This is a genomic window from Lachnoclostridium sp. (assembly GCF_031997925.1).
GTDB lineage: Bacteria > Bacillota > Clostridia > Lachnospirales > Lachnospiraceae > Lachnoclostridium.
Genome location: NZ_DAMADT010000003.1, coordinates 1 through 52,953, shown reverse-complemented (window position 1 = coordinate 52,953; position 52,953 = coordinate 1). Strand labels below are relative to the sequence as shown.

The window sequence follows — 52,953 nt, the reverse complement described above, 5'->3', positions numbered from 1 at the left end:
TTTTATTACAATCCTATTTTTATTACAATCCTATTTTTATTACAATCCTATTTTTATTACAATCCTATTTTTCTATTATTATTTATCTATTACTATTTTTCTATTATTTTTTTTCTATTATTATTTATCTATTATTATTTATCTATTATTATTTTTCTCCAGGTATTACCTGGCGTATTCCCTTCTCTACCTGTTTTCTTGGAAGCATTACTTGATGCCCACAACCTTTGCATTTCAAACGAAAATCGATCCCAACTCGAAGAATCTCCCATTCATTACTTCCGCATGGATGTGGTTTTTTCATTTTAATACCATCACCAACTTTTAAATCCATCACTAATCACCCCTGCTCCTCCTTATTCCGCACATAACTGTATTGTAAAAATTTAAAACTATTATAGCATACGAAAGTTCCATCAGCAAGGCTACATCTTCTTTCTCTAAGTAATGAAAGGGAATGAAAAAAATGTATTGCTATTTCTTTTTCAATGTAGTATTATCATACATAGTATATAGTATTGATTACTACATATAATATTATCAGTTGCTATTATATAGGTTACTTATTACCATGGATAACATTGGTATTCTTAAGTTAAAAAACAATTTACCAGAATAAAAAGAAAGAAGGTTGATTCTACTATGGACATGAAAAGACAAGCTACAGCCAAATTCAAATTTAAAGATCCAGGAAGTGCTATTTCGCACCTTATCTTTACTATTATTGCATTAATTGCCACGCCTCCGCTTTTACTAAAAGCATATCATATGCCGGGCTATATTCCGTTATTGTCCATGATATTATTCCTACTTGGAGTTGTCTCATTATATAGTGCAAGCACGATATACCACTCCTTCGATATCTCCCCAGAGATTAATATAAAATTAAGGAAAATAGATCATATGATGATTTATGTTTTAATTGCCGGTTCCTATTCCCCTATCTGCTTAATCGCTCTGGGAAATAAAACAGGTCTTGTTCTTTTTATCATCATTTGGGCTCTTGCACTCCTTGGAATATTCCAAGCACTTTTCTTTATTCACTGTCCAAAGTGGGTAAGTTCAACTATTTATATTGCAATGGGATGGAGCTGCATCTTCTCCTTCACACAATTAATAAACTCTCTTTCAAGACCTGCTTTCTTGTGGCTTCTAGCTGGTGGAATTATCTACACTATAGGCGGAGTAATCTATGCATTAAAGCTTCCAATTTTCAATGGACGTCATAAAAATTTTGGTTCACATGAAATATTCCATCTATTTTGCATTGGAGGTACACTTTGTCATTATATCTTGATGTATTACTTAGTATAGATTACTTATACTAACAACCATTACATGTGCCATAGGCAGTAAAAGCAACAGCTTCTTAAAGTATTCTTATCATGATTAAAAAGTGTGAAATGCTCTTTATTTCACACTTAATTTTTTTATTATATTTACCGAATAAGAAACAACACATTTTTGTCATAAACAATATGAATTGGCAAGCCTATTTCCGTGTAATAATTAAGGGTGCTGCCCAAACAACCTGTCGTAACCGATTGTGTGGGCAGCACCCTTTGATCTATGTCAAGCAACCGAACATAGTGGTTTTTTAATAAGTGGTAATCCGGGAGGGGGGACCTCCAAGCATATCCAATAGATCGGAATCTACTGACATCCACAGCATCTTGACTACAATAACCCTTTTGCTGTTATTCTGTCGCATGAAAAAGAACGTAGGAAGAGTTCGGTTGCTAATTTTTTTAGATATGTACCACTTGTTTACCACCTTCCATAACTTATTATATGCAAAAGTCGAGAAATTATTGCTTTAATTTAAAAAACACTTGGTTGGATAGATTTTTTTACACTATCCAATCAAGTGTTCGATTTCACTAGAACTTACTTTTCTCACAGACTGATTTCTTTACTCAACGATTTACAAACAGGACTCGCTACTTTCTTATTCTTCTTTAAATAAGGTCATAGGGTCTAAACTGCTATCTCCCTCTAATACTTGGAAGTATAAGTTTTCACCTTCTACAGAATAGAATTTACTTACCTTTGCAAGCTTTGCAAATTCTTTTCCAGCATCCACTACATCTCCAACCTTTAGGTGCTCATTTTTTTCCAATTGACCATAGACAAGCTTATATCCGCTTCCGATATCCATAGTAATTGTAACTCCTGTGTATGGCTCATCTACGATTCTAGTAACAATACCTTTTGCTGCTGCCTTAATCGGAGCTCCTATTTGTCCCTGAATAAGGACTGCAGGATTTGTCTTGTATTGTTTTAAGGTTGCATGGAATACCATTTTATCAACACTATATGGAAGAATAACATTTCCTACTAACGGTATTTCTAAACCTTGTGCTTTGTCAAACTTTAAGTTTTCTGCTGTGTTTTGCATTACCGGTTTTGTATCAACTGGGGTATCCTTCTTTGTGGTATCCGAAGGAGTTGTTGAAATCTGTGCTGTATTATCCTTCTGGGTCGTTTCTTCTACCGTATTATCTGCTGTGTCCTGAACTGTCCTACCATCATCTGGCTGTGTTGCAACATCAGAAGGGTTTTTCTCATCATCTTCTTGATCTACTGCATATGTGCCATCAATTATACTTGCATTGTTCTTATCGATGTCAGCTATTTGATTTTCAGGATCATCAAGACCTATCAAATTATTATCCTTTTGTCCTCCTGTTTTTGCTGTCATGGTTACTAGGGCAACTGCGACAACAACAAATACTCCCACCAATAATGTTGCATACACTACTTTCTTTTTGGCCATTTCGCTTAACTTTTGTTTTTTCACTGTTTGCACCCCTACCTTTCTAGGTTAGAATATGATAAGCATTTCGTATGCCTCAAGTATATTTTGTCCTAAGAGGTGCTTTTTATACATAAGCTACAGCCACAAGTCCGTAGTTTCCTTAAGATCCTGTCGATTTATAATGTTTTAATCCAATATGAAAAAAAAGATAGCAAGGCAAGTAAAAAAATGCAGAAGCAAGAGGTAGGATAATAAGCACTGGATCTGTGTTTCTACCTAATAAATAGAGAAAAGGATAGTACTGAAATAATGCAAATGGAACAAGATATGTTACTATTTTTAATACTGTTTTTCCATACGTGTCAAATGGGTACTTACCATATTCTCTTGCACCATCCGTGACAATATTCATCACTTCAATTCCTTCTATTGTAAAGAAACTTACCGCTGCATACAGAAGAAATAGTGCACTATAAAGTGCAGTTCCTCCAATTACCATAAAGCATACTGTGATTATCTTATCAGCACTCCATGTAATCCCGCTTGTTTTAACGCCGTAAACAAACATTACGACAGCCTGAATCATACGACCAATTCTCGTAAATTCTATTTTGCTGCATAACACCTGTAAAAGAATTCCTTTCGGTCGAACTAAAATACGATCAAATTCCCCATTATTTATAATCGAAGGAAACGTATCGAAGCCTCTTGCAAACATCTCAGCTAAAGAATAAGCCATAATATTTACAGCAAAACAAAGCATGACCTCTTGATAAGTATATCCTTTTACAGATGAAAATCTCGCAAATAAAAAATATATACCCAAAAATATATTAAATGATACTAAAAACTGCCCAATCGTAGTTAATAAAAACGATACTTTATATTGCATCGCACTACGAAAATGTATACCAAAATATTTTTTATATAAATTCATCCTTTCTACCTCCTATCCTCATACTGATAACCATATCTTTCATAGCCCACAAATATTGGGCTACTGGCATAATGTCTACACAGTGAATTGCAAAGCAAGTTACAAAGTGAAAAACCTTGTTTTTTCATACTCCAATATGCTTTCTCATTCTTGGCATAACCGAAGGTTTACGCCAAGAATTACACATGGTAAGCCACACATCCGGAAGAATGAACATGAAATTCCAATGGATTTCATGTTCATTCTTCCCGTGTGAAGTTTTAGAAGTTCTTAGGCGGCGTCTTTTGGCGCCTTAGAACTTCTCTTCACACTACCCTCCTTGTACAACCACTCTATTCTGCGCTTTTTTTAATAACCATTTACCAAAAGTTATCAAAGCAAATGCCCAGAAAAGTTGTAATGAGATTGCACCATATCCATCTGTTCCAGAAAGATCACCGCTATAAACTCGAAATGGTACATTTTGCATCGAGGCAAATGGTAACACCTCACACACTTGTCTTATTCCATCTGGTAAAAAAGGTAATGGAACGACTGATCCTGAGAAGAATTCCACCAAAGAAAACGCAACCATACGTATTCCAAGCGGGGAAATCGTATAAAAACATAGGATGTATAAAATCATACTAAATGCTACTGTAACAACCAGCGCAAGACCCATAGAAATTAAAAATAATATAAATATAATGAAACTTCTTGGGGGCTTCATGCCATATGGTTTTGGTAAGCACGCTGCAAGAAGCAATATCGGAATACATCGAAGTACTGCTTTTGATAGACGATTTGCAATATTCCTAGCAAACCACATCGAGTATAAATCAAGCGGTCTGCATAATTCATATGCAATGCCTCCACTCGTAATCGAATCGAATATTTCCCGCTCTAAAAACCACATCATATAAAGCGCTAAAAACGCCTGCTGTAGCCAGATGTAAGAAGTAAGTGCCGAAAACTCCATTGGAAAAGCGGACGGATCCGCCTCATAAAACGCTTTAAATAGTAAAATTTCCATAGCTCCCCATACAAACTGGGTTGACATTCCCGCAATGGCTGCCTGACGATATTGCAAACCCGTAGAAAACCGCATGCGAAAAAAAGAAACATATTTTTTCATATCTTCCTCCACTCTTTTATTCGTTATGTGTTTATTCTTTGATTATGCGATGTCATATTTCCGATACATCGAAGCAATTACTTTGTCGATCGAATCCTCTGCTTTTACAGCCTTTAATTCGTCAAGCGTTCCATCCATCAAGAGTTTTCCTTTACCAATCAGGATAATTCGTTTCGACAAAGCTTCGATATCTTGCATATCATGTGTCGTCAGGATGACCGTCGTTTTATGCGTTTCATTTCGTTTCCGAATAAAATCACGCACTGCAAGCTTTGATATTGCATCCAGTCCTATCGTTGGCTCATCCAAGAATAATATCTTTGGCTCATGGAGAAGAGAGGCCGCTATCTCACAGCGCATACGCTGTCCTAGCGATAATTGTCTTGTTGGGGTTTTCATAATTTGAGATAAATTAAGAAGCGTAATCAGTTCCTCTAAATTATTCCGGTAAGTAGTCAAAGGAATATCGTAAATATCCTTTAAAAGTTCAAAAGAATCAATGACAGGGACATCCCACCATAACTGTGAGCGTTGCCCAAATACGACTCCGATGTCTTTCACATGAGCCTTTCGTTCTTTCCAAGGTATTCTTCCATTTACGAAACAGGTACCGGAATCCGGATATAAGATTCCACTTAAAATTTTGATGGTGCTGCTTTTCCCTGCACCATTGGGACCGATATAGCCAACCATTTCACCGTCAGCTATCGTAAAAGAGATGTCATCGAGCGCCTTCAATTCTTCGTATTCACGGTGAAACAACGCTTTTGTTGCTTCTTTGAATCCAGAATTTCTTCTGCTCACTCGAAAGGTTTTAGAAATGTGTTCCACTTCAATCATATTTGTTCCTCCTGGTAGTAATATTATAAAATATCTTGCCAAGCGGCTGACTTTTCTTGGATTTTGCCAAGAAAATTCCGTGGTATGAAATTTTTTCTGCATCTGTGCACTCACACATGTATTCATGCAGGAAATTACATTTTATCACAATTATGTAATATAGTCAAGAAAACAAGTAAATATTACCATAATGTCCGTTTACAAATGCAATTTAATGTGCTAAAGTACCAATGTGTGGTTACGTGTATAACCGTAGCGTGAATAATGTACATGAAAACCATAAAATTATACATTTCATTTTATTTTCATGTAACTATAATGAAAGTACACAACAAAAGCTTTAATTACTTAGGAGGACTTATCCATGACACCAATGAAATGGTTTTTCTCATTTCTAAAAAAGTATCGACTGCGGCTTATCATCGCATTTCTTATGGTAACCGTATCAACCGCCATGTTTATTGTAAACCCTTATGTATCCGGTCTTATTGTTGACCGAGTGATTAAGGAAGGCGAGTACGAACTTCTGTGGAAGTTGGTAATTATCTTAATTGGAACTACGGTTATCCGCTCCATCATGAAGTACTGTTATCTCTTTCTATTTGAAACCACCTCACAACGCATGCTATTTTCTATGAGAGATTATGTATACCGTCGTTTCTTACAGCAGGATTTTAATTTCTACAACAAGAACCGTACTGGTGAATTAATGTCCAGACAAACTGGAGATATGGATGCCATTCGTCATTTCGTGGCCTATGTTACCTACTCCATCTACGAGAACTCCTTGTTATTTTTATTTGCTATGACTATGATTTTTACGGTAGATTACCGTTTAGCGTTATGCTTAATAGCCATCGTACCATTAACAGCCTATACCACAAGGAAACAGTTAAAAGCAATTAAACCAGCGTTTCACAACATAAGAAAACATTTTTCCAGCTTAAATACTGCGGTTCAGGAAAATATCAGTGGTAATCGTGTAGTAAAGGCATTTGCCAAAGAAGATTATGAAATCGAAAAATTCATGAAAGAAAACGATGGCTATCGCGAGGCAGAATTAAATGCAACAGCACAATGGCGTAAGTACATTCCATTTTTTGAATTCTTTGCAAATTTTTCTTTATTCGTACTTTATCTCATTGGTGGTATTATGGCAATCAAAGAAACCATCACTGTAGGTCAATTAATTACGGTGAGTGGTTATCTATGGATGATTAATAACCCTCTACGAATGGCTGGTTGGCTTGCAAACGATTTTCAGCGCTTTGTTACTTCCGTGGAACGTATTTATTATACAATTAATAAAGATCCGGACGTTTCAGATCCAGAAAAACCTCATAAAATTGATAGGTTACAAGGTGAAATTAAGTTCTCACACGTTTATTATAAAAGTGAAGATGACGTAATTTTAAAGAACATTAATTTTCATGTAAAATCAGGTCAAACGGTTGGTATTATCGGAGCTACCGGTTCCGGAAAATCAACACTTATGAATCTTTTGTGCCGTTTTTATGACGTTTCTTCTGGCGAAATCACAGTGGATGGCGTTAATGTTAAGGATTATGAACTTTATAGCTTGCGTGGCAACATCGGTATGGCTATGCAGGATGTATTCTTATTCTCCGATACAATTGAAGGTAATATCGCATACGGAAAACCAAATTGCTCTTTTGAAGAGGTGGAGCGTGCTGCCAAACTTGCGAATGCAGATGATTTTATAAAGCAGATGCCAGAAGGTTATGACACGATTGTTGGTGAACGTGGTGTCGGATTATCCGGTGGCCAAAAGCAACGTATCTCACTTGCTAGAGCAATCTTAAAAGACCCTGCAATTATTATTCTTGATGATACGACTTCTGCAGTAGATATGGAAACAGAATCCGTGATTCAAGAAGCTCTGCATTCGATTCAGAATCGCCACACGGTATTTTATATTGCTCATCGAATCTCCTCCATTAAGGATGCCGATCTGATTTTAGTAATTGATGAAGGTACCATAAAAGAAGCAGGAACTCACGATGAATTAGTAGCAAAAAAGGGTTATTATTATACTGTATTTCATCATCAATATGGTGATTTCGATTCGATAAACTCACCGAAAGGGGGCACTAATCATGGCAAGAAATAAATATGACATTGATGAATCCTTAGATTCTGAGTTTAATATAAAACACTTAAAAAGACTTGGGTCTTATATATCGCCATACCGTAAGGATATGGTAATTACCATTTTATTAATGATGACCTCCAGTGCTCTTGGAATGTTAGTACCACTTTTCTTCATGCAGATAATTGATAATTTTATTCCTAATAAAAATGTCGCTGGAATCGTTGGTGTTTGCTTCTTATTATTAATGATTAATATTATAAATATGATTAATCTTAGACTTAAGGTAAATATTACAGCGAAGCTTGGTCAAAACATCATTCATCAAATTCGTTCTGATATCTTTACTCATCTGCAGGAGCTACCATTTTCCTATTACGATGATCGTCCGCATGGAAAGATTCAGGTACGTGTTGTTAACTATGTAAATAGTTTAAGTGATCTTTTAAGTAACGGTATTGTCAATACGATTACCGATCTGTTCAGCCTATTCTTTATCGTTGGGTTTATGTTATCGATTGACGTAAGGCTTACCGGAATATGCATGATAGGTCTTCCAGTATTAATGGCTTTAATCTTTTTTATTAAAACCAAACAACGTGTTGCTTGGCAGATCCAAAGTAACAAATCTTCAAACTTAAATGCCTATATTGCTGAAAGTATTAATGGTATCCGCGTAACTCAAAGTTTCGTAAGAGAACGTGAAAATATTCAGATATTCAATAATCTTAGCAAAGGTTATAGCGCTTCTTGGATGAATGCTGTTCGTTATAACTTTATGCTTTGGCCAGCTATAGATAATATCTCAACCCTTACCACCGCAGCAATCTATGTTCTGGGCGTTAGCTGGATTACAAACGGTGTTGCAGGAATCACGACTGGTGTACTGATTGCATTTACCTCTTATATAGGTAGGTTCTGGGCTCCGATTAACACCTTAGCAAGTTTTTATAACTCTTTATTAACCGCTATGTCATATCTTGAACGTATCTTCGAGACGATTGATGAGGAGGTTACGGTAAAAGATAATGAAGGTGCAACTGAAATGCCACCAATTGTCGGTGATGTAGAATTTAGGGATGTAACTTTTAGCTACGAAGATGGCGTTCCTATTTTAAATGGTGTTAGTTTTCATGTAAAACCAGGGGAAACCTATGCAATTGTTGGTCCTACCGGAGCTGGAAAGTCCACCATTATTAACTTAATCAGTCGCTTTTATAATCTTGATTCTGGAGAACTACGAATCGATGGAATAGATATTAACAGCGTAACCATCAAATCCTTAAGAAAGCAAATGGGTGTTATGCTTCAAGATAGCTTTATCTTCTCCGGTACTATTATGGATAATATCCGTTATGGTAATATGGAGGCTACGAACGAAGAGGTTGTTGCAGCTGCTAAAACTGTTTGCGCCCATGACTTTATCATGGGATTAGAGAATGGTTATGAAACCGAGGTAAATGAGCGAGGTTCCCGCCTATCCGCCGGTCAACGACAATTAATTTCCTTTGCTCGTGCCTTACTTGCAGATCCAAAGATACTGATCTTAGATGAAGCAACCTCCAGTATTGATACAGAAACTGAGATACTATTACAAGAAGGATTGGCAAAACTATTGTCAGGTAGAACCTCCTTTATCATTGCTCACCGTCTCTCCACCATTAAAAACTCAGACAAGATTATGTATGTCGATGGTGGTCAGATTGTAGAACTTGGTAACCATGAGGAATTGATGGATCTGAAAGGTAAATACTATGACCTTTACATGTCACAGTATGATTTCTTAAGATAACTAAAACAAGATGAATTAAGCAAGTTAATCACTTGCCATGAAGTAAAATCGGATACTCGGAATCCGCTTTACTTTATTGTGACCGAAATACAGAGAGAAGTAGCTATTTTATGGAGTTATAATTCCCTTAAAATAACCTACTTCTCTTTGTATTTGTATATGTTATGATATTTAAAAGCGGATATTCGCAATCCGCTTACGCTACTTGTCATAACCTCATTGCCACTGCGCTCTGCTTTTCGTGTCAATATTTTTAAGATATATGTTATAATGTAATAATACTTTTTGGATATGTTACAACTAATTCATAACTTAAACATAGTTTTGCCACAAACGAACGTTATAACGATAATTACCTATCATTAAGAAAGGATTTCATAAGATGAACAATAAGAAAACCTCATACGATCCGATAGAAAACATTTGGGACGAGCAGTCAGAAGACAAAATGCAAAAACAGCAACCTGTTTCTTTTAATAAGCGCTCGAAACTTAAAAAGAAGAAAAAAACAAATAAGGTATTAAAAAGATGTCTCGCTGCCTTTATTATCGTAGGCTCACTCTTTTTATTGATTTTTGGTACCCGATTTGGTAGAGGGCTTCTCTATCATATGGCAAGTAGCTATGTTTACGGCGCTCTTGATCATGATGATGAGGCAACAGAGGCTATGAATCAAAATAATAATGTAATTGTTGGACGTCAGGAAGATGGCGTACTCAATATACTCTTGTATGGTATTGAAGAAATCGGAGGAGCTAAGAACACAGACAGTATGATGATCGCTTCGATTAACTCAAACCAAAAAACAGTCAAATTAGTATCTCTCATGAGAGATACCTACGTCTCAATTCCTGGGTGGAAGTCCACTAAGTTAAATGCTGCCTACGCGAAAGGCGGAGTAGAGCTATTAGTAAAAACGATTGAAGAAAATTATAAAATTCATATCGATGCATATGCCTCCGTAAACTTTGAATCGTTTGAGCAAATTGTGGATAGCATTGGCGGTGTAACGATTGAACTCGGTAAAGAGGAAGCAAAGTATTTAAGGCGCACGAATTATATCTCAAATCCTGAATATCGTACTGTAAAAGCTGGAGTAAATACATTAAATGGTAACCAATTACTTGGCTATTGCCGTGTTCGTAAAGTTAAAACACTAGGAGGAGCAAACAACGACTATGGTCGTACTGTTCGTCATAGAAGAGCAATGAACGCTATCTTTGATAAAGTAAAATCTCAGAATATTTTCAAAACAGCAAGACAGGCAAATAAATGGATGGGTGATGTTACAACCAATATTACAAAAGACCAAATTGAAACTATTATCAGTACTGTAATTGAGAATCGTATCAATACCATTGATACCCTAAGAATTCCTGTAGATGGTATGTTTAATGATCCAAAATCATATCAAGGTGTTACTTATCCATTGGTACTCGATTGGGACAAGAATATCGAAGAGTTATATCGTTTTCTTTATGAATAACTTATCACATAGGTAAACTAAGTGGCTTGGCATAATAAAAATTTTAAAAGAGATGATTCCTATATAAAGTGGTCCCCTTATCAAGGATATTTACCATTTTATTAAGGTCTCATCTCTTTTTTAGCGATTAATGAAGACTATTCACTCCAACGTTTCAGTGTCTTATAATAAGTGAGCATATCTTTTCTCACTTCATCGACTGTTTTCCCCTCTCCTTCTTTATAGACAAAGGGAATACAAAACTCTACCATTTCTTCCATTGATTGATTTGATACAAAATTTCCATCTTTATAGCAGTAAATACAATACTCCTCATTCTTACTGCCATTCGCATTTGTTGCGAACTCCTCTTCCTTTGTAAGTGGCATAGCACATGATTGACATACCTTTCCTTCCATATAAGCCTCCTTTTTTAATCTACTATTCTTTACTCATGAAACTTTTATAAAACCTATGAAGCACGATACCTTAGTTTTATAGTTATATTATAGATACAGAAATATGACAACATATGTCATATTAAAAAACATCTTTTTGATCATAATAAAACTCTCGATAAAAATTCACCTAACGAATAAAAATTTTCAGGAAATCAACTTCTTCTGATTCTATCAGACAGCATTTTAATGAGCAGGAACTTCATTAAAGTAATACTTTCCATAGCATGCAGTTACACTTTAAATTACCTTGATTAAAGATTCCTAATTTTCTCTCATATGCTATTTTCTCCAACTATGTTATAATAATCTATAAATAGTACTTAAATAGCACTTTAACAGTTCTTAAAAGTACTAAAAGTATTTAAAGAATACTCAAACATTACTTTTAACAAGTAAAAGCTCGCTTCGCGAACTTTTCTTATCATGAATAATTAAAAAGGTTACAAAGAAAGGACACAGATGATTACTAAATATTGTTTTGGAACTCCATTTGAAACTGAAGCTGTACCAGTGAAATTAAATTCAACTACTGTTACCTCTTCTAATTTTACAAAAGAAGACTCTAACGATAAGTTTTCTTTACCTATTTCTATAAAAGCAGATCATAATTTTTCCCTGGAATATGATATGGCGAAAGATGACATTGTTTACGGCCTTGGTGAAGCAAACCGTGGAATTAATAAGCGGGGTTATCAATACATAAGCAATTGCACTGATGATCCAAATCATACAGAAAATAAATTCTCACTTTATGGAGCACATAACTTCATAATCATTGATGGAAATACATGTTTTGGTCTTTTTATTGATTATCCTGGGAAACTTACCTTTGATATTGGATATTCCTCTTACTCGAAGTTACGCATCGTAGCAGAAGAAGCAAATCTTTATCTTTATGTTATCTCAGGTAAAAGCTCTTATGACATCGTAAAACAATTTCGTGAAATGATTGGCGAATCCTATCTTCCTCCCCTTTGGGCATTTGGTTATCAACAATCTCGTTGGGGATATAAGACAGCGAGTGATCTAAGGACTGTTGCCGATGAATATCAAAAGCATGGAATTGGACTTGATGCCATCTACATGGATATTGATTATATGGAACAATATAAAGATTTTACGATTGATGAAGAAAAATTTCCGAATTTTACAGAGTTTGTTGCTGAAATGAAGGAAAGAAACCTACATCTAGTTCCTATTATTGATGCTGGTGTAAAAATAGAAGATGGGTATTCCATCTATGAAGAGGGTGTCGCAAATAATTACTTTTGCAAACGAGAAGATGGCACTGACTTCATTGCAGGTGTTTGGCCTGGTGATACTCATTTTCCTGATTTTTTTAAGAAAGATACCAGAGAATGGTTTGGCAATAAATATCGGACTTTACTTGATAAAGGAATTGATGGTTTTTGGAATGATATGAATGAACCAGCTATCTTTTATTCTAAAGAAGGGTTAGATGATGTATTTGAACAAATTAAAAAAATGCAAAACAATGAATTAGACCTTTCGAATTTCTTCCACTTAAGATATCTCATAGATTCCTTACAAAACAATGAAGAAGATTACAAGAGATTCTATCACGATGTGGAAGGAAAGAAAGTTCGCCACGATAAAGTCCATAATTTATATGGTTATTACATGACACGTGCGGCAGGTGAAGCATTCCAAAATTTAAATAATGCTAAGAGAATCCTTTTATTCTCTCGTTCCTCTTATATCGGTATGCACCGCTATGGTGGCATCTGGACTGGAGATAACCAATCTTGGTGGTCACATCTTCTATTAAATATCAAGATGATGCCATCACTAAATATGTGTGGTTTCCTATATAGTGGTGCGGATTTAGGTGGGTTTGGTAGTGATGTGACCCGAGACTTGATGCTAAGATGGCTAGCTTTTGGCATCTTTACTCCTCTTATGAGAAATCACTCTGCAATTGGCACAAGAAATCAAGAATGTTATGAATTTGAATCAACAGAAGAATTTAAGCATCTAATTGGAATTCGCTATCGTCTCATTCCATACCTATATAGTGAATTTGTAAAGTCTGTGAAAAAGAACGAAATGCTCTTTCGACCACTTGCTTTTGATTATCCAAATGATCCATTGGTTCGACATATCGAAGATCAATTAATGTTAGGTGATGGACTAATGATAGCCCCAGTTTATACCCAAAATGCTACGGGACGCTATGTCTATCTTCCAGAGGATATGCTATATCTAAAGTTCACAAAAGACTCTGATTTTAGTATGGAAGTACTCACAAAAGGTCATCATTATATCGAAGTTGACTTATCAGAAGTTCCTTTGTTTGTGAAAGAAAATCATATTCTGCCACTAGCAAAAACAGCAGAGAACACAGCAACCTTAGACCGTAAAAGCTTTACTCTATTATGCTACTTAACAAAGGAAGCTTCTTATGAATTTTATGACGATGACGGAATTACACTTCCTGCAGATGGTACAACAACCCTCGTAACGATTGATTGTCCTAATGCAGCACAGATTGTAGATTCTGAGTTTCAATTTTCCTAAGATATTACTTGCTAGCTTTTTTAACATACCAACTTACGACAAGCATTTCTGTCTTAATAGGATAATGGAATAATAAACTGATAATGGTTTAGTGAACTGTAATGGTTTAATAAACTAAAAAGGGCTTAGTGAACTGTAATGGTTTAATAAACTGAAAAAGGTCCTTGAAAACTGCTAATATACAGTTTCAAGGGCCTTTTTAATAAGTGATTACTCTATGTAAATCACTCTTGTACAAATACTTCCTTTGTCTGACCACAGATAGGGCATTCGTAATCATCTGGTAATTCTTCAAATGGAGTTTCTCCATCATATACCCATTGGCATACGGAGCAAACATATTGTACTTCTTGACTCATATTATCACCTCCTTTCAATGTACTGCCAGCCTATGGCTTACTTTCCATTTTAAATTAGGGTAATCTTTATCGGTTATTGATAATTGTTTCTAAGATTCTCTCTTCTAGCATCTCAAAACAAATAGTCAATGAGTATCTATACAAGAAAACGTACACTTCTCAAACTTTTCCTTGTAATGAATGAATAGTCTCTTATATACTCAAATTAAAATATGCGATTATAGACTCCTATATGAATGTTACATAATTTCAAGGTAAAATTTAGATTTCTTAATAACTTATAAAATCTCTATAGCATTTTGACACTGTTCCTTAGGTTATGGTATAATACTCGATGGTTCTTCCAATTGTATATCAAATCAGTAAAAAAAACAACTAATTTGAATATATTTTGGTAACAGTACCAATAATTTTTGGTATAGCAATCTTTGCTAAAACCAAAGATTAATCGTTATTATAAGGTGCTAAAGCACCAGAATAGAGGTTACTATGAGAACAGTATTGGTTGTATTGGCGATTACGATTTTCTTAATTATATCACTGCCATTCTATTTGATTTCCCTCATTATTGGCCTATTTAATAAACATGCCAAAATAAGATTTTCCCAAACAGCAGCTAAGATTTTTTTCAGTATCATATGTATTTTCTCAGCTACTAAATTCAAGGTTTTAGGTCGTGAAAATCTTCCTTCTAAGGAAGCAGTTTTGTATACTGCTAATCATCGAGGCTTAGCTGATATAGCCGTAGCTTACATTACGTTACCTACTCTAACAGGCTTCGTAGCAAAGAAAGAAATGGAAAAGGTTCCAGTTATGAGCTGGTGGATGAAAAACCTCAATTGTCTATTTCTTGATCGTGAAAACCCGAGAGAGGGGTTAAAAACCATTTTAACAGGTGTAGAAAACATAAGAGAAGGTTACTCTATGTTTATTATGCCAGAGGGCACAAGAAATCGCGAAGAAGAAATGTTACCATTCAAAGAAGGAAGCTTTAAAATGGCTGAAAAAACTGGTTGTGCCATCATCCCAGTTGCAATCACAAACTCCGATTCAGTTTTTGAACGCCAATTTCCATGGGTTAAAAAAGCAACTGTCATCATTCATTATGGTAATCCAATTTATCCAAATGATTTACCAAAAGAAGAACGTAAATTCATCGGTAACCATGTTCGTAATGTTATCGAAACTATGTTAGAAGAGGATAAAAAGTTAGTACATTAAAACTTACTTGAAAAATTATTTTTCTATTTCTTTTTTTATAGTTTAATGTTAAAATAATATCTATGGCTTTCTTGTACAACCTAAGAAAAGAAGGCTGTTTCGTGATATTACATAACGAAAGGAGGTAGTCATATGCAAACATGGACAATTGTAATGTTAGTCATTTTAGCAATCTTAGTTGTTCTCTTTGTTGCTTTACTTATATATGGAAGAAAGATGCAAAAGAAACAGGAGGCATCTCAAGCAGATATTCGTGCTGGTGCGCAGTCATTTTCAATCTTAGTCATTGATAAAAAACGTATGCGTATTAAAGATGCCGGGTTCCCGCAGATTGTACTAGACCAAACACCAAAGTATCTTCGCCGTTCAAAAGTTCCGGTTGTAAAAGCAAAAATCGGTCCTAAAGTAGCAACTTTAATGTGTGAAGAAAAGGTTTTTGACCTAATCCCAATAAAGAAAGAAATCAAGGCTGTTATTAATGGTATCTACATTCTTGATGTAAAAGGCCTCCGTGGCGGTTTAGAACAACGCCCGGTTAAGCAAAAATTCTTTAAGAAAATGAAGTCAAAAATAACAAAAAAGAACTAATTGTATGAAATGTTTATCAAAACGTAGAGGAATAAGAAAAATCATGAAACGATAGATAAACAATAAAAATTTGTTTTTTATAAAAAAAGGTTGTTTAACATAAATCAGTTCCTAGGGAACTTGATTTAACATGTTAAACAGCCTTTTTCGATATCTATCTTTCTCTTTCGGTAATCTTTACTTTCAGATTACATTCTGATACATATTGATAATTAATATCCAATGCATAGAACAACTCAACAATAATTTCTTTCTCATTTTCCACAATATCAATTGATTTCGTAGTAACACCTATCATCAAATCACCATACGGAGTCGTATAATAATTCATATGACTTTTTCCAAGTTCGAATACCATATGGGAAGCTGCCTCCCCTTTTTTAGTTAACTCTACTTGATTTTTTGAAATCTTTAACGTACATCGCACCGTTTTATCTGGTGCACTCTCCTGATCTAACAATTCGTCATACAATACAAAATGTTTTCCATTGCGAAAATAGTATTCACCAAGACTAATCACTTCAATGGCTTCTTCTTGTTCAGTCTCATATTGTAAGCCGGCAATCGATACAATTACCTCTTTTGTCATTCTTTCGGTTACCTTTCCAATACAATTTCTATTCAAAAGTCTTTATGTTAACATCCTTCGTTTCAATAATTTCACATGGTAGTATGGTATTTGCAAAGTTAAGGAATTTTTCTGCACCATCGCTGACAAAAAAGGAATGTTCTGGTGTCTTTGATTCTTCCGATAACAATTTCTGCTCTGCTAATACTTGCTTTAAGGTTCTGGCGGTTTCATAAGCTGGATTCACTAATTCAATTTCATCACCAACTACCTCACGAATCACCTTGCGAAGCAAAGGATAGTGAGTACAACCAAGAATTAAGGTATCAATATCTTTATATAATAGTTCTTGTATATATCTACTTACAACTTCCTTCGTAATTGGATCATTAATCCAACCTTCTTCCACCAAAGGTACAAATAAAGGACAAGCCTTACCAAACACTCGAAGATCGGGACGAATTTCTCCTAAAAACTCATTATAAATACCACTTCGTATCGTACCCTCGGTAGCAATTACACCAATATTACCATTCTTTGTTGTCTCAGCTGCTACTTTGGCACCCGGATTAACAACACCGATGATTGGTATCTCAATTTCTTTTCTCACTGTTTCAAGAGCTAAGGCACTCGCTGTATTACATGCTATCACAATTGCTTTAACATCCTTCGACAATAAAAAACGAATGATTTGCCTGGAGTACATCGTTATAGTTGCCTTTGACTTACTACCGTATGGTAAACGAGCAGTATCTCCAAAATATATAATTTGTTCCTTAGGTAATTGATTCATAATTTCCTTGGTTACCGTAAGGCCACCAATACCAGAATCAAAAACTCCAATTGCAGATTTATTTGACATATTGTCCCTCCATACAGCTTACTTCATATTTCTTGTAAATGCTGTTTGAATTAATTTTTCCACTAGTTGTGGCTTAGCAATCCCTTTTGCTTCCCATAACATAGGGTACATACTGATTGATGTAAATCCTGGAAGAGTATTGATTTCATTAAATACAATTTCATTGGTTTCATTTTCTAAGAAGAAGTCTACTCTTGATAAGGAATAACCATCAACCGCACGGAATATCTTTACCGCTGCATCGCTGACTTCCTGTGCCTTACCCTCTGGTAGCTCTGGTGAAATAATAGTTTTAGATTCTGCATTGTTATACTTTGCATCATAGTCGTAAAACTCTGCTGCTGCCAAAATCTCACCAACTCCTGATGCTTTCGCCTCCATACCACCAAGCACTGCACACTCGATTTCTCTTCCCACTATAGTTTCCTCTACTAATATCTTGCGGTCATGCTCTGCAGCTTCTTTTAATCCAGCAATTAATTCATCTTGGGTTTTAGCTTTTGTAATCCCCTTAGAGGAACCAGCATTGGATGGTTTAATGAATACTGGATAGGATAAACGATTCTCTACTCGCTCTACTACCTTACTCATCTCCTCCAATTCCTTCGCATACACTGGCTCATAAGCCGCTTGACGTATACCAAGGCTATCCACAATAATCTTAGTATATAATTTATCCATGGATACTGCACTTGCAAGAACACCACAACCCACATATGGAACCCCAGCTAGTTCAAGCAATCCTTGGACGGTACCATCTTCACCGAATAATCCGTGTAATACTGGGAATACAACATCTACTTTTTGATATTCTACTTTATTATCTTCCATAATCAAAAGGCTTGGTTTACTTCTATCTGGAGAAAGAATCGCGGTCTTTTTCCCATTTCTCCAAACTCCGCTTGTGATGTCTTCTACACTTTCTGTAAGTAACCACTTTCCATCTTTTGTGATGCCTACCAATACAATATCATAATGATCAAGATCAATATGATTTATAACCGTTACTGCTGAAACACATGATACCTCATGTTCTGAGGATTGCCCTCCAAACAAAACGACAATAGTCTTCTTATCCATGCAAGTCATCCTTTCTTTCTGTCTGCCTATCTATTCGAGTCCCACCTAAGTCGAATCTTATTCATTTAATTATAGTATGAAATTCATTTTTCCATTAACCTTTTTTATAATGACCAGAGAAAAGTTTGGGAAATATAATTTTTCTTATTTTATTAAATTTCATAATTTCATTGAAATCCATTATTTTCTAGGCTATGAATGTTATACTTTCCTATTACTATATACATTTTACACTCAATTAGTTATTAATTCAATGTTTTTATCTTGTGAACTACTGACCGTCTACAGCCATTGGGATTGCAATCACATTATTTACTGGTTTAAATCTCACATGTTAGGACATACTTTTAATAAAATCACGGAGATTCTTTTCATAAATTTTATAAAGGAGTATTGTTATGAGATTTGCAAATTTTATTAACCCTAATATGCATGAAACTTCTAATAGGAAGTCTTTCACTAAGAAATTATTTTTATCTTACATATTGCCTTTTTTACTTGCGTTTTTAATTACTTTATATGCCTTGTTCGGAGCCTTTGTATCATTTACAGGCTCACCAGCTATAAAAGAAAATCAGGCTCTTCTGCAGGAAGACTTAGCGAAACAAATACTGCGATTTCACATCCTTGGTAATAGTGACTCTGAGGAGGACCAGAATGTGAAGCTTTATGTAAAAGAAGGTATCATGACCTACTTAACACCACTCTTAAAGGATTGCTCGGACAAAGAAAGTACAACCAAGGTATTAATGAATCATCTAACAGATATAGAGAAAGAAGCCTCTAGGCTGCTAGCTATGAAAGGATATTACTATGGCGCTAGTGTTACCCTTGATAAGGGTACATTCCCAATTAAAGTTTACGGAGACATCACTCTGCCAGCTGGTGAGTATGATGCTCTTAAAATAAAACTTGGAATGGCAGAAGGACGTAATTGGTGGTGTATTTTGTTTCCAAATCTATGCTTTGTTGATGCAACCTATACCGTAGTTCCGGAAGTTTCTAAGCAACAATTGAAAACCTTACTAACAGAAGAGGAATATACCTCAATTATCAAAGAAGAAAAGCCAAATGTTGTTGTGAAGTTTAAACTTTTGGATTTTTTATCAAAGCTATTTTAGATGTTTTTAGAAGCTCATTTGAGAATCCATCTTTGGAGAATGTCTGAATACTACTTGCAAAACCCTTTCCAGACTAATATAATGGACAATATCAGGGTTATAACCACACGACAGGAGTTTTCAATGGATATTATTTCACTAAAGGCATATGCAAAAATAAATCTTGCACTCGATGTGATTGGCAAGCGTCCAAATGGATACCATGATGTCCGAATGATCATGCAGACTATCAAGTTGTATGATAAAATTACTATTAAGCCAACCACAAATCCAGATATCACGCTAAAGACAAATCTACACTTTTTACCAACCAATGAGAATAATATCGTATATGCGGCCTGTAAGCTGTTTAAGGAAACTTTTCAGATTAGCGACGGTTTTTACATTAATCTAGAGAAGAGAATTCCTGTTGCAGCCGGAATGGCTGGCGGAAGTTCCGATGCTGCTGCCACACTTTTTGGCTTAAATGAACTTTTCCAAACCAATCAAACTTTAGAAGATTTAATGAAGCTTGGCGTAAAGCTTGGAGCTGATGTTCCTTATTGTCTTCTACGCGGAACAGCTTTATCCGAAGGAATCGGTGAGGTCCTAACTCCTCTCCCTCCTGCACCTAACTGCTATTGTTTAATTGTAAAGCCGCCGGTCAGTGTATCTACCAAATTTGTGTATGAAAACCTTACGTTAGACGAGAACACCAAACATCCAAATATTGATGGGATGATAGAAGCAATTGAAAAACAAGATTTACATCAAATGTCCTCTCTTGTTTCTAATGTTTTGGAGTCCGTCACAATCAAGCATCATCCAGAAATTGAACGAATTAAAATGGATTTACTCTCACATGGTGCTCTTAATGCCTTAATGAGTGGAAGCGGTCCAACTGTCTTTGCCTTATTTGACAATCAAAAGACTGCTGAGCGTGCTTTTTATGAATATAAGGTTGGCCCTTACGGAAAACAGACTTTCTTAACACGATTTTTTGAATCTAAGAGTGTCAGCCCTTAATGGATATACTCTTATAAACAGACCAGTTGAAAGTACTTCAGATACCTAACAACTATATTATTAATTCATATGATGACATAGTTACAATATTAATAATTCATAGTTCCATTATTTTATGAAAAGAACAAATTGTATCATCACCTAAGATTTTATATCTTGGAAAATGATGCGGTTTGTTCTTTTTTGTTCAAGACAAGGGAAAGTTCGCGAAGCGTACTTTTTTCTTGCTCGGTGTGGGAGATTCCTACCAGGTACCATCTCTTTAGAAATCATCTTATACGAATGTTTTGTTCTCTTTACTCATAGCATATAATATCATTCACATTTTGCATTCATAACTACTTATCCAGGTTCATATAATGTGTTAGACGCAAACGTGGACATTTAGAACACGAATAAAATGAGCAAGGAGGGAATTTACTTGGAACTCATTAAAAAGAACATACATATGAATAAGCTGAAATGTAAAAGTAATCTTCAAGTAACCTTTGACGATGATTTCAATGTACCGGATAGTAAACCAGACATTAGTAAATTAATTAAGTCGCAGGGGGAAATCAAATTTAACGATCAGAAAATAAACAATGGTAAACTCTATGCAAATGGCTCGCTGCATTTTCAGGTATTATATTTAAGTGATGAAACCAATCGTCCAATCCATAGCTTAAGTGGACAGATTCCTTTCGATGAAGTAGTTAACTTAAATGAATCCTGCAATCATGATACCGGAACATTAAAATACGAGATCGAAGACCTAACCGCTAGTATTATTAACTCCAGAAAACTTAGTGTAAAGGCTTTGGTTCGCTTAAGTGTTGCCGTAGAAGATTTGTATGATGAAGAAAGTGCTGTGTCTGTTGATGCCGAACCTGATGTACAATCCGTATCCAAAACAATTGACGTTACCAATATGGCTGTAAACAAAAAGGACAGCTATCGGTTCCGTGATGAGGTTGTTCTTCCATCTGGTAAGAGCTGTATCTCCGAAATTCTATATAATAATGTAGAATTGAAGAATGTCGATGTGCGTCTGTTGACAGATAAGTTCACTGCCAAAGGTGAAATTTCGCTGTTTGTCCTCTACATAGGGGATGGCGAAGACAGCCCAATGGAATACTATGAGGCTGAACTACCTTTTAGCTCAACCATTGACTGTAATGGCTGTACCGAAGATATGACTCCTGACATCTCACTTGATATCGTTGGTAACAACTTAAGTGTAAAACCAGATGCGGATGGAGAAGAACGAGTTCTTGACTTAGAAACAATCTTAGATGTTTCCATTAAGATTTATGAGGAAACTCAGATGCAAGTTCTTCAGGATATCTATTCTCCAATGAGGGAAATTACTCCTGTTTATAAGGAAGCTAATTATGAGAACCTTCTCATGCGTAATAACAATCGTGCACGCGTATCGGAAAGAATTCGATTAGATGAAGATAGTGCAAAACTTTTACAGATTTGCCATGGAAATGGTACCGTTAAGATTGATGATATTATCCCAGTAGATAATGGATTAGAAGTGGAAGGCGTTATTGATCTTAGCATACTTTACATAAGCTCAGATGATGCAAGACCTTTACAAGCTATAAAAGCTGCTGTTCCATTTTCTCAAATGATTGAAATTCGAGACTTAAAACCAAATAGCAGCTATGATGTAAAATCAAACCTTGAGCAAATCAACATTATGATGCTTGATAATTCAGAGGTAGAGGTAAAAGCTAGTGTTGTTCTTAACGTTATCGCATTTGACCGTTTAACCGAATCCTTTATGGTTGATTTCAAAGAAAGTCCTCTCGACTTAGCGGTGTTGCAAGCAATGCCAGGTATGATTGGATATGTAGTGAAACCTGGTGATAGCCTTTGGAAGATAGCAAAGAATTACCATACCACAGTTGACGCTATCAAAGATATTAATGATTTGGATTCAGAATCTATCAGTGCTGGGGATCATCTCTTAATTGTTAAGGAATTAGATCCTAGCTTTGGATAATTTTATAACAAGAAAAAGTACGCATCGCGATCTCTTCCTTGTCACGAACTATTAAAAAAGAGGAGCTGTTGCACTAGCGGTTAATAAACCGCAGTGCACAGCTCATTTTTTGGCTTTAATAAGGCTTGTTACACTAATTACTTAGTGCGTCAGACCTTTTTCTAATTAAGTAATGAACGATTACTCTAAACCGTCCTTCCACTTATTAAGCTTTTCAATCGTTGTATCTAAAGTTTTCTGGCATATCTCAGGAAGTTCGCCTCCCCAAGCTTTCGTAGCTTCTTTAAAGCCCTTCGTAACAGCATTAATCATGGTTTCTGCTTTGGAGGAATCATTTCCAGCCAATGCTTTTGCAAAAGATACTAAACGTTCGGAGGTTTGTTCAATACCCCAATATCCATCTTCTGCTATTTCAGAAGCGGCCTTTGCAGCTGTTTCTGGGTCAACCGTTACTTTTCCTTCTCGAAGTAGAGCCCAAATATCTGTAGCATTCGTTACTTGCTCGCCTTGTTTTAATAACATTTTTTCTACTAATGAGCGAAGACTTGCTGTTCTTTGTTCCGCATCCGCTTTTAATCTTTCGATAGTTTCCCTATCCTGCTGCTTATTTGTTTTAATACCTTCGGACTTTTCATAAGTTGCAGCCACTGTTTCTTGATTCGACTCGTTCGTCGTGGAATTTTTCTTCTCTAATTCCGCTGATTCTGTTGACGCATAGGTGTTTCTTACACCCGTAACTCCGTTTACATTCATACAATACCCTCCTTGGTATACGTAGGGCTATAAACCCTAATAAAAAAGACATCAGTTACCGACCTAAACTTAGGTCTTATTTCTTATATCGGAAGGAATCGTAAAAATGTTTAACTCGATCTATGCTTACAAGAAAACTCCCAGGCCTCTTAGGTGGGAGATGATTCTAAACCTTCTAATGCTATTAGTACAGCAGTTGCATTCTTCATTGAAGCGGATAACACATGAACTGGTTCACTAATCTGCCCTAAGTTATGAGCATCAGAATCCAAAATTGCTCTACACTTTTGAAGATATGGATTATTAGGAATGAAAAGATCTCTGTTCTCCAGTTTTGTAAGCTCTACACAAGAAAACCTACTATCTGGAGGTAGAAACCCTAGGTTTGAAATCACACTATTTGAAGATTTATCAATATGAGCAGGAATCATAACCCCATGGTAAGCAGTTACTACATCATAGACATCAGAAAATCCGATGGTAGTCGCATTAATCAAAAGATACTCTTCACGTTCTAACACCAACTCATCTTCATCTACAACTAACTGATTTCCAAAGATACTTTCCTTATTCTTTACCTTTATTAAACGCTCATAGACATAAGAATCAAACATCATGGCATCTTCTAATTCCGCAAATAAGCAAATGACATGTACTTCCTCAGAAGTCGTTAACTCCATTCCTGGCAAGACTAAAATATTATTTTTCTTCCCAATCTCTATCGCAGCCTTACAGTTTCTACAGGTGTTATGATCGGTAATCGCTATCACATCCAGCCCCTTTAATGCCGCCATCATAACAATATTAGCCGGAGTCATATCGTCATCGGCACAAGGAGATAAGCAGGTGTGAATATGAAAATCATAGGTTAGAGGAATCACGTATGATTTGATATACTTGGTACGCTGCCTCAAAAATAGGTAGTTCGGTAGCTAAGATTGTAATACCTTCACTTTTCGCTTTTGATAGTGCAGCATCATCAAGCGTAATTCCCTCCGACAAAATTACACAAGCTACTTCTGTTAAAGTTGCAACCGCTATCGTATTTATATTACCCATTACTGTTACCCAAGCAGATCCAACTGGAATTTTACTCATTGCAATACTTAATAAATCACAACAAAATGGAGTCTCTACTTTCATATTTAGGTTGTCACCCTCGTTAATTACTGTAAAATTGCTACTCCTGATAAATTCTTGTTTTGTCATCCTTTCCTCCCGCCCTAGTAAACTCTATGATACTGTATTTTTAGCTTTACCTAATTTCCACTATATGGATTATCAATCAGGTTCCTCGCTTATTGAAGCAGGATACTTCCCTGATGAGGCTAATTTATTCTTCTTGTTTGTAGAATTATTATAAAAGTTCCTCTTTAACTATCCTTTGGAAATTTACCAGATAGCTTGTTTACATACTCTCTAAAGATATGGATGCAATAGTTTTCCTCCGCAACCCCTCTCACAATATCCTCTGCAAGAGCCTTACAAGTCGGAGCTCCGCAAGATCCACAGTCAAGCCCCGGAAACTTCTTACAAAGTTCTTCTACTTTTGCTACTTTACCAATACTTTCAATTAAACTGACACCAAGATTGAAAACAGGTTCATATTCAACCTCCTGTGTCCAAAAAAGATCAATACTTTCAAGTGGAATATGCGTTCTAGCAACGGGCATATATTTACGAAGTCTTTTCAGTTTTACTTTCGCAACATATGGATTCTCAACGGTTAATACCCCACCAACACATCCTCCACTGCACGCATTTAATTCAATAAACTCCAGGTTCGTAAACTTCTGATCTTCCATATCCTCAAGTACTCGAATGATATTTTCAATCCCATCTGCTGCAAGATAGCTATCTGTTAGAAGCCCACTTGCCTCACCGCCACTAGAACCCCAACTGATTCCTATTTTACCCGAGATTGCTAGGTCTTCTAACTCATCTCTCTCTGCTACAATTTTCATACAACTTATTAACCGTGGATAGACATCCTTAATTGCAAGTACCCCATCCACCTCACTTTTTTCATATCCCAAGGGATTTTTAGCCGCTGTAACCTTAGCCGGGCATGGTGAGATGAAAAAGATGCCTATTTTCTCACTTGGAAGCCCAGTCTTCTCCATTGCTACTTTTCTAGCTAGCTCGGCAGCAATATCAACTGGAGCCTTTAGAGGAAGTAGATGCTCTAAAAGATTCGGAAAACGAACACGAATCAATCTAGTTACCACAGGGCATGCAGTACTAATAACGGGCCACTTCTCCTTATGTTCTTCTATGTACATTCTAGTTGCTGCAGATATAATTTCAGCAGCACCGCTTACTTCGAAAACATCAGAGAATCCCATTAGCTTTAATGCATTTAAAACAATATTAATATCATCTAAATTATTCATCTGTGCATACAAAGAAGGTGCTGGTAAGGCAACGGTATATTCGAATTTCTTAATCATATCCATACTATCATAAGTCGCATTCTTGGCATGATGAGGACATATTCTAATACACTCACCACAGTCAATACAAAATTCTTTTGTGATTACCGCCTTTTGATTACGAACTCTTATTGCCTCGGTAGGGCAACGCTTAATGCAATTGATACAGCCCGTACAAAGGCTTTCATCCAATCGCACCGCAGTATAAAACTTCCCCATCGTCATCCCCCTCTCCTAGCATATCTCTTAGCATATATTTCATTCCAAGAAACAAAAAACATCTAGTAAGCCCTGATTACTCGTTATGTATCATATCATGATACAATCAACGCTAATCCATACATCATTTCCTTATACTAACATAACTACATATAAACCTTTATCGTTACAGTAGTCCCCTCTCCCAGTATAGTATCTATGTTCATTTCATCTGAGTATTTTTTCATATTCGGAAGACCCATACCAGCCCCAAATCCCAGTGCCCTAACATTATCGGGTGCGGTGGAATATCCTGCTTGCATGGCAAGTTCTACATCTACAATTCCTGGTCCTTCATCTTTTAATCTGATTATGATTTCAGTTGAAGAGATAAACACAGTGATTTCTCCTCCATGGGCATGAATCACCATGTTTATCTCGCCCTCATACATTGAGATGGCAACCTTTCTTATAACCTCCGGATTTGCACCCATCTGCTTTAGTTTCTTTTTAACATCACTAGAGGCTTCCCCAGCTCTAGTAAAATCATCACCAGATATCGTATAAGTTAGTGTGATTGTTTGGTTCAATTTGAGGTACCTCCGCGCAGACCATTTTGGTATAATAAACCACATGCTGTAAACATACGATGTCCGGTACATAATAACGGTATTTCTCTTTCATTTGCAAGCTCAATCATAGCTTCATCTGGTCTTTTTCCTCGAACAAAAACAATACATACTACATCCATCATTTCCGCAGTGCGAACTACCTGTAAATTGCACAACCCAGTTAGCAATACACATTGTTCTTTGACAAATGCAAGTACATCACTCATCATATCGGATCCACAACCAGTATGTGCCTCACGATTCAAAAATTCTTCTCCGCTAATTACCTGCGCTCCAAGTATTTCTTTCACATCTCTTACAGTCATGTGCGAATGCCTCCTCATCAATCTATACGGTATACGTAACATTTTAGTAGATAACTCTACCTGAGAAAATCATCTACTTTTCTGCCATTGCTATAAAACTTAACAAAATCGTTCTTCTTTATCCTTGTTAATCTCCACGGCTTTCCTTTCCCCATGAAAACTGTCAATATTGTATAATTTTTATACATTTTGGTTTATATATCAGTATAACATTACCAAATGTTCTTTTCAACTCCAGCCGTATAAATTTTTTAATCCATATGTTATTTTATTAACTACTTATTGTGCATTATTGTATATTAAGCACAAATAATTCAATATTTATTACATGTAATATGTTTAGTGTATTTTATTGCATACACAATTATGTATAGTGTATTTGGCAAAACTTAAATTAAACATTGATATTTGTTAAATTTATATCATTGTGGATTTTTCACTAATATCATGCTATAATACTATTGTTTTTCGACAACATGTCATCGAAAAGATTGTTAAAAAACTATCAAGGAGGTTTTATCATGAGCTCACAGAAATCAACCGTTCCTTTTGCTGGAACAAAAGAGCAAGAGGCCGAACTTATAAGTGTTATAGAAGAGCTTAAAAGTGACAAAGGTGCCTTAATGCCAATACTTCAGAAGGCACAGGAAATCTATGGATACCTTCCAATTGAAGTTCAAACCATAATTTCTAACACATTAGATATTCCATTGGAAAAAATTTATGGAGTAGTAACTTTTTATTCTCAATTCTCACTTTTTCCAAAAGGGAAATTCAAAATTTCCGTATGTCTTGGAACTGCCTGTTATGTTAAAGGCTCTGGTGACATCTATAATAAACTCATGGAGAAGCTTAGTATTGCTAGCGGCGAATGTACCCCGGACGGTAAATTCTCTTTAGAAGCCTGCCGTTGTATTGGTGCCTGTGGTTTAGCTCCTGTTCTTACCGTTAACGATGATGTATACGGAAGACTTTCCGTAGACGACTTGGATGGTATTCTTGCTAAGTACGCATAAGCTAATTCCTATTAGTACCTTTTAACTTTAAAATTGCATTGTTTATAGAATATGAAATAGAGGAAATCAATTATGATGCCGGAAATCTCTCTGAACGTATTAGATGTTGCTCAAAACTCCATACGTGCAGACGCAACACTCATTATTATAACTGTAACTGCAGATAGAAAAAAGGATACTATGACTATCGTCATTAAAGATAATGGCTGTGGCATGACAAAAGAGCAGATAACCCATGTCTTAGATCCATTTTTCACAACACGAACTACCCGTAAGGTCGGGCTTGGAATACCGTTTTTTCAATATGCGGCGACTTCCACTGGTGGTAACTTTTCCATAGATTCTTTTGTTGGGGAAGGTACCATGGTTACAGCTAGTTTTATTCTCTCTCATATTGATCGGATGCCGCTTGGAGACATGACAAGCACGATGCATACGCTGATAACATTGAATAACCGGATAGATTTCTTATATACATATACCGTAGATGACAAAAGTTTCACCCTAGATACCAGAGAAATTCGAATGATACTTGATGGAATACCGCTTAATTCTCCTGATGTTTCTAATTATATACGAGAGTTTTTAAGCGAAAATAAGCAAGAAGTCGATCAAGGAGTCATTCTCTAAGATAATCCGTTTGAAATTAGTAATTAGATGCGCAAACAATATGCGCAGAAATGGAGGAATTATGAAATCTCTTGAAGAATTAAAAGCAATACGGGAGAAGATGCAGAATCAAATTAGCCTTCGTAATGAAGGCGAAGCAAATATCCGTGTCGTTGTAGGTATGGCTACCTGCGGTATCGCAAGCGGCGCAAGACCTGTTCTTAACGCTCTTTCTACCGCAGTTCAAGAAAAAGGCCTTACAAACGTTATCGTTACACAAACAGGATGTATCGGTTTGTGTCAGTTTGAACCAATTGTAGAAGTTACGGAAGCCGATAAAGAAAAAGTAACTTATGTAAAGATGACAGCAGAAAAAGCGCTTGAAGTGGTAGAAAAGCACTTGGTACGTGGTCAGATTGTCAAGGAATACACGATTCAAAATTATATTAAATAGCGAGGAGGACCTAATATGTATCGTTCACACATCTTAGTTTGTGGTGGAACCGGTTGTACTTCCTCCGGAAGTCAGCAGATTCTAAATGCGTTACAGACTGAAATCGAAAAAGCCGGACTAAAAGAAGAGGTTGCTGTAGTTCAGACAGGATGCCACGGACTTTGTGCTTTGGGACCTATTATGTTAATTTATCCAGAAGGCACATTTTACTCCATGGTAAATGTTGAAGATATCCCTGAAATCGTAACAGAGCACTTATTAAAAGGTAGAATTGTGAAACGCCTTCTATATAATGAGACAGTTACGGAAGATGGTATTAAATCATTAAATGAAACAGATTTTTATAAAAAACAGCATAGAATTGCTCTTCGTAATTGTGGTGTAATTAACCCAGAGAATATTGATGAATACATAGGAACAAGGGGGTACGAAGCACTTGGTAAGGTTCTTACCGAAATGACCTCAGACGAAGTAATACAAGTCCTCTTAGACAGCGGGTTACGCGGCCGTGGAGGCGGTGGATTCCCAACCGGATTAAAGTGGAAGCTTGCAAAAGGAAATGATGCTGATCAAAAATATGTCTGCTGTAATGCCGATGAAGGGGATCCAGGTGCATTCATGGATCGTTCTGTCTTAGAAGGTGACCCTCACGTAGTATTAGAGGCTATGGCTATTGCAGGATATGCAATCGGAGCAAATCAAGGATATATTTACGTTCGAGCTGAATACCCAATCGCTGTTGCTCGTCTTGAAATTGCGATAAATCAAGCGAGAGAATATGGCCTTCTTGGGAATAATATATTTGGTACAGATTTCTCCTTTGATGTTGGTCTTCGTCTAGGTGCTGGCGCTTTCGTTTGTGGTGAAGAGACTGCTCTTATGACCTCTATTGAAGGTAACCGTGGTGAACCTCGTCCACGTCCTCCATTCCCAGCGCAAAAAGGATTATTCCAAAAGCCAACCATATTAAATAACGTAGAAACTTATGCTAATATCCCTCAGATTATTTTAAATGGATCAGAATGGTTCTCGTCCATGGGTACAGAAAAGAGCAAGGGTACAAAAGTATTCGCTCTTGGTGGCAAGATCAAGAACACTGGTCTTGTAGAAATTCCAATGGGTACTACACTTCGTGAAGTTGTAGAACAAATCGGTGGTGGTATTCCAAATGGTAAGAAATTTAAAGCTGCTCAGACAGGTGGACCATCCGGCGGATGTATTCCAGTAGAGCATTTTGATATTCCAATTGATTACGATAACTTGATTTCCATTGGTTCTATGATGGGCTCTGGTGGTCTTATTGTAATGGATGAAGACAACTGTATGGTTGATATCGCTAAGTTCTTCCTTGAATTTACCGTAGATGAGTCTTGTGGTAAATGTACTCCATGTCGAATCGGTACAAAGCGTATGTTAGAGATTCTTGACAAGATTACCAAGGGTAATGGAACCTTAGAGGATCTAGATAAGTTAGAGGATCTTTGCTATTACATCAAAGATAACTCTCTCTGTGGTCTTGGTCAGACAGCACCAAACCCTGTTTTATCCACACTTCGCTATTTCAGAGACGAGTATATCGCTCATGTAGTAGACAAAAAGTGTCCGTCTGGTGTATGTAAATCCTTACTTTCCTATACCATCGATGCAGACAAGTGTAAAGGCTGTACTTTATGTGCACGTACCTGTCCAAACAATGCAATTGAAGGTAAAGTTCGCGAGCCTCACGTAATCATACAAGATAAGTGTATCAAGTGTGGAGCTTGTATGGAGAAATGTAAATTCGGCGCAATCAGTAAGAAATAATTATGGAGGTTACTATGGCGAATATTAATATAAAAATCAACGGCATGGATGTCTCTGCTCCGGCAGGTTCGACCATCTTAGAAGCTGCCAGATTAGCGCACATTGAAATTCCAACCCTTTGCTACCTAAAGGAAATCAACGAGATTGGTGCTTGTCGTATCTGTGTAGTAGAAGTAAAAGGTGCAAGAAGCTTAGTAGCTTCCTGTGTATATCCAATAAACGAGGGTATGGAGATATTTACAAATACTCCAAAAGTATTAAAGTCAAGAAAAAGAACCTTACAATTAATTCTTTCTAACCATGATAGAAGATGTCTCTCCTGTGTAAGAAGTGGAGACTGTGAACTACAGAAATTGTGTAAGGAACTTGGAGTTGAGGACGAAGCCTTATATGATGGCGAGAAGGGCTTATATGAACTCGATGAAACCGCAGCTCATATGGTTCGTGATAATAATAAATGTATTCTTTGTAGACGCTGTACTGCTGTCTGCTCGTTAACACAAGGTGTAGGTGTTATTGGAGCAAATGAACGAGGATTTAAAACGAATATCGGTTCTGCATTTGATATGGGACTAGGAGAAACAAGCTGTGTCTCCTGTGGCCAGTGTATCGCTGTCTGTCCTACAGGTGCGCTTTATGAAAAAGATAGCACCGATGAAGTACTAGAAGCAATTGCAGATCCAGAGAAGTTTGTATTCGTTCAAACAGCACCTGCTGTTCGTGCAGGGCTTGGCGAAGCATTTGGCTTACCAATCGGAACGAATGTGGAAGGCAAGATGGTTGCTGCCCTTCGTCGTATTGGCTTTGATAAAGTATTTGATACAAACTTCAGTGCTGACTTAACCATCATGGAAGAAGCAACAGAGTTCCTTGATCGTGTACAAAATGGTGGAGTATTACCACTGATTACTTCCTGTTCTCCAGGATGGATTAAATACTGCGAGCACTATTTCCCTGATATGACAGAAAACTTAAGCTCCTGTAAATCTCCACAGCAGATGTTTGGTGCTATTGCAAAGACATATTATGCGGAAAAGCTTGGCATTGATCCATCTAAGATGGTCAGTGTAAGTATTATGCCATGTACCGCAAAGAAATTCGAACTTGGCCGTGACGATCAATCCGCAGCTGGTGTTCCAGATGTTGACTATTCTTTAACCGTACGTGAATTTGCAAGACTTATTGATAAGGTAGGCCTTAAATTCTTAGAATTGCCAGATGAGCAGTATGATAATCCACTTGGTATCTCTACTGGTGCTGCTGTTATCTTTGGTGCTACTGGTGGTGTTATGGAAGCCGCTCTTCGTACTGCAGTATGGAAATTAACCGGTGAAAATACTGAATCTCCAATTGAGTTTAATGAGGTTCGTGGAGTACAAGGCATCAAAGAAGCAACTTTCCATGTTGCTGGTATGGATGTCAATGTTGCCGTAGCTTCTGGTCTTTCCAATGCAAAAGAGTTGCTTGATAAAGTTAAATCAGGAGAAGCAAACTATCACTTTATCGAAATCATGGGATGTCCTGGTGGCTGTGTCAATGGTGGTGGTCAGCCTCAGGTTCCAGCAAGCGTTCGTAACTTTACAGACATACGCGCTCTTCGTGCTAAGGTTCTCTACGACTCAGATGCAGCAAATCCTTTTCGTATGTCTCATGAAAATGAAGCAGTGAAGAAAGTTTATGAGGAGTTCCTTGGTGCTCCTGGAAGCCATAAGGCACATGATATCTTGCATACAACTTATGTTAAGAGATCTATTAACTAAATATAGACAATAAAAATAAATAAAAAATGTCTCTGCACATGTATTAACTGCTGAGACATTTTTTATTTTAACTATAAAAGTTGTTAGTCCAAATTCATCTAAGAAGATAGTTTTCATATACCTCTTCGATTACTATATTCCATATAAATCAAGGCAACTCCAATAATTGATTAATCTACAACATCATTTTTTAGATCTTTACATAGTTCGAATATTCGATCCATATCAAGATTGAAAAAGAAATAATATTTACCATTAATTGATATCGTTCTTTCGCCATCTGCGATAACAAAAGTGAGTAATATCACGTATCCTAACTTTTTGAATTACCCTATAATCTTTTATTGCTACAAAAGCAAACAATACTTCAGCCCCACTAATATAACAATCTTTTAAATCAAAGATAAACCAGTCAAATAGTAAAATATAATCAAGACTGCCACCAAAGAATATTTTATCAATAAGGCTACAAAATGCTCCTGACAACAATAGCACATAAATTGCTTTCGGTAATATTTTCTCCTGTTTTGCGCAAAAGCAATAATACTGGTAGATATAGTAAACTATCACTATAACGAAAACATTAATCAGTATTGCAAACCACGGGTAACTAAATATATTTACATAATTCCCAAGATAAGATTGGTTTGTGTTTACCTTCGGTCTGAAAGCAAATATTTCATCCAATATCCAAAAATTCTTATCAAAATAGTTATGCCGTATGATAGCCTTTATCACCTGGTCAAGTACTACCAAACTTGCTATTGTTATGCTTTTTTTTGCGATCGGTTTCATGAAAACATCTCTCCTCTATTTCACTTTAGAAACGAATTCGATATAATACTTCTTCTTCCACCCATTCACTATGTACCGGTTGAAATCCTAGTCTCTTATATAGTCTTCTAGCCTGTTCGTTATCTGGCTCAAAACTAATATAGACCATCTTTTGATTCTTTTCTTCTTTCATATACTGCAAAAGCTGTTTCATCGCTTCTGCTCCAAGCCCCTTTGATTGATACCTCTCATCAATCATAAATCGCACAATTAAATAATGATACTCATCTGGGTGTAAGCAATACATTAAAAATCCAACCAATTCTTCTTCCTCATAAATCGTCATTGGCATATAGTCCTTATGTATCTTCGCTTGTTCTAACGAATAGTGGTTGGATACTAAAAAGCGGCGTTGACCCTCTTTCACTTTCAGATTAATCACCGCATCATAATTGGACTCTGTAATACCCCTAAGGGACACCAAAGGATAACCTCTCCTCTCGATATGATATTCATTCGGGAATTTCCCATATACTCTTTGGTTAGTCCTTCTATTATATAGTTAAAAAGCTCCACATGCAACTAAATCTTTGTTTTATATCCTCGTAAACTTTGCTTTATATGCCCGTAATTTCTGTTTATATGCTCGTAATACTATGGCTTCAAAACATCGAATCTCCCTGTTTAGATAAATTAGGATGTTACTTGTTTTGACAAATTAGAATGTTGCCTTTATGAAGTTTATATTACATATATCTATGTTAAAAACTACTTTCTTGAATTACTTTGCCACTATGATATAATATTAGTAAATTTTAGAATTTGCGAGGTTATTGTATGAATGTAAATGAGGTAAATAAAATTGTAAATGAATTAAAATCCAATATTCAGCAAGTAATTATCGGAAAAGACGATGTTATTCTAAAAGTAATAACTACCCTTATTGCAGGTGGACATGTTTTACTAGAAGATACTCCTGGTACTGGAAAAACACTATTATCCAAAGCACTCGCGCGTTCCATCTCTCTAGATTTCAGGCGCATTCAGTTTACACCAGACCTTTTACCATCAGACGTTACAGGGCTTAATATATATAATCAAAAAGAAGAATGTTTTACATTTTTAGCAGGCCCTGCCTTTACAAATATTTTATTAGCAGATGAAATTAACAGAGCAACTCCAAGAACCCAATCTAGCTTATTAGAGTGTATGGAAGAACACCAGATTACCATTGACGGAGAGACAAGGACCTTATCGGATCCGTTCTTTGTAATTGCTACACAAAATCCAATAGAAACCGCAGGGACCTTCCCACTCCCGGAAGCTCAGATGGATCGTTTTATGATGCAACTATCTATGGGATATCCTACGGAATCAGAAGAACTTAGTATGATTGATAGATATCTCTTAAACAACCCAATAACTAAGCTAAATCCAGTATGTTCTACAGAAGATATTCTTGCAATCAGAGAATATTCAAAGACTATTTTTATACATAATTCAGTACGGGAATATCTCGTTGCTATTATTCAGGCAACAAGAAAGCATCCTTTATTATCTGTTGGAGTAAGCCCTCGTGGAACATTGGCCTTGATAAAAGCCTGTCAAGTCTATGCTGCGATACAAAATCGTAATTATTGTCTACCAGATGATGTGAAACAATTGGCGCCCTGCGTATTAAAACATCGTGTTCTTTTATTTGGGAACTATAAACAGGGGGTTAATAATCATCCTATCGATGAGATTATTCAAAAAATCTCAGTACCAACCGAGGATTTTAGTGAGAAGAGGATGATATAAAATAGTTGCTAAGCCTCGAAACGAAGTTCGTGTTTTATAAAAATTACATGCTTCTTCTATTTTAATGACGGTTCAATATAACAGTCTGCATTTGCAAGAATATGTTGTATTCGATGGGTGCAATTGTTATGTATGCGTGCTAAAACACGCAGATGGGAGTTCATATGAGAATTATAACATCATTTCTTCTCATTGGTTTTGTGTACTATATTCAGCACTTTTTATATGAGAAGTATTGGGATTATAGATTAAGAGTAACACTATCTTTTGAAGATAACTTTGTAACCGAAGGGCAAAAAACTTATCTTATCGAATGTGTTGAGAATGATAAATTTTTACCTATCCCTCTCCTTCGTGTTAAGTTTTCAACCTCGAAGTACTTTTTATTTGGGAAAGAGAATAATGCAAACGTTACGGATCAGTATTATCGCCATAATGTTTACTCTATTATTCCATATCAGAAAATTACCAGAAAATATCCTTGTCTTTGTAGCAAAAGAGGTTGTTATTCCATCAATCGCATTGATTTAATTTCCCGTGACTTGTTCTTATCTGGTATACTGGCAAATCAGATGCCATGCGATAGTATGATTCATGTCCTACCGGGTACAGTTTCTCCGCTGAATTATCCAAAAAATCTGATATCAGCACTGCAGTCGATCATCCATCAGGCTGCATTAACAGAAGACCCTTTTGAATTAAAAAGCATCCGTGATTATGAACCCTATGATAATATACGCCATATTAATTGGAAACAAACCGCAAGGACAGGACATTTAAAAGTAAATACTCACTTCCCAACAACGTGGCAAAATGTATCCATTTACCTAAATCTTGATGCCAATATTGTATCACATCAAGAAGAATTGCTAGAAGAAAGCATACGAATTGCTTATTCCCTTGCTTCTATGCTGAATGAAGCAAATGTTCCTGTACGATTTTTATGTAATGGAAAGGATATTTTCACAAGTCAGACTATAAAAATGGAAGCTGGAAGTGGCAGACATTACTTAACTCAGCTAGGCATCTCTTTAGCAAGAATAGACTTAAAAAAATCCGCTGATAACTTTACCTCAACACTCGAACAATTTTTGGTACAGGATCAAATATCCCATCAACTAATATTAATTTCTAATTATCGAAAGCCTGATTTATTAGAAACTTATCATAAGCTTATGGATTGTGGGTATTCTTGTTTTTATATCATTCCAATACTAAAGTCTGTGGAGGAATTAGAAACATCGATTCCTAATTCTATGATATGGGAGGTGGACTATCTTGAAACCACGTTATCAGAAACTCCTTGATGTATTCCACCTTGGAATGCTATTACTTGTTTGCTGTACATTAACAACATTACTTTTTCAATTTGTTAAGCAAACTAGTATTGTAAGACAATCCGCTTTCTATGCTATCCTTCTGATTTTTTCTTATTTAATTAATAGTTATGTACGAAAGCACTTTTTTATTTTTCTACTACCTCATTTGGTTATATTGGTTATGTTATTCTACCTGACAATTCCTACAATGGATAAGACCCTTTGTATTATTCTATGGTCTTTTCTTATAGGATTTGATATTTTATTTTGGTGTGATATGACACGCTCCAAAGTTATTGACATGCCATTACCACTCATATTTGCTTATCCTGTACTTTATTGGTATTTAGGAAGAAGTGATATCGGTAATTATCAGACTCTCTCTTATTACTTTGGAATTTTATACTTAATGCTCGCACTTCTTTGTTCTTATTTAAAGAATACAAAGTACATTGAGCCGATAAAAGAAGATACTGGGTATACTCCAACAAAAGAAATCTTAAAGAGTAATAACCGAATGGTTTTTAGTATTTGTGGTACTCTCCTTTTTGGAACCTTTTTTCTTCGATATAAACCTATAGAAGCTTTTTTATCCCATGCTTTAACTCTCATAAAACTAGGACTTAGAGCTATTCTTTCGTTTGTTGTCAATTTATTTCATAGTGCTTTTGTCATACCCGAAATCGAAGATATGGATCTACCTGATATGCAACAAGCACCTTTACCAGAAGCAACCGCAAGCCCAATATCTAATTTACTACTGGATGTTATTATCTTTATTATTTGCTTTGCTCTTGTTACCGGATTTATCATTACTGTTTCTGTAGTAATATATCGTTTTATTAAAAAGTACCTTTATCCTCATACTCCCGCTTCTTTTACAGACGGAGATGACTTTTCCGTTATTGTAACCACTGAACGCCTTATAAGAAAAAAGCTTAAAACGGAAGTTGTTGATCTGAAAGGAAACAATAATCAAAAAATAAGGTATTATTATAAGAAAAGAATAAACCGTTTTATAGATAAAAATAAAGGTTTTGATCCGTCACTAACACCAAATGAGCGTGCCGATACCTCTGACCCTAATTTAGAGAAAGGATTACCAGAGCTTACGGCCTTCTATAATCGAGCTAGATATAGCAATGAATCTTTGACAAAAGAAGATGCAAAAAAAGCAAAAACTTATTTATAATGATAGATTATCCTATGTTTACGTATAGTTCTAAAATTTTTATCATAAGATAGAATAAGAATTGTTCGGAGCAACACCATATGAAACATATTATAAAGCAGTTTCTTCTTTTCTCATGCCTTCTTGTATTAAGTGCTTTACTAATTTCATGTAAGAAAACAAATGCACCAGAAAAAGAAAGGGATCTAGAATTTACCGTTGTAGAGAATGCTGATCTACCAGATAAATTATTAAAATGCATCGAAGAAAAGAAAACCAATCCTTTTAAACTAACTTATGAAAATGAAGATTATCTCTACATAGTGCAAGGTTATGGGGCTCAAAAAAGCGGTGGCTATAGCATCTCTGTTGACGAACTATATCTTGCCGGCAATTGGATCTATGTGAAAACCAACTTAATTGGTCCTGGAAAAAATGAACCAGTAACTCAAAATATCACTTACCCATATGTCGTTATTAAAACAGAATTTATGGATAATGAAGTTTGCTTTCAATAATAAAAAAAGCAAAGCATTACATTCAATGCTTTGCTTTTTTTATTCATGTCAAGTTAAAGTTCACGATTGTGCTTTTTTTGTTGAATCAAAAATCATATAACAACAATATTTAGTATTATCAAAAGTTATTTTAACCACATATAGTATTTGAGTAAAGGTTTTTTTGACATTTTCTATATTTTTGTTATTAATTATCATGTAACTATTAGCTATATTGTGCACTATTTCTTCCAAATCTAGTTCTTACTACCCAAATATTAGAAAATTAAATAACAATATGCATAACATTCCAGTTGTTTATTGTGCAATATTAAATATTTAATCAAAAATATCGAACCTACATTCCCCCCTTAATTTGACTTTAATACCCTAGTATGCTATAGTATGCTTATGAATTTGTTAGTTTTTGGATGTATCTTGACTACTAGTTATAACTTAACTTAATACTATGTCAGATGGCTTTCTGATATTATTTTTGGTTGTCCAAACGGGCAACCCTAATCTTTATTATGAAGCCTATGATTAATGGTCTCGTATCACTTACTATAACAAGCATGTAAAGCGTCAAGTTTCACAGACCGTACTGCAGATTGGAGTATAATAATGAAGCAACCAGAAAACATGTGCAAGGTAAGAAACACTGTAGTTAATAACGTAGGAAAAAGGGTAAAAATCAAAGCAAATAAGGGGCGTAATAAAGTAGATATCGCTGAAGGTATTATTGCTGAAACTTATCCATGCGTATTCTTAATTCAAGTGGAAGGTGAACTCGCCGAGTCCGTGAAAACAATGTCCTTTAGTTATACAGACGTTTTGACCAAGGAAGTAGAATTGGTACTCTGTTAATCAGTGTATCAAAATACCTAATAATATAAGGTAAATCTAACATATTAAGATGTCATTTCATGATATTACCACTTAGTTGTGGCTTATCATATTTGGCATCTTTTCTATTTTTACACATTGACATGTTACGTTTTTTTCTATATAATTAGTAATCATTATTAATATAATTATTTAGAAAGGAGTCAGGCTTGCAAACAACGAAATATAGTAGACAGAGAGAATCCATCAAAGATTATCTTGCCCATACGAAAGAGCACCCTACTGCTGATACCATTTACATGAAGGTTCGTGAAACTTATCCTAATATAAGCTTAGGAACCGTTTATCGTAATCTGAATCTTTTGGTTGAGCAAGGCGAAGTACTAAAAATCAGCTGCGGCGATGGAAGTGACCATTTTGATGGGACAACAAAACCGCATTATCATTTTATATGCACCACTTGTAATAAAGTGATGGATCTTCCTGCATTATCTCTGGATCATATCGATACCTTAGCAGGAGCAAATTTTGCAGGTAAAATCGAAGGGCATACTGCTTTCTTCTATGGCTCTTGTCCAGAATGCATCACTAAGACTTCCAATAGTTAAAGTAAGCAAGCTGCTTCAGCTGAGTTAGAAGATAAATAGAGGTTATGTAATTCTCTTATTGTGTAAAAGAAAAAACCAGGAACTTTTCTAATTGAAAGGTATCCTGGTTTTTTCTTTTCACGGCTCCTACTTCTTTCCTATTCTACTATATAATATTCTCCTATATAATAAAAGACGAACGATGCTAAGAGCACAGATTGAGGAATTGGAAAATTAATTTAAAAAAGATTGAAAAGAAGTATTGACATTTCTTTTCTTATGGTATATCATAATGATATCAGTAATGATTACTAATTTAAAAAAATCATTAACAACAATAGAAAGTTACTAAAACAAATTTACTACATTCTTTCTATTGCCGCTATAAACAGAACCTTAAGGTCTGTTATCAAAAAATAAGTATTGAAATGAAAAGGAGATTATAAGTATGAAAAAATTTGTATGTAATGTATGTGGTTATGTTCATGAAGGAGATTCCGCTCCTGAAGTATGTCCAATCTGTAAGGCTGGTTCGGACAAGTTTACTGAGCAGTCTAGCGATTTTACATGGGCAGCTGAGCACGTAGTTGGTGTTGCTCAGGGTGTTAGCGAAGATATTCTTAAAGATTTAAGAGATAACTTTACTGGTGAGTGTGCTGAAGTAGGTATGTACCTTGCAATGGCAAGAGTAGCGCATAGAGAAGGTTACCCAGAAATCGGTTTATACTATGAGAAGGCAGCTTATGAGGAGGCTGATCACGCTTCCAGATTCGCAGAATTACTTGGTGAAGTAGTAACTAACAGCACAAAGAAGAACCTAGAGTTAAGAGTAGCTGCTGAAAACGGCGCAACAGCTGGTAAGTTTGATCTTGCTAAGCGTGCAAAAGAAGCTAATCTTGATGCTATTCATGACACTGTACATGAGATGGCTAGAGATGAAGCTAGACATGGTAAAGCATTCTTAGGCTTACTTCAGAGATATTTTCAATAATTAAAACCATGCTTGTTCCCTTGGAGTAATACACTCCCCGGTATTCCTCCAGTTATTCGATTACTCGCCCTCCCTTGGCGAAATATACTATATAATTTTTAGCGCCAGGATATGGCATGATAAAAATTGTATACTCCCCTATGAAAGAAGGCAAGACCTCTATCCCCATGGAAGTCTTGCCTTTTCTTCTTTTTTAAACTATATTTGCGCGTTAATCGTGTCCATGCTATAATACCTAAAACATAAAACAAACTTATTTAGGAGAATTTTATATGAAATCATATCGCTATACCACACTACTTTTTGATGCTGATGATACCTTATTAGACTTTAAAGCATCCGAGCAAGATGCTTTATTTTATATTTTTGAACAAGTTAATGTACCTCTCACTAAGGAAATTCTATCTTTCTACCATGAAATTAATCATGGCTTATGGGAAGCTTTTGAAAGAGGTGAAATTTCTCGAAACGAAATTCTGCATACTCGCTTTGTAACAGTATTTGATGCATTACAGAAACAAGGGATCGCCCCTATGAATCTGACATTTGGAGGAAAACCAATCAATTCTACGGATCTTGAACCACTTTATCAAGCAAAACTTGCATCGGGTCACAACTTAATACCTGGGGCAAAAGAATTAATAGAAACTCTTCGCAAAACTCATCGTGTCTATATTGTCTCGAATGGTGTAGCCACTACCCAACATAACCGCTTAAATGCCTCTGGTTTATTCCCTCTTTTTAAAGACATATTCATATCAGAAATGACCGGATATCAAAAACCACAAGTAGAGTTTTTCCATTATTGCATCGATCGTATTCCTGATTTTTCTCCTGAAACTACTCTTATTATTGGAGATAGCCTTACTTCAGATATGAAAGGAGGCAATAATATCGGTATTGATACCTGTTGGTTTAATCCGAGGCAAGAAGAAAAAAGAATTGATGTAACTGTGACTTATGAAATCCATGAGTTAGAGGAACTGTATCTATTTGTATAACTTAAGGGATTAGACAGCCTCCGACGATGAGGTTCTAATTTATCGGTAACTTCAATGCAATCTCTTCGTAAACAAGAAAAGGCATGCTTCATGAACTTTTCCCTTATTCATAAAAATTGAGAACTAAGACTCAGTCCTTAGTTCTCATTTTTTTCTTTATAAACAAGTTAGTTAATAAACTAACTCTATTGAATTCTTTTTATATTAGTCTCGCAAAACATTTCTTTCATTCTTGCAAACTAAAATTAATCCAACTAACGCCAAGCTTTAGTGATAAGAATATTTCAAAGATTACTTACGGTTCGCTGGCTCTATATTAATCGATTTACCTTTAATCTTTGATTCCTTCATAACTTGAATGACATCTGCTGCATATTCTCTAGGAACCTCAACAAAGGTATATTTATCGTACATATCGATGCTACCAATAAGCTTTCCTGGCATTCCTGTCTCTCCTGCAATCGCACCAAGGATATCACCTGGTCTAATGTTTTGCTTTTTACCAAGATTGATAAATAAACGAACCATTCCTTGCTCAGCTCCAGTATCACCAAAGTCAGGAGCTGCCTGTTCTTCTGGTTGGTTATCATTTCCCATCGCCATCTTTAAGAATGCGGCTGCAACATCAAGAGCAGTATAATCTGACTCATTTAACTTTGTTTCGATTAGGGAAATCATTTTTGATAAATCTTCTGATTCCATTAGCTCATTAATGCGGTCTAAGATTTTTTCTGCCTTTACAGCTGTTACATCATTAACAGATGGAATAGGCATAACTTTAATCTTAGTTTTACAATAACGCTGGATATCTCTTAATTTGTATACTTCTTTTCCAACTACCAAAGTAAATGCACGTCCAGTTCTGCCTGCTCTACCGGTACGTCCGATCCGGTGTACATAATATTCTTCATCCTGTGGTACATCATAATTAAATACTGCTTCCACATCATCCACATCAATACCTCTTGCTGCTACATCGGTAGCAACTAGGATTTCTGCTTTACCGTTACGGAAAGAGCTCATGACACGATCTCTTTGCTGCTGCTTTAAATCGCCATGAAGACCTTCCGCAAAAAATCCTCGACTAGATAATGCAGTAACTAATTCATCCACTTGACGCTTTGTATTACAGAATACTAAGCAACGCTTTGGAGAATACATATCTAACAACCTAGATAATACATCAACCTTATTCTTAGGTCTTACTTCGTAGTAGTATTGCTCAATCTTTGGAACTGTTAACTCCTTCTTTACTACCTTTACCACAGTAGCATCCTTTTGGTATGTTCTTGCAATCTCCATAATTGGCTGAGGCATAGTAGCTGAGAATAATAATGTCTGACGGTCTTCTGGCATTTCCTTTAAGATAGTTTCAATATCTTCACGGAATCCCATGTTTAACATCTCATCCGCCTCATCTAAAGCTATCATAGAAACCTTATCAAACTTTACTGTTTTTCTTCTCATGTGATCCATAACACGACCTGGTGTACCGATTACAATCTGAACTCCTGCTTTTAGTGAACGAATCTGTCTCGTAATGTCTTGGCCACCATAAATCGGTATTGCTTTAATCCCATGCATAAACTTTGAGAACTTATGCATCTCCTCAGATACTTGAATTGCAAGCTCTCTTGTTGGGCAAAGTACAACCGCCTGAAGACCTTTTACCTTTGGGTCGATTTTCTGCAATATTGGAATAGAAAATGCAGCAGTCTTTCCAGTACCAGTCTGAGCCTGACCTACGATATCTTTCCCCTCTAATACAACCGGTATCGCTTGAGCCTGAATCGGTGTCATTTCTTCATAACCAAGCTCCTCGATTGCTCTAATAATCGGAGTTTGTAACTCCATTTCATCAAATCTAATTGTCATTCCTTACTTCCTTTCTAAAACGCACAGAAAGCACCATGCGCCTATCCACAATGTTATATCGGAAATTTCTACGCAGCATGGTTGACACCGCGTCCTTGGAAACATTTAGAGTATCTCCACTTCTATCTATCTAAACCCGATGTATACGCACAAAAAGTGCTGTAAAATTACCATGATCAACTCAATTACCCATTGATTCAGGGTGAATCTTACAACACTCCCTTTTCATTTAGTGTAAATGTCTATTCCGATAATACTTCGGGTTGTAGTATATCATTAAAAGCTAGTTGCGTCAAGGCGTTTTCCAGAAAGATAAGAACGGAAGGAATAGGCAATTTGAGCTATTTTAAGCTTTTCTTACCTTATTATATCCAATATTTCACTAGAACATATCTCGAAGACTTCTGTGAACTAGCGTAATAATTCTTCCTCTTTCAGATAAATTTCTTTCTTTGATATATTGAATATTTATACTTTTGATATGATTTACTTAAGCTTTAACTCTTGCAGTTAACTTATCACCCTCGGTATCAATTAAGATGATGTCACCTTCTTTTACCTGGTCACTTAAGATTAATCTAGCACTTAATGTTTCAACATTCTTTTGTAGATATCTCTTTAAAGGACGCGCACCATAGACTGGATCATACGCTTTATCAATCACTAGCTGCTTCGCTGTGTCGGTTAATTCTACACGAATACTGCGATCTTCCAGTCTTTTATTTAGATTGGTGAGTAATAAATCAACAATACTTCGAATATCTTCCTTATTTAATGGTTTAAATAATATAATCTCATCCAATCGATTTAAAAACTCTGGTCTAAAATGAGCACGCAGATCTTCCATTACCATACCCTCTGCCTGTGCACTAATTTCACCTGCTTCATCAATACCGTCTAATAGATAGGTGGAACCAATATTAGATGTCATAATTAAGATCGTATTCTTAAAGTCTACAGTACGGCCTGTGGAGTCTGTAATACGTCCATCATCAAGTACCTGTAATAAGATATTAAACACATCCGGGTGAGCTTTCTCAATCTCATCAAATAAAACAACCGAATATGGCTTTCTACGAACAGCTTCCGTAAGCTGACCACCCTCATCGTATCCGACATATCCTGGAGGCGCTCCAATTAGTCTGCTGACAGAATATTTCTCCATATACTCACTCATATCAATACGAACAATATTTTGTTCATTGTCAAATAAGGATTCCGCAAGCGCTTTGCCTAGTTCTGTTTTACCAACACCCGTAGGCCCAAGGAATAAGAAGGAACCAATTGGTTTACTTGGATCCTTAATACCAGCCTTTGAACGAAGCAGGGCATCCGCAACACGTCGTACACCATCTTCTTGACCAATGACTCTTCTTTGAAGCTCCTCGTCAAGATGTAGGGTTTTATTTCGTTCGCTTTCTGTTAGCTTAGCTACCGGAATACCTGTCCAACGAGAAACGATACGTGCAATTTCTTCTTCACTAACACTTTCATGAACTAAGGTGTGAGCCTCTTGTTTCACTTTCTCTTCCTCTAATTCAAGTTGCTTACGAAGACTTGGTAAACGTCCATATTTTAATTCTGCTGCTTTATTTAGGTCATAATTTAATTCTGCATTTTGAATTTCGTTATTAATTCCTTCCAATTCTTCTCGAAGCTTTTGAACTTTTTCTACCGCTGCTTTTTCATTATCCCACTTTGCCTTTTGAACATTAAAATCTTCTCGAAGTTCTGCTAATTCTTTTTGTAGACTCAAAAGACGTTCTTTACTTAGTCGATCATCCTCTTTTTTCAGTGCTGCTTCTTCGATTTCCATCTGCATAATACGACGTGAGATATCATCTAGTTCGGTTGGCATCGAATCAAGCTCTGTCTTAATTAATGCGCAAGCCTCGTCAACTAAATCAATTGCTTTATCCGGAAGGAAACGGTCAGAAATATATCGATTACTTAAAATTGCCGCACTTACTAAAGCAGCATCGGTAATTTTAACACCATGAAATACTTCATAACGCTCTTTTAAACCACGTAGGATAGAGATCGTATCTTCAACAGTTGGTTCCTCTACCATGACTGGTTGGAATCTTCTCTCAAGAGCTGCATCCTTTTCAATATACATACGATATTCATTTAAGGTGGTAGCACCGATACAATGAAGCTCACCACGAGCTAACATAGGTTTTAGCATATTACCAGCATCCATGGCACCGTCGGCCTTTCCTGCACCGACAATCGTATGGAGCTCATCGATAAATAGAATAATCTGACCATCGCTGTTTTTTACATCATCAAGAACTGCTTTTAAACGTTCCTCAAACTCTCCTCGATATTTCGCACCTGCTACTAAAGCACCCATATCAAGAGCAAAAAGACGCTTGTCCTTTAATCCTTCAGGAACATCGCCGCGAACAATACGCTGCGCTAATCCTTCGACTACAGCGGTTTTACCAACACCTGGTTCACCAATTAACACTGGATTATTCTTCGTCTTACGAGATAGTATACGTACTACATTACGTATTTCGCTATCACGGCCAATTACAGGGTCGAGCTTTTGGTTCCTTGCACGTTCTACTAAATCAACACCATATTTCTCTAGTGTATCATAGGTTGCTTCTGGATTATCGCTTCGAACCTGTTGATTACCACGAACAGATGCAAGCGCAGTTAAAAATCGATCCTTATTAATATTAAAATCCTTAAGTAACCTCGCTATCTCTTTATTCGGATACTTTAATATGCTAAGAAACAGATGCTCTACAGAGACATACTGATCTCCCATTGCAGAGGCTTCATTTTCTGCATAAATTAATACTTTATTTAAGTCATTACTAATATAAACTTCCCCACCACTAACTTTAGGACGTTTATCTAATAACCCCTGTAGCTGAGCAAGAAACACTTCTGTGTTAATGTCCATCTTTTGAAATAATTTTGGCAAAAGACCTTCTTTATCATTTAACAGACAGTATAAAAAATGCTCTTCATCAATTTGCTGGTGACCATACTCATATGCCAGTTTTTCACAGTCTTGTACTGCTTTTAAAGATTTTTGAGTAAACTTGCTAATATTCATATAAATTACCTGCCTTTCATAACCTGCAAACTTTGGGGTGCAGGCACAAATTTTCATTTAAAATTATTTACACTAAATTCTGTGTGCTTAAGCACATATATAAACGAAAATACTGAAAAACCATACTTCGTTTTACAATCTAATCTTTTTTCATGTTAAAATCAGTATAACACGTTTGTTCTATTGCAACTATAACATATATAATTATGATGTCAAGTATTATTTTCTGTTTTTTACTTTTTGATGGATTGTTATTTTACATCAAGGTTTTAACGTTTTACAGACAAAGCGGATATTCTATACAAACTGGATTAGTGATAGAGTGTATTATGTCGATTGTAGCCGTTCTACAGAAGTTTTATACATTCATATGCCTTCAGGGGTGTAGATAAAATTACGCACGATATTGATACTATTAAGGATAAATATAATAACAATATGGAATATGAGCAATGCTAGATATTTCTAATTATGAATTAATAAGATTTATTGTGGAATGTCACATCTCTAAAGATTTGAAAATTATAACCATCATAAGTTTCCACGTAATATATACGATTAGTAGAAAATTCATTCGTACTGAGTTTTGTATAAATACGCTTGACAAGAAAAGATCTAATATCATGCGTTCGGCTATATCGGGAATTATCAAAAGTAAATGTTTAGAAATTTCCGTCATAGCTTAATACACTTGTTGTAGCAGGGCCATCTATTCCAAAAGTGGTTATTAATATACAATCTGGAATTTCACGTTGTACATTCTTAATGAAATTATTAAGTTTGGCAATATTATATGATCTACTTTCAGGTGTTAATAAAACATCATCGTTTTTATATGCCATATCAACAGTATAATCTGTAGGTAATGACGTGAGTAATTCTTCTGGATTAATACAATTCATATTTTTTAATTCCTCGAGTTTTCCTTATATATTATTCTCGATAATATGAGATGTGTATAAGAAGATCAACGCATCATTTATACTAAAAGTCTCAGCGTCTAGACATTATAATGTAACAAACAAAAAAGGTATTGTAGAACTGTCTTTCACAAGTCCTACAATACCTTATCTTATTGCTTAGTTTTAATATTCCTTTACCCACTCTGCAATTGCAAGAATCACTTTCTCATCTACCTTGCTCTTTACACTATAGTCGCTAATATCGCGTACTCCTGTTGTTGGCATAAATAAATGATTTAAGCCTTCATATAATTGAAATGTTGCATTGTCCTTCCCCTTTAGCAGTTCCTTCCACATCTCGAAATCAACTTCAGGGTACACTTGAAAATCTGCTTCTCCCTGCATAAATAACATTGGAATGGTTAGATTTGCTACGATTTTAGGCGTATCAATTTCATTCAGACTCATCCAATAATATCCGTTTGCTCCCAGTAATGGTTCATTTAGATTTTCCTCAGTAAGATTTTTAATTTGATCGCTCTGAGCCTTCATCGTATCCAGGTATAGTGTCTTCTCTGTCTCACTCACCTCACCGTTTTCTGCCGCCTCAGTCGCTTGATCCAGTATGATATCCTCTAATTTTCTAGGGCTGCCTGCTAAGGAGATAAAGCCTGCAATTTCCGGATTATCCGCAGCTATCTTAGGACATAACATACCTCCTAAGCTATGGCCAAGTACAAATACCTTTTCCGTATTTACATCCGTTAGACTCTTAGCATATTGAATGGCATAAGTAACATCCTTTAATACCTCATCATAAATAGTCATCGTATCGGTGGCTTGATCCATATATTGATAAAATCTTTTATTGTAACGGATAGAGGCAATACCCTCACTCGCTAGTCCCCTTGCGATATCACGAAATGGCTTATTGCTCGTTCCGCCAATCGTTTCATCCATATCACTCTGCCCTGACCCTTGTACTAAAATTACGATAGGTGGATTTTTTATACCTTTTGGCATGGTTAAAATACCATCCAAAGGAAATTCTCCCTCACCAGCAGTGACACCGTTGGTGATACCGATAGTGATATCGATTTCCTCTATCTTCTCTTTATCGTATTCTTCCTCAATTGGTTGATAGGAAAACCATAGTTTCTCTAACTTACAATCTTTATTATAGACATAAGATATCTTTAACCCATTCTCTGTATATTCTACTAAACTATCTACAGAGATATACTCTCCCGTTTTTGTAGCTTTTACCGAGGTAACCGAAACTAACTCACCAATTCGTTCAACAGTACTGCGAAAAGCTTTCTCTAAGTCAGGTAGCGCTAATTGCTCTTTCACTGTATCCGCAAGATAGGAATAGACTTCTTCAAAATTCTCTGTTAATAAATCTTGCGTTAACTTCGCTGAAAGATCCGCCATACCATTCTCGCTAAATTCTACTGAGTCTATAAGTCCTGGCGTCGGTGTTTCTTTAGGCATATCCGTAATGATTGCCTCTGTTATCGTTGGTGTCACTGTCAGTTCCCCTTCACTTATTACCTGGTCCGTTTTATTGTTCTTTCCTTTACACGAGACCATACTAAGGATAAGTAAACTGCAGCCCAAACCCAATAATACCCTTTTCATTCTAACTCCCATCTGCGTGCTTTGGCACGCGTATAAATCAAGAGGTTGAAAAATTACTTTCTATTTTTCAACTTAATACCTATTCTGGCGCTTTCGCCACTTTAATTAACCAGAACCATTTGTGCATCAACACAAATGTAAGGTTTGAAAACTTTTTGCATATACTTCTTATTCTTGCGTCTTAATTACAGTTTTCACACTTTTAATTACTTTACACAGGAAAGTGCCACAAAATCTTTCTCTGGTTGAAATCATTTGTAGCACCTATGTTCCTATCTTTTATTATACCACCTTATTCAATAGAATTAAATATCTTAGCTAAAGGTGAATCAGAATTTAAGATTAAAGTTTTATTGTCACCACTTAAAGAAACTTTTGCAGCATCAAGAGAACGAACGAAGGAATAGAAATCACTTCTTGATTCATCGGAATATGCAGCTGCAAGAATTTTCATATATTCTGCTTCCCCTGCTGCTATTGTTTTTTCAGCATCTGCTTTAGCTGCAGAAATTTTTATTACTATCTCGTTGTCAGTCTGATTGCGGATTTTCTTAGCTTCAGACTCACCTTCCGCAGTATAAGAAGCTGCAATATTATTACGCTCAGAAATCATTCTTTCGTAGACAGCTGTTTTGTTATCACTTGGCAAATCCAAGTGTTTTGTTTCAACACTAATAAGTTTAATTCCATACTGATCCATTACATCGCCGATGTTATCCATGATTGCGGAACTTAATGCTCCATGACGTCCGGAGATAACCTCGCTCTGTGCCATTCTACTGATCACATTTTTAATAGAGTTATAGACTGTTGTATTAATACGGCTCTCTGCATTTGCTATTTGTGCGTTTAAGCTCTTTACAAATAAGAGAGGATCTTCAATCTTCCAGAGAACATAGCTGTCTGCTACCATGGTTTTTTTATCTTTCGTAATAACATCAGAAGGAGCTAAATCATACAATAATGTTTTGTTTGGAAGCTTTGCGGTATCTTCAATAAACGGAATCTTAAAACTAAGTCCTGGCTTCGTAATAATACGCTCTACTTTCCCAAACTGGCGAATTAGTGTATATTCATCCTGCTGCGTTACAACGATTGATGTTCCTAAAATAAAAAGTCCAAGGGCAGCAATTAATATAATGAATCCAAGAGCAAACTTTGGTGCTCTTCTTCTTTGTTTGATATGCTCAACATCTCCCATACTTACTGTGCACCCCCTAACAATGGTTCTATCGGTAATATTTTTTCCACTCCACCTTTGGAGTTATCAATAATAACTTTTAAATCAGGAAGAATGTCCTCCATTGCTTCATAAAACATTCTTTGTTTCGTTATTAATGGATTCTTTTTATATTCTTGATACATAGCATTAAATCTAGCTACCTGACCTTCTGCCTCATTGATACGAGCTTGCCTTGTTGACTCTGCCTCTTTTGTAATCTGGTCAACTTGTGCTTCTGCAGCAGGTAACTCTTCATTACGATACTTATTTGCATTATTGATTGCTGTTTCTTTTCCTTGCTTTGCTGTTTCTACTGCCTTAAATGCTTCCATAACCTCTACGGTAGGTGGTTCTGCATCTTGAATTGTGATGTTCACTAAAGAAATACCTAAATCTTGTTCGTCTAGTTTTTCGGTTATTATTTCTCGGATTACCGTCTGAATTTCATTTTTACCAGTAGTTATAACGCTATCCACATCATAACTTCCTACTTGGGAACGAATACAACTCTGTGCTAAATTCTTTAAAATACTCACTGGGTCATTCGAAGCATATAAATATTTCACTGGATCCGTTACTTTATATTCTACAAAGAAATCCACAAGTACAAAATTATAATCCACCGTAATCATTAGGGATTCTTCATCAATTGAATTCCCAGTATTAATGTCATAGCCAATCGCAAAACCCTTAATTGTGGTATCAACCATCTGCACCTTTTGTATAAATGGTATCTTAAAATGTAAACCAGGTTCACTTACCTGCTTCGGAATTCCAAAGGTGGTAACGACAGCCTGTTCCTGCTCATTGATTGTATATGCTGACATCCCTCCTAGGATAGCAATTACAACAATTGCGATAACAATTACAGCAACTTTTGAACCTTTCTTTACTGCATTTATTTGTTTCTCATCCATCTTTTTATCTTCCCCTTTCTTTTAAAGGAATTTATTGTAGTTCTATCTTACCTATTCCCCCCTGGAAAAGCAAGAAAAACCATATTAGAGTTTAATTAAATGTATTAAAATTTCATGATTTTTTAAATATACATTTTCCTTCCTATATATTCCTTATTTAGATCGTATAATGTATTGATTTGATAGTGGCATTTTTAAAAAATAAAAATCCGAACTGTAAAATATACTATTCTAATAATATATAATAAGGTCCTAAGACGAACTACTTTAATCTACCTTTCATAGAATTCATTCTAACTTCAATAAATTCATAATATAAAACAAGAAAAAGCACTTCGTGAACTTTCCTTATTTTAAAAAGGCAGAGATTATAGAGAAACCACGGAATATATTTTAATACTTCCTGGCTTTCTTATAATCTCTGCTCTTTCTTATATTTTCTGCTCATTTTGGTCCTATAAACTAGGGTAATTGCTTCCACTCATAAGTTTCTATTTAGGGAAAGAGAAGTAAGCGTCTGCACCGTCATCTTCAATTTCAATTTGATAACTCTTTGTTTCCTCTCCTTCAACGACCAGATCAACATCTATGGACCCTATTTGTTTCTCAACCACTAACTTTCCATTCTTAATGGTACCCATAAATGCTCCATCAAAATAAACATCTGCTCCCGTAATCCAATTAATTGTAATCGTATTATTCTTATTGGAATTATGATTACCATTGGAGGAATTCCCTCCGTTATTGGATCCATTGTTATTTCCACCATTGTTATTAGAACCTTGGTTACTTCCACTCGAGCCATTTCCAGAGTTATTCATATCATCGTCACCATCTGAGGTGTTATCCTCAATCTCGGATCCTCCAGAATTACCTGAATTATTTGACCAGTTATCCTCAAAGTCAGTCTCATAACCATTGTTATTATCCGTATTATTATTCCAATTATTATTTCCGTTGTTGTTTCCGTTGTTATCTCCATTGTTATTTTCGCTGTTATTACTGTTATTGCTTCCGTTGAAACCATCGTTTTCCGGAAGCGTAATGTTAGCGATTTGGTCTGTACGATCGACATTTAATATCCCTTTATAAGTAACGTAACCACCAAGAGATACTTCGACTTTATGCTCTCCATATGTTAATTCTACTGGCTCTATATAATTTGTTTTCACGCCATCAATATAAAGATTTGCAGACTCTGGTTTAATAGAAAATCGAACCCGACCACGCAGGATAGCTGCCATACCAAATTCCTCTACATTACACTTTAGTGTCTGCCCTCTTACTATGGTTACATCTTTCGTACCTTCCATATTTTTATTTCTTACTGTCACTGGATAGTTTCCTTCTTTTATCGTAAGTCTAAGATCATTGGTAATGTCCTCTATTGCCGTTGTTCCTACGGAAATCGTACCTCCAATAAAATCTTCTTGCCCAGATAACTCAAGATATCCATGTCCCTGATTAATTATAACTGCATAGATATTCTCATCCACTCCTCGTAATGTCACATAGTCCATATTAAGTACGTCTGAGATATCTGCTGGTTCTCCATGATAA

General features: G+C 35.8%; 48 protein-coding genes. 23 read left to right on the top strand and 25 right to left on the bottom strand.

Annotation, left to right across the window (positions count from 1 at the left end; all coding sequences use genetic code 11):
- Positions 1-148: 148 nt before the first annotated feature.
- On the bottom strand, positions 149-334 hold the full coding sequence (locus RTP52_RS03185) for a DUF951 domain-containing protein (RefSeq protein WP_312100729.1): 186 nt from the start codon (positions 332-334) through the stop codon (positions 149-151).
- Between the two features lie 308 nt (positions 335-642).
- On the opposite strand from RTP52_RS03185, the gene trhA reads away from it, so the two are divergent.
- Positions 643-1,314, top strand: a complete 672-nt coding sequence (trhA, locus tag RTP52_RS03180) for a PAQR family membrane homeostasis protein TrhA (RefSeq protein WP_312100721.1) — start codon at positions 643-645, stop codon at positions 1,312-1,314.
- Between the two features lie 634 nt (positions 1,315-1,948).
- On the opposite strand, the gene RTP52_RS03175 is transcribed toward trhA, so the two are convergent.
- The 4 genes from RTP52_RS03175 to RTP52_RS03160 form a co-directional block, all read right to left on the bottom strand.
- The gene (locus RTP52_RS03175) at positions 1,949-2,800 is read right to left on the bottom strand and encodes a M23 family metallopeptidase (protein WP_312369203.1); all 852 of its coding nucleotides are present in this window, start codon (positions 2,798-2,800) and stop codon (positions 1,949-1,951) included.
- Between the two features lie 118 nt (positions 2,801-2,918).
- Positions 2,919-3,695 (bottom strand): ABC transporter permease, encoded by a 777-nt coding sequence (locus RTP52_RS03170; RefSeq protein WP_312100715.1) that lies wholly within the window; start codon positions 3,693-3,695, stop codon positions 2,919-2,921.
- Positions 3,696-4,005: 310 nt separating this feature from the next.
- Entirely contained in the window at positions 4,006-4,809 is an 804-nt protein-coding gene (locus RTP52_RS03165) for an ABC transporter permease (RefSeq protein WP_312369201.1), read from the bottom strand.
- A 42-nt stretch (positions 4,810-4,851) separates the two neighbouring features.
- Positions 4,852-5,649 carry an ABC transporter ATP-binding protein gene (locus RTP52_RS03160; protein WP_312369199.1) on the bottom strand — a complete coding sequence of 266 codons (798 nt, stop codon included), beginning with the start codon at positions 5,647-5,649 and terminating at the stop codon, positions 4,852-4,854.
- A 364-nt stretch (positions 5,650-6,013) separates the two neighbouring features.
- On the opposite strand from RTP52_RS03160, the gene RTP52_RS03155 reads away from it, so the two are divergent.
- From RTP52_RS03155 to RTP52_RS03145, 3 genes are all read left to right on the top strand, one after another.
- Entirely contained in the window at positions 6,014-7,780 is a 1,767-nt protein-coding gene (locus RTP52_RS03155; protein ID WP_312100710.1) for an ABC transporter ATP-binding protein, read from the top strand.
- Positions 7,767-9,551, top strand: a complete 1,785-nt coding sequence (locus RTP52_RS03150; RefSeq protein ID WP_312369197.1) for an ABC transporter ATP-binding protein — start codon at positions 7,767-7,769, stop codon at positions 9,549-9,551. The genes RTP52_RS03155 and RTP52_RS03150 overlap by 14 nt, the downstream gene beginning before the upstream one ends.
- A 382-nt stretch (positions 9,552-9,933) precedes the next feature.
- Positions 9,934-11,037 (top strand): LCP family protein, encoded by a 1,104-nt coding sequence (locus RTP52_RS03145; protein ID WP_312369195.1) that lies wholly within the window; start codon positions 9,934-9,936, stop codon positions 11,035-11,037.
- A 137-nt stretch (positions 11,038-11,174) separates the two neighbouring features.
- On the opposite strand, the gene RTP52_RS03140 is transcribed toward RTP52_RS03145, so the two are convergent.
- A complete protein-coding gene (locus RTP52_RS03140; protein WP_312100701.1) occupies positions 11,175-11,435 on the bottom strand; it encodes a zinc ribbon domain-containing protein in 261 nt (86 codons plus the stop codon).
- 501 nt (positions 11,436-11,936) lie between these two features.
- On the opposite strand from RTP52_RS03140, the gene RTP52_RS03135 reads away from it, so the two are divergent.
- On the top strand, positions 11,937-14,015 hold the full coding sequence (locus RTP52_RS03135; protein ID WP_312369193.1) for a glycoside hydrolase family 31 protein: 2,079 nt from the start codon (positions 11,937-11,939) through the stop codon (positions 14,013-14,015).
- Positions 14,016-14,239: 224 nt separating this feature from the next.
- Here the strand turns inward: RTP52_RS03135 and RTP52_RS03130 are convergent, their stop codons facing one another.
- A complete protein-coding gene (locus RTP52_RS03130) occupies positions 14,240-14,374 on the bottom strand; it encodes a rubredoxin (protein ID WP_081428598.1) in 135 nt (44 codons plus the stop codon).
- A 489-nt stretch (positions 14,375-14,863) separates the two neighbouring features.
- Here RTP52_RS03130 and RTP52_RS03125 point away from each other — a divergent pair, with 489 nt between their 5' ends.
- Positions 14,864-15,595: a lysophospholipid acyltransferase family protein gene (locus RTP52_RS03125; protein ID WP_312369191.1), complete on the top strand. Its 732-nt coding sequence runs from the start codon at positions 14,864-14,866 to the stop codon at positions 15,593-15,595.
- A 132-nt stretch (positions 15,596-15,727) separates the two neighbouring features.
- Positions 15,728-16,183, top strand: coding sequence for a hypothetical protein (locus tag RTP52_RS03120; protein WP_312100691.1), 456 nt, complete (start codon positions 15,728-15,730; stop codon positions 16,181-16,183).
- Between the two features lie 154 nt (positions 16,184-16,337).
- Here the strand turns inward: RTP52_RS03120 and RTP52_RS03115 are convergent, their stop codons facing one another.
- From RTP52_RS03115 to RTP52_RS03105, 3 genes are read right to left on the bottom strand one after another with little or no spacing between them, the layout of a single operon-like run.
- Entirely contained in the window at positions 16,338-16,772 is a 435-nt protein-coding gene (locus RTP52_RS03115; RefSeq protein WP_312369189.1) for a DUF1934 domain-containing protein, read from the bottom strand.
- 28 nt (positions 16,773-16,800) lie between these two features.
- The gene (gene murI, locus RTP52_RS03110; protein WP_312369187.1) at positions 16,801-17,613 is read right to left on the bottom strand and encodes a glutamate racemase; all 813 of its coding nucleotides are present in this window, start codon (positions 17,611-17,613) and stop codon (positions 16,801-16,803) included.
- 18 nt (positions 17,614-17,631) lie between these two features.
- On the bottom strand, positions 17,632-18,693 hold the full coding sequence (locus RTP52_RS03105; protein ID WP_312369185.1) for a D-alanine--D-alanine ligase family protein: 1,062 nt from the start codon (positions 18,691-18,693) through the stop codon (positions 17,632-17,634).
- Between the two features lie 398 nt (positions 18,694-19,091).
- On the opposite strand from RTP52_RS03105, the gene spoIIR reads away from it, so the two are divergent.
- The 3 genes from spoIIR (at position 19,092) to RTP52_RS03090 (ending at position 22,812) form a co-directional block, all read left to right on the top strand.
- Positions 19,092-19,814: a stage II sporulation protein R gene (gene spoIIR, locus RTP52_RS03100; RefSeq protein ID WP_312369183.1), complete on the top strand. Its 723-nt coding sequence runs from the start codon at positions 19,092-19,094 to the stop codon at positions 19,812-19,814.
- Positions 19,815-19,937: 123 nt separating this feature from the next.
- Complete coding sequence (gene ispE / locus RTP52_RS03095) at positions 19,938-20,819, top strand: 4-(cytidine 5'-diphospho)-2-C-methyl-D-erythritol kinase (RefSeq protein ID WP_312100678.1); 882 nt, start codon at positions 19,938-19,940, stop codon at positions 20,817-20,819.
- A 421-nt stretch (positions 20,820-21,240) separates the two neighbouring features.
- Positions 21,241-22,812: a DUF3794 and LysM peptidoglycan-binding domain-containing protein gene (locus RTP52_RS03090; RefSeq protein ID WP_312369182.1), complete on the top strand. Its 1,572-nt coding sequence runs from the start codon at positions 21,241-21,243 to the stop codon at positions 22,810-22,812.
- Between the two features lie 180 nt (positions 22,813-22,992).
- On the opposite strand, the gene RTP52_RS03085 is transcribed toward RTP52_RS03090, so the two are convergent.
- From RTP52_RS03085 to RTP52_RS03060, 6 genes are all read right to left on the bottom strand, one after another.
- A complete protein-coding gene (locus RTP52_RS03085) occupies positions 22,993-23,565 on the bottom strand; it encodes a hypothetical protein (RefSeq protein ID WP_312369180.1) in 573 nt (190 codons plus the stop codon).
- Positions 23,566-23,714: 149 nt separating this feature from the next.
- Positions 23,715-24,446: a PHP domain-containing protein gene (locus tag RTP52_RS03080; protein ID WP_312369179.1), complete on the bottom strand. Its 732-nt coding sequence runs from the start codon at positions 24,444-24,446 to the stop codon at positions 23,715-23,717.
- Positions 24,427-24,774 carry a hypothetical protein gene (locus tag RTP52_RS03075; protein ID WP_312369177.1) on the bottom strand — a complete coding sequence of 116 codons (348 nt, stop codon included), beginning with the start codon at positions 24,772-24,774 and terminating at the stop codon, positions 24,427-24,429. Before RTP52_RS03075 ends, RTP52_RS03080 begins: the two co-directional genes overlap by 20 nt.
- Before the next feature lie 164 nt (positions 24,775-24,938).
- Positions 24,939-26,216: a [Fe-Fe] hydrogenase large subunit C-terminal domain-containing protein gene (locus RTP52_RS03070; RefSeq protein ID WP_312100665.1), complete on the bottom strand. Its 1,278-nt coding sequence runs from the start codon at positions 26,214-26,216 to the stop codon at positions 24,939-24,941.
- Between the two features lie 146 nt (positions 26,217-26,362).
- The gene (locus RTP52_RS03065) at positions 26,363-26,830 is read right to left on the bottom strand and encodes an ATP-binding protein (RefSeq protein ID WP_442913521.1); all 468 of its coding nucleotides are present in this window, start codon (positions 26,828-26,830) and stop codon (positions 26,363-26,365) included.
- Positions 26,782-27,132 (bottom strand): DRTGG domain-containing protein, encoded by a 351-nt coding sequence (locus RTP52_RS03060; protein WP_312100659.1) that lies wholly within the window; start codon positions 27,130-27,132, stop codon positions 26,782-26,784. Before RTP52_RS03060 ends, RTP52_RS03065 begins: the two co-directional genes overlap by 49 nt.
- A gap of 521 nt (positions 27,133-27,653) precedes the next feature.
- Between RTP52_RS03060 and RTP52_RS03055 the strand changes: the two genes are divergently transcribed.
- The 5 genes from RTP52_RS03055 (at position 27,654) to RTP52_RS03035 (ending at position 32,774) form a co-directional block, all read left to right on the top strand.
- Positions 27,654-28,148, top strand: a complete 495-nt coding sequence (locus RTP52_RS03055) for an NADH-quinone oxidoreductase subunit NuoE family protein (RefSeq protein ID WP_312100656.1) — start codon at positions 27,654-27,656, stop codon at positions 28,146-28,148.
- 72 nt (positions 28,149-28,220) lie between these two features.
- A complete protein-coding gene (locus tag RTP52_RS03050) occupies positions 28,221-28,778 on the top strand; it encodes an ATP-binding protein (protein ID WP_312100654.1) in 558 nt (185 codons plus the stop codon).
- A gap of 61 nt (positions 28,779-28,839) precedes the next feature.
- Positions 28,840-29,211: a (2Fe-2S) ferredoxin domain-containing protein gene (locus tag RTP52_RS03045; protein WP_312100651.1), complete on the top strand. Its 372-nt coding sequence runs from the start codon at positions 28,840-28,842 to the stop codon at positions 29,209-29,211.
- A gap of 15 nt (positions 29,212-29,226) precedes the next feature.
- Positions 29,227-31,014, top strand: coding sequence for an NADH-quinone oxidoreductase subunit NuoF (locus tag RTP52_RS03040; RefSeq protein ID WP_312100649.1), 1,788 nt, complete (start codon positions 29,227-29,229; stop codon positions 31,012-31,014).
- Positions 31,015-31,028: 14 nt separating this feature from the next.
- Positions 31,029-32,774, top strand: a complete 1,746-nt coding sequence (locus RTP52_RS03035; RefSeq protein WP_312369173.1) for an NADH-dependent [FeFe] hydrogenase, group A6 — start codon at positions 31,029-31,031, stop codon at positions 32,772-32,774.
- A gap of 255 nt (positions 32,775-33,029) precedes the next feature.
- Here the strand turns inward: RTP52_RS03035 and RTP52_RS03030 are convergent, their stop codons facing one another.
- Both RTP52_RS03030 and RTP52_RS03025 read right to left on the bottom strand, forming a co-directional pair.
- Entirely contained in the window at positions 33,030-33,569 is a 540-nt protein-coding gene (locus RTP52_RS03030) for a signal peptidase II (protein WP_312369171.1), read from the bottom strand.
- 25 nt (positions 33,570-33,594) lie between these two features.
- Positions 33,595-34,029 (bottom strand): GNAT family N-acetyltransferase, encoded by a 435-nt coding sequence (locus tag RTP52_RS03025; RefSeq protein WP_312100724.1) that lies wholly within the window; start codon positions 34,027-34,029, stop codon positions 33,595-33,597.
- Positions 34,030-34,385: 356 nt separating this feature from the next.
- Here RTP52_RS03025 and RTP52_RS03020 point away from each other — a divergent pair, with 356 nt between their 5' ends.
- The 8 genes from RTP52_RS03020 (at position 34,386) to RTP52_RS02985 (ending at position 41,760) form a co-directional block, all read left to right on the top strand.
- Complete coding sequence (locus RTP52_RS03020; RefSeq protein ID WP_312369169.1) at positions 34,386-35,348, top strand: AAA family ATPase; 963 nt, start codon at positions 34,386-34,388, stop codon at positions 35,346-35,348.
- Between the two features lie 164 nt (positions 35,349-35,512).
- The gene (locus RTP52_RS03015) at positions 35,513-36,655 is read left to right on the top strand and encodes a DUF58 domain-containing protein (RefSeq protein ID WP_312369167.1); all 1,143 of its coding nucleotides are present in this window, start codon (positions 35,513-35,515) and stop codon (positions 36,653-36,655) included.
- Entirely contained in the window at positions 36,627-37,859 is a 1,233-nt protein-coding gene (locus RTP52_RS03010; RefSeq protein ID WP_312369165.1) for a DUF4129 domain-containing protein, read from the top strand. The genes RTP52_RS03015 and RTP52_RS03010 overlap by 29 nt, the downstream gene beginning before the upstream one ends.
- Positions 37,860-37,939: 80 nt before the next feature.
- Positions 37,940-38,356 (top strand): protease complex subunit PrcB family protein, encoded by a 417-nt coding sequence (locus RTP52_RS03005; protein ID WP_312100635.1) that lies wholly within the window; start codon positions 37,940-37,942, stop codon positions 38,354-38,356.
- Positions 38,357-38,959: 603 nt separating this feature from the next.
- Positions 38,960-39,202: a Veg family protein gene (locus tag RTP52_RS03000; protein ID WP_312369162.1), complete on the top strand. Its 243-nt coding sequence runs from the start codon at positions 38,960-38,962 to the stop codon at positions 39,200-39,202.
- A gap of 188 nt (positions 39,203-39,390) precedes the next feature.
- Positions 39,391-39,789 carry a Fur family transcriptional regulator gene (locus RTP52_RS02995; RefSeq protein ID WP_312100629.1) on the top strand — a complete coding sequence of 133 codons (399 nt, stop codon included), beginning with the start codon at positions 39,391-39,393 and terminating at the stop codon, positions 39,787-39,789.
- Between the two features lie 427 nt (positions 39,790-40,216).
- Positions 40,217-40,759 (top strand): NADH peroxidase, encoded by a 543-nt coding sequence (locus tag RTP52_RS02990; protein WP_312104265.1) that lies wholly within the window; start codon positions 40,217-40,219, stop codon positions 40,757-40,759.
- A gap of 272 nt (positions 40,760-41,031) precedes the next feature.
- Positions 41,032-41,760, top strand: a complete 729-nt coding sequence (locus tag RTP52_RS02985) for a YjjG family noncanonical pyrimidine nucleotidase (protein ID WP_312104267.1) — start codon at positions 41,032-41,034, stop codon at positions 41,758-41,760.
- A gap of 291 nt (positions 41,761-42,051) precedes the next feature.
- On the opposite strand, the gene RTP52_RS02980 is transcribed toward RTP52_RS02985, so the two are convergent.
- The 7 genes from RTP52_RS02980 to RTP52_RS02950 all read right to left on the bottom strand — a co-directional run.
- Positions 42,052-43,635 (bottom strand): DEAD/DEAH box helicase, encoded by a 1,584-nt coding sequence (locus RTP52_RS02980; RefSeq protein ID WP_312104269.1) that lies wholly within the window; start codon positions 43,633-43,635, stop codon positions 42,052-42,054.
- 490 nt (positions 43,636-44,125) lie between these two features.
- Positions 44,126-46,711: an ATP-dependent chaperone ClpB gene (gene clpB, locus RTP52_RS02975; RefSeq protein WP_312369159.1), complete on the bottom strand. Its 2,586-nt coding sequence runs from the start codon at positions 46,709-46,711 to the stop codon at positions 44,126-44,128.
- Positions 46,712-47,373: 662 nt separating this feature from the next.
- On the bottom strand, positions 47,374-47,613 hold the full coding sequence (locus RTP52_RS02970) for a hypothetical protein (RefSeq protein ID WP_312369157.1): 240 nt from the start codon (positions 47,611-47,613) through the stop codon (positions 47,374-47,376).
- 183 nt (positions 47,614-47,796) lie between these two features.
- Positions 47,797-49,254: an alpha/beta hydrolase gene (locus RTP52_RS02965; RefSeq protein WP_312369155.1), complete on the bottom strand. Its 1,458-nt coding sequence runs from the start codon at positions 49,252-49,254 to the stop codon at positions 47,797-47,799.
- A gap of 292 nt (positions 49,255-49,546) precedes the next feature.
- The gene (gene hflC / locus RTP52_RS02960) at positions 49,547-50,455 is read right to left on the bottom strand and encodes a protease modulator HflC (protein WP_312104278.1); all 909 of its coding nucleotides are present in this window, start codon (positions 50,453-50,455) and stop codon (positions 49,547-49,549) included.
- Positions 50,456-50,457: 2 nt separating this feature from the next.
- Positions 50,458-51,393 carry an FtsH protease activity modulator HflK gene (gene hflK, locus RTP52_RS02955; protein WP_312369153.1) on the bottom strand — a complete coding sequence of 312 codons (936 nt, stop codon included), beginning with the start codon at positions 51,391-51,393 and terminating at the stop codon, positions 50,458-50,460.
- Positions 51,394-51,884: 491 nt separating this feature from the next.
- A partial coding sequence (locus RTP52_RS02950; protein WP_312369152.1) for a hypothetical protein occupies positions 51,885-52,953 on the bottom strand: 1,069 nt, incomplete at its 5' end.

Coding starts and splice junctions, on each gene's coding strand:
- RTP52_RS03185 (WP_312100729.1), bottom strand. CDS start 334: ATGGATTTAAAAGTTGGTGATGGTATTAAAATGAAAAAACCACATCCA.
- trhA (WP_312100721.1), top strand. CDS start 643: ATGGACATGAAAAGACAAGCTACAGCCAAATTCAAATTTAAAGATCCA.
- RTP52_RS03170 (WP_312100715.1), bottom strand. CDS start 3,695: ATGAATTTATATAAAAAATATTTTGGTATACATTTTCGTAGTGCGATG.
- RTP52_RS03165 (WP_312369201.1), bottom strand. CDS start 4,809: ATGAAAAAATATGTTTCTTTTTTTCGCATGCGGTTTTCTACGGGTTTG.
- RTP52_RS03160 (WP_312369199.1), bottom strand. CDS start 5,649: ATGATTGAAGTGGAACACATTTCTAAAACCTTTCGAGTGAGCAGAAGA.
- RTP52_RS03155 (WP_312100710.1), top strand. CDS start 6,014: ATGACACCAATGAAATGGTTTTTCTCATTTCTAAAAAAGTATCGACTG.
- RTP52_RS03150 (WP_312369197.1), top strand. CDS start 7,767: ATGGCAAGAAATAAATATGACATTGATGAATCCTTAGATTCTGAGTTT.
- RTP52_RS03145 (WP_312369195.1), top strand. CDS start 9,934: ATGAACAATAAGAAAACCTCATACGATCCGATAGAAAACATTTGGGAC.
- RTP52_RS03140 (WP_312100701.1), bottom strand. CDS start 11,435: ATGGAAGGAAAGGTATGTCAATCATGTGCTATGCCACTTACAAAGGAA.
- RTP52_RS03135 (WP_312369193.1), top strand. CDS start 11,937: ATGATTACTAAATATTGTTTTGGAACTCCATTTGAAACTGAAGCTGTA.
- RTP52_RS03130 (WP_081428598.1), bottom strand. CDS start 14,374: ATGAGTCAAGAAGTACAATATGTTTGCTCCGTATGCCAATGGGTATAT.
- RTP52_RS03125 (WP_312369191.1), top strand. CDS start 14,864: ATGAGAACAGTATTGGTTGTATTGGCGATTACGATTTTCTTAATTATA.
- RTP52_RS03120 (WP_312100691.1), top strand. CDS start 15,728: ATGCAAACATGGACAATTGTAATGTTAGTCATTTTAGCAATCTTAGTT.
- RTP52_RS03115 (WP_312369189.1), bottom strand. CDS start 16,772: ATGACAAAAGAGGTAATTGTATCGATTGCCGGCTTACAATATGAGACT.
- murI (WP_312369187.1), bottom strand. CDS start 17,613: ATGTCAAATAAATCTGCAATTGGAGTTTTTGATTCTGGTATTGGTGGC.
- RTP52_RS03105 (WP_312369185.1), bottom strand. CDS start 18,693: ATGGATAAGAAGACTATTGTCGTTTTGTTTGGAGGGCAATCCTCAGAA.
- spoIIR (WP_312369183.1), top strand. CDS start 19,092: ATGAGATTTGCAAATTTTATTAACCCTAATATGCATGAAACTTCTAAT.
- ispE (WP_312100678.1), top strand. CDS start 19,938: ATGGATATTATTTCACTAAAGGCATATGCAAAAATAAATCTTGCACTC.
- RTP52_RS03085 (WP_312369180.1), bottom strand. CDS start 23,565: ATGAATGTAAACGGAGTTACGGGTGTAAGAAACACCTATGCGTCAACA.
- RTP52_RS03075 (WP_312369177.1), bottom strand. CDS start 24,774: ATGACAAAACAAGAATTTATCAGGAGTAGCAATTTTACAGTAATTAAC.
- RTP52_RS03070 (WP_312100665.1), bottom strand. CDS start 26,216: ATGGGGAAGTTTTATACTGCGGTGCGATTGGATGAAAGCCTTTGTACG.
- RTP52_RS03065 (WP_442913521.1), bottom strand. CDS start 26,830: ATGTGGTTTATTATACCAAAATGGTCTGCGCGGAGGTACCTCAAATTG.
- RTP52_RS03060 (WP_312100659.1), bottom strand. CDS start 27,132: ATGACTGTAAGAGATGTGAAAGAAATACTTGGAGCGCAGGTAATTAGC.
- RTP52_RS03055 (WP_312100656.1), top strand. CDS start 27,654: ATGAGCTCACAGAAATCAACCGTTCCTTTTGCTGGAACAAAAGAGCAA.
- RTP52_RS03050 (WP_312100654.1), top strand. CDS start 28,221: ATGATGCCGGAAATCTCTCTGAACGTATTAGATGTTGCTCAAAACTCC.
- RTP52_RS03045 (WP_312100651.1), top strand. CDS start 28,840: ATGAAATCTCTTGAAGAATTAAAAGCAATACGGGAGAAGATGCAGAAT.
- RTP52_RS03040 (WP_312100649.1), top strand. CDS start 29,227: ATGTATCGTTCACACATCTTAGTTTGTGGTGGAACCGGTTGTACTTCC.
- RTP52_RS03035 (WP_312369173.1), top strand. CDS start 31,029: ATGGCGAATATTAATATAAAAATCAACGGCATGGATGTCTCTGCTCCG.
- RTP52_RS03030 (WP_312369171.1), bottom strand. CDS start 33,569: ATGAAACCGATCGCAAAAAAAAGCATAACAATAGCAAGTTTGGTAGTA.
- RTP52_RS03020 (WP_312369169.1), top strand. CDS start 34,386: ATGAATGTAAATGAGGTAAATAAAATTGTAAATGAATTAAAATCCAAT.
- RTP52_RS03015 (WP_312369167.1), top strand. CDS start 35,513: ATGAGAATTATAACATCATTTCTTCTCATTGGTTTTGTGTACTATATT.
- RTP52_RS03005 (WP_312100635.1), top strand. CDS start 37,940: ATGAAACATATTATAAAGCAGTTTCTTCTTTTCTCATGCCTTCTTGTA.
- RTP52_RS03000 (WP_312369162.1), top strand. CDS start 38,960: ATGAAGCAACCAGAAAACATGTGCAAGGTAAGAAACACTGTAGTTAAT.
- RTP52_RS02990 (WP_312104265.1), top strand. CDS start 40,217: ATGAAAAAATTTGTATGTAATGTATGTGGTTATGTTCATGAAGGAGAT.
- RTP52_RS02985 (WP_312104267.1), top strand. CDS start 41,032: ATGAAATCATATCGCTATACCACACTACTTTTTGATGCTGATGATACC.
- RTP52_RS02980 (WP_312104269.1), bottom strand. CDS start 43,635: ATGACAATTAGATTTGATGAAATGGAGTTACAAACTCCGATTATTAGA.
- clpB (WP_312369159.1), bottom strand. CDS start 46,711: ATGAATATTAGCAAGTTTACTCAAAAATCTTTAAAAGCAGTACAAGAC.
- RTP52_RS02970 (WP_312369157.1), bottom strand. CDS start 47,613: ATGAATTGTATTAATCCAGAAGAATTACTCACGTCATTACCTACAGAT.
- RTP52_RS02965 (WP_312369155.1), bottom strand. CDS start 49,254: ATGAAAAGGGTATTATTGGGTTTGGGCTGCAGTTTACTTATCCTTAGT.
- hflC (WP_312104278.1), bottom strand. CDS start 50,455: ATGGGAGATGTTGAGCATATCAAACAAAGAAGAAGAGCACCAAAGTTT.
- hflK (WP_312369153.1), bottom strand. CDS start 51,393: ATGGATGAGAAACAAATAAATGCAGTAAAGAAAGGTTCAAAAGTTGCT.